Genomic DNA, 40625 nt, shown 5'->3' on the forward strand with positions numbered 1-40625 from the left:
TTCGTGGGCCTCCAGGAAGCGGCCGGCCAGCTCGTCGGCGGCACGGCCCAGCGCCGCCTCGTACAGGCTCTGCTTCCCCGGGAAGTAGTGGTAGACGAGCGGACGGGAGATGCCGGCCGCAGCGGCGATCTCGTCGATCGACACGTCGTCGGGGGAGCGGTGACTGAACAACTCCAGCGCGACGCCGATCAACTGCTGCCTGCGCTCGTCGACGCCCATCCTGCGCCGCACACCGGTCGTCATGCCCACAGCCTAACGGGGGCCGGACACCGCGCCTTCAGCGCAGGGCCCCCACCCGGCTGCCGTCCGCCAACAGCCCGTCGAGCTGCGCCCGGTCGCCCGCCCGGGCCCGCACCGCCAGCAGACGCCCGTTCGCCCGCCCCCTGACGCCTCCCGTCGCCGACAGGGACGCGAACTGCCGGGAACCGGCTGCGAGTACGTACCAGCGCCCGCCGTCCGACTTCCACAGCACGCCCGCGAGAACCTGCGGTCTGCGCACCCCGCAGTCGGGGGAGTCCTCGGAGCGTGCCGCGACCGCACCCGGCGTACCGGCGCCGCCCGAAAGTTCGGGCGGTGCCTGGAACTGGGCCAGCACCCTGCTGCCCGTGCCCCGCCAGGTCTCCGCCCGGGTGCAGAGCCACAGGGCGGCCCCCTCGCCCTCGGGCAGCGGCTGTCTCGCGTACGGCCAGGAGTTCACCGACCGGACGCCGTGCGAACGCACGGTCGGCAGCAGACAGGCGGTGCGTGCCCAGCTCTCCCGTTCGGCCCGGCCCGACACATCGTGCGGGGCGGACGGCGTACCGGAGGTGAGGCGGACCGGTGTCAGTTCGCCGAGGTCCGTCATCAGCCGGGCCGCTGTGTCGTCCCGCACCTCCAGGGCATCCCAGGAGTGACAGCCGACCGAGGCCGCAGGTCCCGTCAGCGCAGCCGTCACCCCGTGGCGGTCGCGCCGCAGAGGTCGCGCCGCGTCGTGCGGTGCGAGCAGATTCCGTACGGAGACCTCACGCACCCAGGGGGCCGTCAGATAGCGGATCCTGCCCTTGCGGCGCTGCACGACCAGGGCCCCGGCGGCCGCCGAGTCGGCGCCGTCCACCCGGGCGAAGTCGAGAGCGGCGCCCCCGGCCGGATCGGCGTTGCGGGGCTCGGCGTAGCGCACGATCCGCAGCCCGTCGTGGAACAGCACCACCGCCGCCGCGCCGACCTCGCCCGCGTACAGGAGCTGAGGTGGACCCATGGGCGGGCCGACCGGCGTCCCGGGCGTGGCCGACGAGGCCACCGCACGGCCGGGCCGCGCCCACACGGCGAGGGCACGGCCCAGTAGCCGGGTGTCATCGGTCCGGTCGCCCCGAGCGGGCCAGGCGGTGAAGTCCCGGCGGACCGAGCTCCGCCAGAACCCGGCGGCCACCCGGCGCAACGCGGCCGGATCCAGGGCCTGTTCGGCGGCGGCGTTACGGGAGTAGAGCGGCGCGGAGGCGGTGCCGGGGCCCAGGCCGTCGCCCGGCATCAGCAGCAGCGTCCCGCACACCAGCAGCGCGCCGAGCCCGGCCGTGACGGCCCGCCCGTGCCGTCGGCGGCGCAGCAGATCGGTCGGGCGGGCCTGCAGGGAACACGGGTCGAACTCGGGCGACGCGAGCAGTGCGTGGGACCCGTCGAGCGTGTCTGCCTCCAGCAGTGCCGCCCGGGGGTCCGCGACCCCCGCCGCACCGAGGACCCGGCACACCTCCGTGTCCGCGAGCCCTTCGAGACCGCGCAGCACATGGGCGGCCCGGCAGGGGCCCGAGGCCTCGGCCAGGGCCTGCTCCAGGGCCAGTTCCTTCGCACCGCAGGAGTGCGGGAAGAGCCGCAGCCCCCACACCTGCGGCAGCAGGGGCGGCAGCTGCACGCGCCGCGGCCGCGCGAACCGCAGCAACGGCAGTCCCGCCTCCAGCGCGGAGCGCACCACCCGGAGCCGCAGATAGGCGTACCCCCGCTCGGCCGAGGCCGCTCCGGCAGCATGACGCGGCCTCGGGAGAGCGGCCTCCGCGGGCGCGCTGCGCGACCGGGGCAGGGACCGCTGGGCGAGCCAGTGCGCCGTCAGCACCCGGCGGTTGCGGCCGAACGAAGGCGGCAGCACGAGATATCCGATCCTGACCAGCCGCGCATAGTGCTCGACGAGCGCGTCCTCGGCCCGGTCCGTACCGGCCTGTTCCGCGAAGGGGCGGCCGGCGGACGACGGTACTGCTCGCAGTAGGTGCACGTTCAGCAGAACGAGCGAATGGTGCGATGGTCACTCCGGTGCGCCAGGGGCGCACGCCCGGCGGACCGTCGCTCGCTGTTGAGACCCTGGCCGCAATCCGTAGTTCCGCCGCACCAGGAGGGAGTACCGGGGCACGATGGCCGGATGGTGAAGCAGCTTGAGTGGCGACGAGGACGAGGCCCCCGGGCCGCCGCGGCCGTACTTGCGGGGCTGGCCCTGCTTGCCGCCTGCGGCGGGGGAGCGGACGGCGACGACAGGCCCGCCGTTCCGCCGACCGCGACAGGGACGCTGGAACAGCTGGCATCGAAGGCGCGCTGCGAGCCGAACCTGCAGACCGACGCCCAGGAGATCCGGCAGGCCAACTGCACCACCGGTGACGGACGGTACGTGCTGGCCACCTTCGCCACCGACCGCGGCCAGCGGGAGTGGATCAACGAGGCCAACGACTACGGGGGTTCGTACCTGGTCGGCCGCAAGTGGGTCGCCGTCGGTGACGCGAAGGTGGTCGCAGCACTGCGCGGCCGGCTCGGGGGGACGGTGGAGACCGCCTCGCCTCACCACTCGGGGAACAGTGGCAATGGGGGGAGCGAGGGCGGGCACTCCGGTCACCACGGGAGCTGACCGCGCAGGAACGGGGGAAGGTGCCGCTGTGTGGGGGGAGCGGGGGCGTCAGGGCCGCGTCAGCTGCACTTGCGCCCGCCGTTGACGCAGCTCACCACCTTCTTCATCAGCTGGTCGTCGAAGACATTGATGAAGTCACCGTGATCGGTGACGGGCTTGTGCAGCTGCTCCGGGAAGGAGTCGACGGCGAAGCCGGGGCCCGGCGGCACGTCGTACACAATGCGCTGCACCAGCTGCGGAATGGCCCTGAAGCCGTTCGGGCACCGCCCGTCGTCCTGGGCGAACGCCACATGGGTGCGGTGATTCGCACTGTCGGTGTTCTGACCGTCCCAGCAGCTCTGGAAGGCGAAGGAACGCACCACCTGGCTGCCTTCCGGGCAGATCGGATACTTGTCCTTGAGCTGCCTGTCCTCGAATCCGGTGCAGCTCCAGGACGCGTTGGCGTTGGCGTCGCCGTTGGTGAATGCCTTGGCGTCCCCGGTGATGATCCGCAGGAAGCGCGGCATTGCCGTGACCTTCCCGGAAGGGGAACCGACGAATTTCAGCGTGACCTGGGACGGAGTCTGAATCTCTCCGACGTTCTGGTCCTTGCCGCCACCGTCGGCGCCCACGTCGTTCTCGTCCTGTCCGTTCTGCAGGCGCAGCACCGGCCAGTAGTAAGTGGACTTGTCACCCTGATTACGGCAGGTCGATTCGCCGCCGGCCAGATCGTCATCGCTGGAGAAGGCGTCGGTGGCCTGATTTCCGACGTAATCGTGCATATGGTGAGCGCCGTTGCTCACTCCGGGTGCAGCAATGACGTTGTCAGGGTTGAATTTGCCGTTCTCGTTACGGCCGCAGTCGGTCGTGAACGTACCGCGGGAGGCGCCCCGGCGGTTGCGGGGGCGGTCGACGTTGGGCTCGACGGACTCGATGTCGACAAAGTCGGAGGCTTCGGGGCCATTGCCTTCCTGGCCGTCGTCCTCGCCCTGGTCGTCGCCGTCCTGGCCGTCTCCCTGCCCCTGGTCGGCACCCTGGTCGGCTCCCTGGTCATCGCCGCCCTGGTCCTGGTCGCCGCCCTGGTCCTGGCCGCCGTCCTGTCCCTGGTCGTCGCCGCCCTGGTCCGCACCGTCCTCGGCGCCCTGGCCGTCGCCCTGGCCGTCGTCCTCGTCATCGGCGCGCAGGCTGCACGGTGCGAGTCCCTCCAGGCCCTGCGGCCGGTCCGCCGCATTGCGTTCGATGGCGATCCCGATCCGGTCGAGACTGGCGGCCCGCTTGTTCTTCAGCGGGCCGAGTACGGAATTTTCGGCAAGGCCGGGATCCTGCGCGATCTGTTCCTTCCGGTCGGCGAATTTCCGGTAGGCGTCGGTGATCTGTGTATCCATCGCCGCCAGTTCACGGTCGACCTCCGGGCGCGCCTGATCGGGCACGTCGGGGAGGGCTATTCCCGCGTCGGGGCAGTCGATGGTGGACATCTGCCGGCCCGCGTTCCGGGTCCGGTCGGGGGGTGAGCCCGACCATCCTTCTCCCGCGCTTGCGTAGACATTGACTGCGACCAGCCCACCTCCGCCCAGAATCAGAGCGGCCGAAGCGACAATCGCCCGGTTGGCGAGTGTCGAACGTTTCTTGCGCGTCGTGCGTCCCATGGAACTCCTCTGCTTCGAGGGAGAAGCGTGACGTCCCATACGGGGCGGGCACCCGGACCGTTCAGAACCCTGTGGAATTCGTGGGAATCTCCATGACCAAAACGGCCCGAACGCCCGGAACGGTCAATGCTCAAGTCTCAGGCGAAGGCGGCCAATCGGTCATCCACCGGAGCTCCCGTCATCCGGTTGGCCAGCGTCGACATCGTGTAGGTGCCGATGCCGAGGACCACCTCCAGGGCGTTGCGAAGGGTGTGGCCCAGCGACAGGAAGTCCTGCAGCGCGTCCTCGTCGACCGCGCCCGCCGTCGCGAGGACGGCGAGGGTGAACCGGCGTACGCCCTCCAGTCGTTCGTCCGGCAGGGCCTGCGGCTCGGCGGTGCGCAGCGCCGCGATGAGCTCGGGGGCGGCGCCGAGCGATGTCAGCCTCTCCGTGTGCATGGCCACACAGATGTGGCACGCGTTGCGGGTGGCCATCGTCATGACGACGACCTCGCGCGACAGCGGGTCCAGGGTGCTCGCCTCGAAGGTGGCACTGGCCTGGAGGAAGCCGTTGAGCAGCTCCGGTGAGGTGGCGAGCCGGGCAACGGCGGACGGGAGGTGACCGCCCTGTTTCTTCGCCACGGCCTCCATGGTGCGCCGGGCGGCGGGCGGTGCGGAGTGAAGGGTGTGGTCGGGGAACGCGGATACGGGCATGGCGGGCCTCTCGCGGTAAACTCGACAACGTGATTGACGAAAAGGTAAACCAGGTTGTCGAAGTGCGCAATGGCTGAGCCGGAGGTGGGGAGGCAGGGGGCCGGATTCGAGCTGCCGATGCTGCTGTTCGCCGGATTCCGTTCGATCATCGACGCGTTGCACCGCGAGCTGGCTGCGCAGGGTCACCCCGACGTACGTCCCGCCTACGGCTTCGCACTCCAGGCCGTCGGACGCGAGGGGGCGAGCGCCAGCGAGATCGGCCGGCGACTGGGAGTCTCCAAACAGGCCGCGGGCAAAACCGTCGAGAAGCTGGAGGGCTTCGGCTACGTGGAACGCGTCGACGATCCCGCGGACGGCCGGCGCAAACTGGTCAGGCTCACCGCGCGCGGCATCGACCTGCTGACCAGGTCGGCCGAGGGCTTCGACCGGCTCCGCGCCGAGTGGGTCCGGGCACTGGGCGCCGAGCGGGTTCGGGCGCTGGAGGCCGACCTGCGCACGATGGCCCCCGCGAACGCGTTCCGGCTGGACGCGGAGGGATGGTTCACGGGCTGAGCCGCCGAAACGGCGGATCGGTTCGCGGGCTGAGCGGTCGACATCCGATCGGTTCGCGGGCGGGCCGTTTGCCGGTGGAGGCGGATCGGTTCGCGGCTCGGCCCGCGAGGCGGGTCAGCCCCGGTCCAGATAGGCGAGCACGGCAAGCACCCGGCGGTTGTCGTCGTCCGAGGGCGGCAGGCCGAGCCTTCCGAAGATGTTCGAGGTGTGCTTGGCCACCGCCCGCTCCGTGATCACCATCTGAGCCGCGATCGCCGCGTTCGAACGGCCCTGCGCCATCAGCTCCATGACCTCGCGCTCCCGGGGAGTGAGCCCGCCGATCGGCTTGTCCTGGGCCCGTCGCGACAGCAGCTGCGAGATCACCTGCGGGTCCATTGCCGTACCGCCCGCCGCCACCCGGCGTACCGCGTCGATGAACTGGTCCGCGTCGAAGACCCGGTCCTTCAGGAGGTAGCCGATGCCGCCGTTGCCGTCGGCCAGCAGCTCCCGCGCGTACAGCTGCTCCACATGCTGTGACAGCACCAGCACCGGCAGGCCGGGCCGGCTGCGCCGGGCGGCCAGCGCGCACTGCAGGCCCTCGTCCGTGTGCGACGGCGGAAGCCGGACGTCGACGACAGCGACGTCCGGCTTCAACTCGGCCAGGGCCCTGGTCAGCTCGGGCCCGGTCTCCACGGCTGCCGCGATCTCGAAATCGTAGGCCTCGAGCATGCGCACCAGGCCGTCGCGGAGCAGGAAGAGATCTTCGGCTAGGACAACGCGCAAGGGATCTCCATGGTCACCATGGTGGGGCCGCCCGCAGGGCTGCTGACGGCCAGTACGCCGTCGAATGTACCCAGTCGGCGTTCGATTCCGCTCAGTCCCGAGCCGGTTCCGATCGCCGCACCGCCCTTACCGCTGTCCGTGACGGAGATCCGCAGCATGCCCTCCGCATGGTGCAGGTCCACCCAGATGCGTTCAGCGCCCGAGTGCTTCACCACGTTGGTCAGGGCCTCGCTGACCGCGAAGTACGCGGCCGACTCGACGGGTGCCTCGGCCCGTCCCGTGAGCTCCACGGTCACCTCGGACTCGACGGGCAGCCGCAGCGCCAGGGCCTTCACCGCGTCCCCGAGGCCCCGCTCGGCGAGGACCGGTGGGTGGATGCCCCGTACGAGATCCCGCAGCTCCGTGAGAGCCTCCGCGGAGGACGCGCGGGCCATGGCCAGCAGCTTCTTCGCCTGCGCCGGGTCCTTCTCGATGAGCGCCTCGACGGTGCCCAGATTCATGCCCATGGCGACCAGCCGTGCCTGTGCCCCGTCATGCAGGTCCCGCTCGATGCGCCGCAGTTCGGACGCCGCCGTGTCCACGGCCTCGTGCCGGGTCTCGGTGAGCCGGTCGATCCGCTGCGCCAGCTCCTGCTCGTGCGTGGGCGCCAGCACCGACCGGGCGAGTACGAAGTGCAGGCGCAGCAGGGGCCGGCTCGCCCACAGGCCGACATGGAAGAGCGCGATGCCGAGCGCCGCGGCGGCCAGTCCCGTCGCCTGGCTGCTGACCGGCACGAATCCGTACCAGTACGTGCTGTCCTCGAACACCCGCCACAGGCCCGCCGCCAGGACGAGCCCCTCCACCGGGTAGACCATCAGCGCGAAGGACAGGGCCAGCAGCACGTAGCCGGCCGTCATGTCGACCAGCAGCCACTGCAGGTCCCGCCAGGTCGCCGGGTCCTTCAGCATCAGCACGGTGCGCTCCACCTGTCCGGTGAAGCCGGTGCGCAGGTCCCGCGGGAACCGCCGGTAGGGGACCGGGATGCGGACGTCGGACCAGGTGACCGCCAGCAGCCGGCGCTGGTTGGCGTGCTTGCGCACCAGCTGCAGCACATACGGCGTGGTGATCAGACCCACGCCCAGCAGGATGAAGGCGATGGAGAGCACCGACAGCACGAAGAGGGTGATCGACCCTGCCGTGGAGGCGAACGACAGGACGAACGACCGCCAGGCTGCCAGCATCGAGGCCCTGATCCGGCTCCGCGTCGCATTCATCGTGCTCTCCCCTCGCCGGGTCCCGGTCGGACCCCGTTCGCAGAACAGTCTCGCCCGCATCCCATGGGGACCGGCAGCCGTTTCACCACCCGGGCGGGGTGTACCCAGCACCACCCTCACGACCTGGTGCTACGACTCCGGGAGAGGGGGCTTCGGCGGCTGGGGCGGCGGGCCTTGCGTTCCTAGATTCGGATGCATCCTGTCCGACGTTACTTCTGGGGGCGAAACCGCATGAGGCGCAACCTCGCGGCAAGCATCGGTGTGTGGAGCGCACACCACCGTAAGACAGCCATTTTCGGCTGGTTGCTCTTCGTCGTGCTCGCCGCCGGCATCGGCGGGGCATCCGGCATGGTCGAGATGTCCGAGTCGGAGAACGGTGCCGGCGACTCCGCCCGCGCCGAGCAGATCCTCGACGACGCGGGCCTCGGCCACCCTGCCGGTGAGCTGGTCATGGTGTCCGCGGCCCGTGCCGGTGACTGGCGCACAGCGGCCGGTGAGATCACCGCGGCCCTGGACGGGACCGGCGAGATCCAGAACCTCGCGGCCCCCGTCCCCTCGAAGGACGGGAAGGACGCGCTGATCACCTTCGAGATGAAGGGCGACGCGGCGACCTCCGCCGACCGGGTGCAGCCGGTACTGGACGCGGTGTCCGGTGTCCGTGAGCGCCACAGTGATGTCGAGATCCACCAGTTCGGCGAGGCCAGTGCGGGGAAGTGGCTCGGCGACCTGCTCACCGAGGACTTCCGCAGGGCCGAACTCACTGCCGTGCCACTGGCGTTGGGCATCCTGCTGGTCGCCTTCGGTGCCGTGGTGGCAGCGCTGCTGCCGGTCGGTCTCGCACTGACCGCCTGCATGGCCGCGTTCGGGCTGCTGTCGCTCGCCAGCCACCGGCTGCACCTCTTCCAGACCACGTACTCCGTGATGTTCCTGATGGGCTTCGCCGTCGGCGTCGACTACTGCCTCTTCTACCTGCGGCGCGAACGCGACGAGCGGGCCGCGGGACGCGATGCCGAGACCGCGCTGCGTATCGCGGCCGCCACCAGCGGCCGGGCCGTCCTCGTCTCCGGGCTCACCGTGATGGTCGCGATGGCAGGCATGTTCCTGTCCGGCCTGCTGCTGTTCAAGGGCTTCGCGCTCGCCACGATCATCGTCGTGTTCATCGCGATGCTGGGCTCCGTGACCGTCCTGCCCGCGCTGCTGTCCTGGCTCGGCGACCGGATCGACGCAGGGCGCGTACCGCTCCTGAACCGGCGCGGCAAGCGGGGCATGAAGGCGAGCGGCGGTGTCGCGGGCAGGGTGCTGGGGCCGGTCCTGGCCGCCCCCAAGGTCTTCGCCGTGGCGTCGGTCCTCGTGCTCCTCGCCCTGGCCGCGCCTGCGCTCGGCATGAAGACCGAACAGCTGGGCCTGGAGAAGCAGTTCGGCTCGGACTCGCAGCTGGCGATCGACTACGAGCGCATCTCCGACAGCTTCCCCGGCGGCCCCGCCCCCGCCCTCGTCGTCGTCAGGGCGGACGACATCGGCGCACCGGAGGTCCGTACGGCACTCGCGTCCTTCGACCGGGTGACCGTCTCCACCGCACAGAACGTCGCGGAGATCGAGGTTCCGCTGCCCGGCGGCGAGGACGACCTGGCCGAACTGCGCGACCAGCGGGTGCCGGACGCCTTCGACGGGACGGGCGCCGAGGCCTATGTGACCGGCGAGGTGGCCTCGTCCGCCGACTTCAACGACCAGCTGAAGCGCGGCATCGTCCCGGTCTTCGCCTTCATCACCGCCGTCACCTTCCTGCTGATGCTCTTCTGCTTCCGCAGCTACGTCATCGCGGTGACGTCCATCCTGCTCAACCTGCTGTCCGTCGCCGCCGCCTACGGGGTGATGACCGCCGTCTTCCAGCACGGCTGGGGCGCCGAGCTGATCGGCTCGGAAGGCGTCGGCGCGATCGAGTCCTGGATGCCGCTGTTCGTCCTCGTGGTTCTGTTCGGCCTCTCGATGGACTACCACGTGTTCGTCGTCTCGCGGATCCGTGAGGCCCGTGACAGCGGGCTGGACACCCGCTCCGCGATCGACATGGGCATCCGGCGCACCGCGGGAGCGGTGACGGGCGCCGCGGCGATCATGGTGGCTGTCTTCGCCGTCTTCGGAACCCTGTCCATGCAGGACATGCAGCAGATGGGCGTCGGCCTCGCCGTCGCGGTGCTGCTGGACGCCACGATCGTACGGATGGTCCTGCTGCCCTCGGTCATGCTGCTGCTGGGCGAGCGGAACTGGCGGGTTCCGCGCGGACTCTCCCGGCTGCCGGGCCTGGAGCACAGCGAGCCCGCCGAGCCCGCCGCCGGCCCGGTACCGGCGGGATCACACAGCTGACCCGCCCCACCCGGAGGACAGGGAGGCCCCGGAACCCGGGGCCTCCCCGTCTTCGGTTCAGGGGGCGTACTTGTAGCCCACGCGCCGGACGGTCTGGATCGAACGGCGGTGCTCGGCACCCAGCTTGCGGCGCAGCCGGGCGACATGGACATCGACGGTGCGCCCGTCGCCCACGTGCCCGTAACCCCAGACCGTCGTGACGAGCTGATCGCGGGTGTGCACCCGGTGCGGATGCGCCACCAGATGCGCCAGCAGCTCGAATTCGAGGTACGTGAGATCGAGGGTGACACCGTCCACGGCCGCGGTGCGCCGGGTGGAGTCGATCTGGACGGGACCGCCGGCCGGAGCCTCGGAGACCTGCTCCGGCACGAACTGCCGGTGCTGGGAGGAGGCGACGGCCCCGGCGAGCGCCGGCTGCTGGTCGGCGGGGACGAGTACCAGGTAGCCGATCATCGGCGGCCGGCCGGGCAGCGCCGGAAGCGTGTGCTGCGGGGCGGGCAGCCAGGTGGCACCCGGCGGCAGGAAGCCGGCCACATCGGCGAACTCCACGACCTCGTCACGGTCGACGGCACGCAGCCGGTGGCGGTTGGGGGAGAGGGTGTTGCGGGCGGTGGTGGTGGCCGCAGCGGACACCGCGGAGGCTGCGGTGGCAGCCGATGCGGTGGAGAGGGTACGAGTGTTCGCCATGAGGGTCAGCTCTTTCGCGCGAGGAGTCGTCGAGGGACGTACGTCGTGCGCGCGGGCCGAAGACCGGGGTGAGCGGCTTTAGAGGGCCTGCGCGTTCCACGCGCGGCAACACACCCGGTCGAAGTCATGATGCTGACGAGAGGGCCAGAACGGCTCGAGGTCGCTGCGACCCGACGAGGTGTACTGGAAGCTGGCCATGCCCCCATTGAAGCAGAGAATACGGCGGCGCAGCAGAGTCCTCTCACCCGTCGATACGGACGCTTCGCGTTACCTTCCTCACCCGCCCCTCCCGTCCCGGCCGTGACCGGGGGAGGGTTGACCCCGGAACCACCGAAAACGGGGTGCCCGCCGGTACGTTCCCGGCGGGCACCCCGTTGCTCGGTGAGCGTGCGATCAGACCTGGTCGGCCTTCTCCAGCGCGCTGCAGCAGGTGTCGACGATCAGCCGCGTGACGACGTACGGGTCGACGTTGGCGTTCGGACGACGGTCCTCGATGTAGCCCTTCTGGTCCTGCTCGACCTGCCACGGGATACGGACCGAGGCGCCGCGGTTGGAGACGCCGTAGCTGTACTCGTTCCACGGGGCGGTCTCGTGCAGACCGGTCAGACGGTCGTCGATGCCCGCGCCGTAGTTCTTGACGTGGTCCATCGGCTTCGAGCCCTCACCGAGCGACTCGGCGGCGGTGATGATCGCCTCGTAGCCCTCGCGCATCGCCTTCGTGGAGAAGTTGGTGTGCGCGCCCGCGCCGTTCCAGTCGCCCTTGACCGGCTTCGGGTCGAGGGTGGCGGAGACGTTGAAGTCCTCGGCGGTGCGGTACAGCAGCCAGCGGGCGATCCACAGGTGGTCGGAGACCTCCAGCGGGGAGACCGGACCGACCTGGAACTCCCACTGGCCCGGCATGACCTCGGCGTTGATGCCGGAGATGGCGAGGCCCGCCTTCAGGCAGTTGTCGAGGTGCTGCTCGACGATGTCGCGGCCGAAGATCTCGTCCGAGCCGACACCGCAGTAGTAGCCGCCCTGCGCCGCCGGGAAACCGCCCTCGGGGAAGCCGAGCGGACGGTGACCGTCGAAGAAGGTGTACTCCTGCTCGATGCCGAAGATCGGCTCCTGGCCCGCGAACTGCTCGGCGACCGGGCGCAGCTCGGCGCGGGTGTTGGACTCGTGCGGTGTCATGTCGATGTTGAAGACCTCGCACAGGACGAGGACGTCGTCACCGCCGCGGATCGGGTCCGGACACGAGAAGACCGGCTTCAGGACCCGGTCGGAGGCGTGCCCCTCGGCCTGGTTGGTGCTCGAACCGTCGAAGCCCCAGATGGGCAGCTCCGCGCCATCGGTCATGATCTTCGTCTTGGAACGAAGCTTGGCGGTCGGCTCGGTGCCGTCGATCCAGATGTACTCAGCCTTGAACGTCACGGACGCCATCCTTTGCGGGTGCTGCGGTCTATGGTGCGCAGCTTGGCAAGGTGCGATTTCCCGTCCGTTGCCCGAATGTGAACCACGTGTTACCGAGGTTTCCTGTGAATGCTCTGCAGCAGGTACCCAGGGCCCTGAGGCGTCTCACCGTACGGCGCACTGGATACGGTCCGCGCCGGTCCGCGCCGGAGGGCAGGCCGGGCACACTGGCGGCATGACCACACCATCTGCGTCCACACCGCCCCGCCCCGCCCCGGGCACCCCGATGCGGATCGGCCTCGTCGGCGCGGGCCCATGGGCACGCATGACCCATGCCCCCGCCCTCGCCGGACACCCCGGCGTCGCGCTGAGCGGAGTCTGGGGCCGCCGGCCCGAAGCGGCGGACGCGCTCGCCGCCGCCCACGGCACCGCGGCGTACACGGGCGACGCGGGCATCGACGCGCTCCTGGCCGCGAGCGACGCGGTGGCCTTCGCCGTGCCGCCCGACATCCAGGCGCCCCTGGCCGCGCGCGCCGCTGCGGCCGGATGCCACCTGCTGATGGACAAGCCGGTCGCCACGACGGTGGCGGCGGCACGCGAGGTCGCCGAGGCCGCGGAGCGGGCCCAGGTCGCATCGGTGGTCTTCTGCACGCTCCGGTTCGCCGCCGGGACGTCCCGGTGGGTGGCCGAACAGGCCGCGGCGGGCGGCTGGTTCACGGCCCGGGCCCAGTGGATCGGTGCGCTGTACGCCCCGGGGACGAGCAACGAGTTCGCCGCATCTCCCTGGCGCCGCGACAAGGGAGGTCTGTGGGACGTCGGTCCGCACGCGCTCTCGGTCCTGATCCCGGTGCTGGGGGACGTGACGGAGGTCGTGGCGGCACGCGGACCCGCCGACGCCACACACCTGCTGCTCCGGCACACCTCCGGTGCGTCCAGCACGGTGACGCTCGCACTGGACGCACCGGTGGGCGCGGTGGGGACGGAAGTCGAATTCAGGGGTGAGCAGGGAACGGCCGCCCTGCCCCAAGGGGGCGACGATGCGCTCGGTGCGTTCCGGGCGGCCGTGGACGCGCTGACCGAGGCGGCGCGTACCGGAGTGGCGCACCCCTGCGACGTACGGTTCGGGCTGCGGCTCACGGAGCTGCTCGCGCAGGCCGAGGCGGGACTGGGGCCGCTGCCCGCCCGCTCCTGAACCCCGGCCCCTGTCCGCTCAGCCCACGCGCTCGATGCGGGCGTTGCGTATCAGGAACTTGCCCGGCTCGCGGACCTGCTCGAACGCGGCGTTGTTGAGCAGGGCGCAGCTCCCCGAGACCGAGGTGACCTCCACGGTGGTCGCCTTGTTGTTGTCGAGGTTGGTCACCTTGAGCTCGGTGCCGACGGGGAACTGGCTGCTGGACGCGGCAGGGGCGCCGCCCTCGCCGGAGAGCGTCACGGTGGACCCGGCGCAGACGACCTCCCCGGCAGCCTGGTCCCCTCCGCCGGGCGGCGCGGTGTCCGCCGGTTCCCCGGCCGGTTCCTCGGCCTGTTCCCCGGGCTGCGACGCGGCAGGGGGAGCCGCCGGTGGAACGGCGGGGGGAGCGGCCTCGCCCCCGCATCCCGAGGCGGCCTGTTGGCGCCGGATCTGCGCGACGACCGCCTCCCGGTTCTCGATCCGCGCCTCCGACAGGGCATCCGGATTCGCCCGCTGCCCGGCGATGAACTGCTCGTTGTTGCCCAGGGCCGTGGCCAGCCCCGTACAGACAACCGACGAGGCCCCGTCCGCCGAGGGCGACTGCGACGCCTGACTGGTCCCGGCCAGCACGGCCGCCGTTCCTCCGGCGAGCGCGACGGCCCCGGCGAGCAGGGCGAGCTTCTTCTTCCGGCCGATGGTCTTCTTGCGTGACACGTAGGGCTCCTGTCCCCGGCCCGGGGGCGCGGGATGCGCTCCGGCCGGTTCGGTGCGTGTGTGTCCCTACGTACGGGTAACCGGCCGATTCGTTTCAACGGCCGCCCCTGTCACTCCGGGGGCAGGGCCCGGCACAGCGCATCGAGCGCCTCCTCGTACGCGTGCTCGGCCGGCGTCGCATAGCCCACGACCAGTCCGTCCCTCCGTGCCCCTGAGCCGACGGCGGCCGGGTGCAGATACGAGGAGAGCCCGTCCACCGCCAGCCCCTGCCAGGCCGCGGCCCTCACCACCGAACGCTCCGTTCCGCGCGGCAGTTCCAGCACGGCATGCAGTCCCGCGGCGATCCCGGACGCCCTGACGTGCGGGGCCCGTTGTTCCAGCGCCGCCACCAGTTGGTCGCGGCGCCGCCGGTGGCGCTGCCGCATCCGGCGCACCTGACGGTCGTACGCCCCCGATTCGACGAAGTCCGCGAGGGTCAGCTGCTCCGTGGCGCTCGACCACTGCTCCCGCGCACCCTTGGCCGCGAGGACACCGTCCACCAGCCGTTCGGGCAGCACCATCCAGCCGATCCGCAGCGTGGGGGAGAGGCTCTTGCTCACGGACCCCAGCAGCACCACATGTTCGGGATCGAGTCCCTGCACCGCTCCCACCGGCTGCCGGTCGTAGCGGAACTCCCCGTCGTAGTCGTCCTCCACGACCAGACCGCCGGTCGCCCGCGCCCAGTCGACCGCGGCGGCACGGCGCTCCGGATGCAGCGGGCCGCCGGTGGGGAACTGGTGGGCCGGAGTGAGCAGCACGGCCCGCTCCCCCCTCCCCAGATCCCCTATCCGTGCACCGTGTTCGTCGACGGCGACCGGCCGGGTCCGCACCCCTTGACCGCCCAGCAGCTCACGATGGAACGGCAGTCCGTAGGCCTCGACCGCCCACGGCCCGCCCACCACGTCCGCCAGCAGCCGCAGCCCGTGGGCGGCGCCCGAACAGATCACGATCCGCTCGGGCGAGGTCCGCACGCCGCGTACCCGGGCGAGATACGCAGCCAGGGCCTCGCGCAGCTCGGGCCGCCCGTGCGGATCACCGGGCCCGAAGGCGTCGTGGGGGGCCCGGGCCAGTGCCCGCCGGGCGGAGGCCAGCCAGGCGGTGCGCGGGAAGACGGAGGGGTCCGGTCTCCCCTGGACGAGATCGTGTACCGGCCGGACGGCCCGTTCCGGGGTGCGCTGCCGGTACGTCCGGGTGAGGGGCGAGGCCCGTTCGGCGACCCTGGTCCCCGAGCCCTGGCGAGCGGCCAGCCAGCCCTCGGCGATGAGCTCGGCGTAGGCGTCGGCCACGGTGTTGCGGGCCAGCCCGAGATCGACGGCGAGCGAACGGTACGGCGGCAGCCTGGTCCCCGGGGTGAGGCGCCCGCTCCGGATCGCCTCGCGCAGCGCCCGCATCAGAACGGCCCGCCGGTTGCCGGTGCCCGAGAGCTCCAGTGGCAGATCGCTGCCCAGGATCTCCGCAGAATTGACCCACGAATCCGTCATCCGAATGCACCCCGTAACCAGTCACCGAACCTCGTAGATTCGTACCCATGACGACGACAGAGATCAAGCCCGGCACCGACGCCTCCCCTGCCGCCTCCACCGTCCGGCTCAATTTCGCCAAGGTCGCACCCAAGGTCTTCCGCGCCGTGATCGGCCTCGACGCGGCGGCCCGCGAGGGCCTGGACCCGACCCTGGTGGAGCTGGTCCAGATCCGCTCCTCGCACCTCAACCAGTGCGCGTACTGCCTCCACATGCACACCTGTGACGCCCGCAGGGCGGGCGAGAGCGAGGAGCGGCTGCACATGGTCGCCGTATGGCAGGAGGCAGCGCACTTCTTCACGGCGAAGGAGCAGGCGGCCCTCGCGCTCACGGACGCGGTCACCCGCGTCGGGGACGCCGGAGTGCCCGACGCGGTGTACGAGCGCGCCGCGACGCACTTCGAGGAGCAGGAGCTGGCCCAGCTGCTGGCCCTGATCCTCACGATCAACACCTGGAACCGCATCGCCCTCGCGACGGCCAAGCGCGCGGGCACGGACGAACGCTGATCCGGCTACATCAGCCGGGTACGGAGCTCCAGCCAGGCCTCCGCGTCGGCCCGCAGTTCCGGGTCGCGGACGCGGGGGAGGTGCTCACGGGTGGCGAGCGAGAGGCGCTTGGCCTGCCGGGAAAGGTTCATCACCGTGATGTTCTCGCGCGAGTACGCCGTGGTGTCCCGGGTCACCACGTCGGCCCGGGACACCGGGATGGCGTCAAGACAGACACGCACCGTCTCGTCCGGCGGCAGCAGCGCGTACCGGGCCGTCTGGAGGAGGGCCTCCGTACGGTCGACAGCCCCGGCCGCCTCGCACTCCCGGAGCAGCCAGAGCCCGAGCCCGGCCCAGCGGGCCCGCTCCTGATCCGTGCCCCCGGGGATTCTCCGGCGGCAGGCCACCCACAGGAACCACCACCAGTGCGCTCGCTCCGCCGCGGGCTCCGGACTCCGCCGCACGGCCCACCGCTCCCGCGCGTCCTGGCCGAGCCCCGCCAGATGCACCACCTGGTCCCGGAGGGTCTCCTGGGACCAGCGCGCACGCTCGCTCCGGGGGCCCGGCCCGAACGATGTCGGCGCCGAGAGCTTGAGGACCGTCCCGTCCTCCTCGTCGACCAGCAACCCGACCCCGCTGTCCACGCGTACATAGCGCCGGCACCCCAGCCCGTCGGGGGCCACCTCGACGAGCGGGAACTCCAGCCGGTCCAGAGCCGCCGCCAAGTCTGCGATCAGCAGGGGAACGTCGAGTCGGTGGGCCTGCACCATGGCATGGAGCCCCTCCCACGGTGCCTCGGGCGAATCCCGTTGCCAGGCGAACTCGGCGAGGCCGTACGAGCGCAGCAACTGTCCCTGGTCACCGCTCTCCGCGTACCCCTCCCCCAGGAGTCCGGTGACCTCGTCCGGGGTGGAGGTGGCGTCGGCGCCGTCCACGGTGCCGCTGATGACGAAGCCGGTACAGATACTCAAGCCCGGAAGGGCCGGGGGTGCGCCGACTCACCGCCCCAGCGCGTCCCGTACGGCCTCCTCCGACCGCGCCACCACAGCAGTCCCGTCCTGCGCGGTGATGATCGGCCGCTGGATCAGCTTGGGGTGCTCGGCCAGCGCCGAGATCCACCGCTCGCGCGAACCGGCGTCCTTCGGCCACTCCTTGAGCCCGAGCTCCTTCGCGGCCGGCTCCTGGGTCCGGGTGATGTCCCACGGCTCCAGCCCGAGCCGGTCGAGCACCGCCCGGATCTCGTCGGGGGACGGCACGTCCTCCAGGTAGCGGCGGACGGTGTACTCGGCACCCTCGGCGTCGAGCAGATCGACTGCGCTGCGGCACTTGGAACAGGCGGGGTTGATCCAGATCTCCATGGGGCCAAGGATACGGGAGGGATCCTCGAAAAGGCCTCTGGCCAGGGGCGATTGTCAGTGGCGGGCAGTAAAATAGAGGGAGTTCGTGAGGGTTCCACCACCGTGCCAGGAGGTTGCCGATGGCCGTTGCCACAGTCACGACCGAGCCGCTCCACAAGCCGCTGCGGAAGAAGCCGCTCCCCGCGGGCAGGCCCCGCGAGTGGTACGTCTCCCACAACCGCCGCCTCAAGGCCATGCGCCTGGCGATCGCCCTGCTCGACACGGGCGTCTACCACCCGTCGAGCGCCGACAACGACAGGATCCGTGCGACAGCCGACCGTCTCGCCATCCACCCGCCGTCCGACACCACCTGCCGCATGGTCCGCGCCCTGATCCGCTACGGCCGCTGACACCGGCACTGTGCCCCCGGAAGACCGGGGGCACAGGCGTGTCCCGTGCCTGTGCCGTGCCGTGGGAGACAGTGCCAGACTGCACGCCATGTCACTCGCCGACCTGACCTTCGACCGCTGGTGCGACCTGGACCGGGACGCGGCAGCGCGGTATGCCGAGGAAGCAGCCCGCCGGGTGGACGGCCGGCTCGTCAGGCTGGACAGCGCCCCGCATCTCGGAGGTGTCCTGCACCGTGCCGTCGTCGAACGGGCGGGCGATGAATACGCGTTGATACCCGGAGGCCGGGTGACCGTCGGCTTCGATCCGGACGCCTGGCAGCCGCTGCCCGAGCAGCTCGTCTCCTACCGGGAGGAGAGCCTCGCCGGCGGCTTCGGCTTCGACGAGGACCCGCGAACCCACCTGGCGCGCGTGATGACTCCGCTGCGCACGGTCACACTGGCGACCGTGCTGATGGCGGTGGAGCCCGGCAAGCTCCCCGAACTCCCCGAGCTGGTCCCGGCCCTGCTCGCCGAGCGCGGTCTGAGGCTGCCGGCTCCCGACGAGTGGGAGCACGCCTGCGGTGCGGGGGCGCGGACGCTGTTCCGCTGGGGGGACGACTGCCCGTCGGACACGCCTCCGTACGGCAGCGGGCCCGGCCCGCAGCACCGGCCCAACGCCTTCGGTCTGCGCATCGCCTTCGATGTCTACGACACGGCCGAGATGACCTCCGACCCGGGTTCCGTGTACGGCGGAGACGGCGGGGAAGCGGTCTGCGGCGGTTACGGCACCTTCATGGAGTGGCTGCCGCTGGCCACTTCCCACCACAACCCGTCCATGGCGGAGTTCCTCAACGGCCCCGAGGGCGAGGACATGTTCGAGGACTTCAACGCCCGCCCGGTCATCGATCTCGGCTGAGGAGCGACAAGGTGTGACGTGTCACAGACAACGTGGCTGTGCTGTGGGAACTTCAACCCTGCTACTCCTCAGTTGAGTTATCGACGCGCGCGTGGAGAGGGTCGAATTGAGCACTCTGCAAGCCATCACGCTCGACCAGGTGGTCGACACGGACCGCTACCCCCTGTCGGACCCCGAAAGCACCGAAGGACAGGCGGTGATCGCGCGGGCCCGGCACGAGCTGGCCACGGTCGGCTGCACCGTACTGCCGGACTTCATCCGCCCGTCGCTCCACGAGGTCCTGCGCCAGGAGTGCGCAGCCATCGCACCCCAGGCGTACTTCGACGTCGAGACCGTCAACGTCTACAACATCGCCGTGGACTCGGACCTGCCCGAGGACCACCCCGGCCGGCGCACCTTCCAGCGGGGCAACGCGTTCGTCGCGCGCGACCGCATCCCCGAGGGCGCCCTCATCAGCCGGCTCTACGCGCACGAGGTGTTCCAGCGCTTCGTCGCCGACTGCTTCGGTCTGCCGCAGTTGCATGAGCTCGCCGACCCGCTCTCCGGCCTCGTTCTCAACGTCGTACGGCCGGGTATGGAGCACCCATGGCACTTCGACACCAACGAGTACACGGTGAGCATGCTGACCCAGCAGGCGCAGGCGGGCGGTGACTTCGAGTACTGCCCGAACATCAGGTCCGCCGAGGACGAGCGCTTCGACGCCGTCCGTGACGTACTGGACGGCAGCGCCCGGGGCGAGCGCCTCCCCCTGCAACCGGGAGACCTGCAGCTCTTCATGGGCCGCTACTCACTGCACCGCGTCAGCCCGGTGGAGGGCGAGGTGGCACGCCACTCCGCGATCTTCGCCTACAGCGAGCGCCCCGGCGTCATCGGGAGCGTGGCCCGTACCCGGCAGCTCTTCGGCCGCGTCCTGCCCGCACACCAGGCCGCCGAAGGCCGGGCCGTACGGGGCGACAAGCTGCTGGACTAGCGGGCGGCCCGCGCAGCCCCTTCCTGCCCCGCCCCGCGATCCACGGAGGAGTAAGCCCCTTGCGTTTCGACGCGAACGGAAAAGTCTCGCTCGACCACATCTACACCGCGCCGGACCCGCGCACGTACTTCCAGGTGCTCCGCCCCCTCGGCTACTGCGTTCCGCAACAGGCCAAGCCCTACTTCGAGAAGCTGATCAAGGAGTACCGGGAGTCCGAGGAGGTGGCGGTCCCGACCGTCCTGGACATCGGCTGCTCCTACGGGATCAACGCCGCCCTGCTGAAGTACGACGCGACGATGGACGAGCTGTACGCGCGCTACGGCGACGCTGCCCGGATATCCCGCGAGGAACTCCTGGAGCGCGACCGCGATCTCTCCCGCTCCCGCAGACCCGCGCACGGCCTCCGCTTCACCGGTCTGGACGCCTCCACCAGCGCACTGGACTACGCGCGCGAGGCCGGTTTCCTCGACGAAGCGGTCCACGCCGACCTGGAGACGAACGACCCCACACCGGAGCAGCACGCCCGGCTCGCCGGGACGGACATCGTGATCTCGACGGGCTGCATCGGCTACGTCACCGAGCGGACCCTTGTCCGCGTCGTGCGGGCGCAGGGCGAACGGCGTCCCTGGATGGCGCACTTCGTCCTGCGGATGTTCCCCTTCGACCCGGTCGAGGACGCCCTGGCCGGACTCGGATACCGCACCGTCCGGGTCGACGGCGTCTTCAAACAGCGCAAGTTCGCCGACCCGCAGGAACAGACACGCGTGCTGGACAGCATGGCGGCGGCGGGAGTGGATGCGCGGGGCCTGGAGGAGGAAGGCTGGATGTACGCACAGCTCTACCTCTCCCGCCCGAACTGAAACCCCGCCACCCTTCCCACCAACCGAAAGCAGAGCCGAATTGAACGTCAGCCAGGAAGTTGCGGTCAGCGCCACCTTCGCCCGGGAGGGTGACCTGCCGCGCGTGCCGCTGCCCACGCTCGAGGCGAGCTGCGAGAGGTTCCTCGCCTGGAGCGCACCGCTCCTGACCGCCGAGGAGCGGGCGGCGACCGAGGCCGAGGTCGCCGCCTTCCTGCGGCCCGGCGGACCCGGCCGGATCCTGCACGCGGCGCTGGAGGAGTACGACGGCACCGAGGGCGTGCACAGCTGGCTCGACACCTTCTGGCCGTACCGCTACCTCGGCCGCCGGGACCGGATCGCGCTCAACGCCAACTTCTTCTTCCTGTTCCAGGACACCGGCCAGGGGCAGCTCGAGCGGGCGGCCGGGCTCGTCGCCGGGGCGCTCAACTACAAGCGGCAGCTCGACGAGGGCCTCATCGCACCGGTGGAGCAGCGCGGAGTGCCCCAGTCGATGGTGCAGAACAAGTACCTCTTCTCCACGACCCGTATCCCCGGTGTCCCCCTGGACACCGTGCGCGCCCCGTACGGCGACAGCGCACCCGGCCCCTCCACGGCCCGGCACATCGTGGTGTTCTTCCGGGGCAGCATGTTCCGGCTGGACGTGCTCGGTGAGGACGGCGCCCCGCACAGCCTCGACGAGATCGAAGCCGGGCTGCGCGCCGTGACCAAGGCCGACGTGCACACGGACGAGGCGGACCGGGCGGGCCACCTCACCACCATGGCGCGCGCGGAGTGGGCGGCTGCCCGGGACGCCCTCCTCGCCCACCCCCGCAACGCCGAAACGCTGGACGACATCGAGACCGCGCTGTTCTGCGTCTGTCTGGAGGGCTTCGCGCCCGAGGACACCAAGGCCACCTGCGACGAACTGCTGTACGGAGACCGGGGCAACCGCTGGTTCGACAAGGCCGTCTCCTTCGTCGTCTACACCAACGGCCGGGCCGGCATCAACGTGGAGCACTGCGAGCTCGACGGGACGACCATCCTCAGCTTCACCGACGCGCTGCTCAGCACCACGCCCGAGGAGCACGCCCGCCGGTCCGGCGCCCGCTCGCAGGGCCAACCGGTCCCGCAGCCCCTCGCCTTCGAGCTCGACGGCACCCTGCGGGCCCAGGTGCGTACGGCTGCCGAAGCGTTCGCCGCGTACGGTGCCGCCACCGCCACCAGCACGGTCTCCTTCGACGACTTCGGCAGCACGGCGGCCAAGGCACTCGGAGTGTCCCCGGACGCGTTCGTCCAGGTGGCCTACCAACTGGCCCACCAGCGCGCCAAGGGGCACCTCGGCGCCACGTACGAGTCGATCGCGACCCGCCAGTTCCGGCACGGGCGGACCGAGGCGATGCGCGTCGTCACCCCCGAGATGCCGGCCTTCGTCGCCGCGATGGACGACCCGGCGGCGGACCGCGAAACCCGCCGCGCCGCGTTCCGCGCAGCCGCGGGCGCCCATGTGGCCCGTGCGAAGCAATGCCAGGCCGGGGATGCCCCCGAGCAGCACCTGTGGGAGCTGGAGCTCATCCAGCGCCGCCGCGGCGAGGAACTCGGGGTCACCGAGCAGCCCGCCCTGTACCGCTCACCGGGCTGGCTCACCATGCGGGACGACTACCTGAGCACCAGCTCGGCGCCGTCGGAGAACATCCAGTACTTCGGCTTCGGCTCCACGAGCAGCAAGTGCATCGGCATCGCCTATGTCCTGCTGCCCGACCGCTTCAACCTCTACCTGAGCACCCCGCTGCCGGTGGCCGCCCAGATGCACGCCTTCGCGGACCGTCTGGGCGAGGCGGTCGCGGAACTGCGCGAACTGCTGGCTGGCTGACAGCGCACCCGGCGGGCGGGCGGTGAGCGGCCGGTACGGCTCAGCTCGCCGCCCGCCCGGCCTTGCGTGCTTTCACCGCCATGACGATCGGTGCGGGGGCACCGTGCTCGGCGAACCGCTCGAGCGCCAGCCCGGCATCGAGGAAGCCGTGGAGGAGTCCGGGCAGGGGCAGATGCCCCGCTCCCACCTTGTCGCGCAGCCCCTGGTCCGTCCACGAGGCCGTGGTCCAGCCGTCATCCAGACAGCCGGGGCGGATCACCACGGCATCGGCATCCGTCCGGTCGGCGAAGCCGCCGCGGAAACAGGGATGGACACCGATGTGCACGAACACCCCGCCGGGCCGCAGGACGCGGGCCGCTTCGTGGAGCACGGCCGGGTAGTCGGGCATGTCGGTGTGCACCATCACCGCGATGACGGCACCCACGGATCCGTCGCGGACCGGCAGCCGCGCGGCATCGGCCTGTGCGACCGGCAGGCGATCGCGCGCATGACGCAGCATCCCGGCGGACAGGTCGATGCCGAGGGGAGCCCAGCCGAGCTCGCGAAGCCGTGCCGCGTGGACGCCGGTGCCGCAGCCGATCTCCAGACAGGCGGCACCTGCTCCCGGGCCGATGAGTTCTCCCAGGAGACGACCGAGGCTACGAGGGTTGCCGTCGGCGGCTCCCGCCTCCGGGCCGCCGAGGAATTCCCGCTCGTACCAGTCCGCTATCCGGTCGTACGCCGCTGTCCGCGTCATGTGTTGGTCCATTCCTCGGTGGGGCCGTTGCCTCACGTACCTGCCCCGTCACGGGCGCTCCGGTGTCGGTTTCGCCGGGGGCACAACGGGCCGGCGGGCTTCGACCACGCCCTGGGGCAGCACCGGCGGTAGCGCACGGAAGGCCGGCCGACATCAGGCCCGCCGGGATGCGGCGTGGAGACGTAGCCCTCCGCAGGGGTCGGGGGCGCACCGGGGCACTCCACCGGGCACGCGTTGACGAGCAGCGGCAGGACACCGGTCGCCACACCGAGCGATGTCCGGACCTGCAGGAGCAGGCCGTCCTCCAGCGGGCCGTCGCAGACGCTGCGGCTGCGGCTGCGGCTGCGGATCGCGTCCGCACCCCGCCGATGCGGGTCCGCCGCGCCAAACCCACTCGTCCGCCTGCCGGAGCAGGGGAAGGGCGGCCGGTACGTGACGTCGCCGTACAGGGACTGCGTACTGAGTGTGCTCCTCGCGCCGGTCGAGGCAATGGCACCGGTCACGGTCCCGTCGAGCCGCAGAAAAGGCCGTCGGCCGTGTCTTCCGGGAAGGGAAGAACACGGCCGACGGCCCACAGACTGCCCAGGTGAGCGGAAACCCGCTCCGACCTGTGGCGTTCCTAGATGTCGAAGTACAGCTCGAACTCGTGCGGGTGCGGGCGCAGCTGGATCGGGGCGATCTCGTGGGTGCGCTTGTAGTCGATCCACGTCTCGATCAGGTCGGGCGTGAAGACGCCGCCGGCCTGGAGGTAGTCGTGGTCCGCCTCGAGGGCGTCGAGGACCGCCGGGAGCGAGGTCGGGACCTGCTGGACGCCCGCGTGCTCCTCGGGGGCCAGCTCGTAGAGGTCCTTGTCGATCGGCTCCGGGGGCTCGATCTTGTTCTTGACGCCGTCCAGGCCGGCCATCAGCAGGGCCGAGAACGCCAGGTACGGGTTCGAGGACGGGTCCGGGGCGCGGAACTCGACGCGCTTCGCCTTCGGGTTGGAACCCGTGATCGGGATGCGCATCGCGGCGGAGCGGTTGCGCTGCGAGTACACCATGTTGACCGGGGCCTCGAAGCCGGGGACCAGGCGGTGGTAGGAGTTCACCGTCGGGTTGGTGAAGGCCAGCAGCGACGGGGCGTGCTTGAGGATGCCGCCGATGTAGTAGCGGGCCATGTCCGACAGGCCGGCGTAACCCTGCTCGTCGTAGAAGAGCGGCGTGCCGCCCTGCCACAGCGACTGGTGGACGTGCATGCCCGAGCCGTTGTCGCCGAAGATCGGCTTCGGCATGAAGGTCGCGGTCTTGCCGTTGCGCCAGGCGACGTTCTTCACGATGTACTTGAAGAGCATCAGGTCGTCGGCCGCGGCGAGCAGCGTGTTGAACTTGTAGTTGATCTCCGCCTGGCCGGCGGTGCCGACCTCGTGGTGCTGGCGCTCGACCTGGAGGCCGTTCTTGTCCAGCTCCAGGGAGATCTCGGCACGCAGGTCGGCGAAGTGGTCGACCGGCGGCGTCGGGAAGTAGCCGCCCTTGTAGCGGACCTTGTAGCCGCGGTTGTTCTCCTCCGACCCGGTGTTCCAGGCGCCGGCCTCGGAGTCGATGTGGTAGAAGCTCTCGTTCGCCGACGTCTGGAAGCGGACGTTGTCGAAGACGTAGAACTCGGCCTCGGGGCCGAAGTACGCGGTGTCGGCGACACCGGTCGAGGCGAGGTAGGCCTCGGCCTTCTTGGCCACGTTCCGCGGGTCACGGCTGTACTGCTCGCCCGTGATCGGGTCGTGGATGAAGAAGTTGATGTTGACGGTCTTGTCGCGGCGGAACGGGTCGACGCGGGCGGTCGAGATGTCCGCGCGGAGCGCCATGTCGGACTCGTGGATGGCCTGGAAACCGCGGATCGACGAGCCGTCGAACGCGAGCTCCTCGGTCGGGTCGAAGACCGCCGCCGGGATGGTGAAGTGCTGCATCACACCGGGCAGGTCGCAGAATCGGACGTCGATGAACTTGACGTCTTCGTCGGCGATGTACTTCTTCACGTCGTCGGCGTTCTGGAACATCCAACTCCTCCTACTCCCGACCCGGAGAAGGGCGGGGTTGCAGCTCTTTCGTGCGGCCAGTGCGGTGGCACACGCTGGACCCGACCATAGGCAGACAGGATTTCTCAAGCATGACCCATTTGTTTCGCCCAAGTTAACCAGGCCGGGCGTCAGTGGCACCTCAGCGACGTTTATCAGTGCCCCGCCCGGCAGGGTGCAAACACGGGCGCAGTACCGTGGACGGGTGGACAACAGGCAAGCAATCGGATCGTGGCTCTCGGGGCCACGCGCGGCAGCCGAGGAGATGGGCGCCGACTTCGGTTACCGGGGCGAGCGCCTCGGTCTGCCCCAGGAAGGTCCGGGGTCGGTGGCCCCGCTCGGCCGGCGCTTCGGGGCACTCTTCATCGACTGGACCGTGTGCATGGTGATCGCATACGGGCTGCTCGCTCGCGGTGACCAACAGGCAGCCGGGAACTGGGCGCTGGGCGTCTTCCTCGTACTGAGTCTGCTGACGGTCGGAACCATTGGTTCCACGCCGGGAAAGCGCATCCTGGGCCTCCGGGTCGTCGCCGAGGACGGCCGGCGGCTCGGCACCGGGCGGGTGATCGTCCGGACCGTACTGCTGCTCCTGGTCATCCCCGCCGTGGTCTGGGACCGCGACAGCCGGGGTCTTCACGACCGGCTGGCCCGTGCCGTCCAGGTACGCATCTGACGCGCATCCGAGTACGGAGCAACGAGGGCGGCCCCGGACGAATGTCGTCCGGGGCCGCCCTCGTTCCGTACGAAGTACGTCAGCGCATCTTTCCGCCGCGCGGCATCCGCATGCCCTTCGGCATCGGGCCCTTCGGCAGCGGCATGTTGCTCATCAGGTCGCCCATCGCCCGCAGCCGGTCATTGGCCGCAGTCACCTGCGCGCCCGTCAGGACCCGCGGAAGCTTCAGCATCTTGGTGCGCACCTTCTTGAGCGGCACCTGGCCCTCGCCGTCACCGACGATGATGTCGTGCACCGGCACGTCCACCACGATCCGGGCCATCTTCTTCTTCTCCGCCGCCAGCAGGCCCTTCACCCGGTTCGGGTTGCCCTCGGCGACCAGCACGATGCCCGCCTTGCCGACGGCCCGGTGGACGACGTCCTGGCTGCGGTTCATCGCGACCGCCGGAGTCGTGGTCCAGCCGCGGCCGACACGGTCCAGCACGGCCGCCGCAGCGCCCGGCTGTCCTTCCATCTGCCCGAAGGCCGCGCGCTCGGCACGCCGTCCGAAGATGATCGCCATTGCGAGGAGGGCCAGTACGAAGCCCAGGATGCCCGCGTAGACCGGGTGGTCGATCAAGAAACCGATCGCGAGGAGGACACCGAAGGTGACGATTCCCACACCCGCGACGACAAGACCGATCTTGGGGTCCGTCCGCCTGGTCATCTTGTAGGTCAGGGCGATCTGCTTGAGCCGCCCTGCGTTCTCGGCGCTGTCCGCGCCTTCAGTGGTGTTTGCCTTCCTCGCCATGTACTGAAGTTTACGTGGCCCCGGACCGGCCTAGGAACGGCGGTCGGCCACAGCCTCCAGTACATGCTGTGCCTCGACCCGGTCCTTGGCCCTGCGGCGGTCCTCGAGGACCGCCGTCCAGGCGTTCCGGCGGGCGGTGCGCTGGCCGCTGCTCATCAGCAGCGACTCGACGGCGCGGAGTGCGGTGGTGACGGACGGGATCGCGTTGGCTCGTACCGGCGCGGCGTGCATCGTGGATGTTCCCCCTCGGAGCGGATGCGCGCACCCGGCGCGCACTGGGTAGCGGGAAGCGGTGACGGCGGCGGCCGCGGGAGCTGCCGCTGTATGTGTACCTAGGGTCACTGCTTGGTGTTACCAGTGCATGACCGGTCGGTCAAACACCAATGAAACTCTGATTTCGGCGTCGCGCACGCCGACGCGGCCCATACGGGCCCCCGACCTGCGGGGAGCGTACGGACCGCGTCGAATCAGCCATTACCGCTCAGTAGCTTCTTGTGCGCGGATTCACACGGCCTGGGTGGCCGCGGTCGCGTCCGCGACGGCCGCGCCACGCCGCTCCATCGCCTGCTGGAAGAGACGGCCGGCGCGGTACGAGGAGCGCACCAGCGGCCCCGACATCACCCCGGAGTAGCCGATCGCGTCGGCCTCGTCCTTCAGCTCCACGAACTCGTGCGGCTTCACCCAGCGCTCGACCGGGTGGTGCCGCGGGGTGGGCCGCAGATACTGCGTAATCGTGATGAGCTCGCAACCCGCGTCGTACAGGTCCTGGAGCGCCTCGCTGACTTCCTCACGGGTCTCGCCCATGCCGAGGATCAGGTTCGACTTCGTCACCAGACCGGCCTCACGGGCCCGTGTGATGACTTCCAGGGAGCGCTCGTAACGGAAACCGGGGCGGATCCGCTTGAAGATCCGCGGCACCGTCTCGACGTTGTGCGCGAGCACCTCGGGGCGCGAGGAGAAGACCTCGGCGAGCTGCTCGGGATCCGCGTTGAAGTCGGGGATCAGCAGTTCCACCTTGGTGGCGCCGGTCGCCCGCTCCGCGGTCAGGGCATGGATCTGGCGCACGGTCTCCGCGTACAGCCAGGCGCCGCCGTCCTCCAGGTCGTCGCGGGCGACGCCGGTGATGGTGGCGTAGTTCAGGTCCATCGTGACCACGGACTCGCCCACACGGCGGGGCTCGTCGCGATCGAGGGCCTCGGGCTTGCCCGTGTCGATCTGGCAGAAGTCGCAGCGCCGGGTGCACTGGTCGCCGCCGATGAGGAAGGTCGCCTCGCGGTCTTCCCAGCATTCGTAGATGTTCGGACAGCCGGCTTCCTGGCACACGGTGTGCAGACCCTCGCTCTTCACGAGCTTCTGCATCTTCGTGTACTCGGGGCCCATCTTCGCCCGGGTTTTGATCCACTCCGGCTTGCGCTCGATGGGGGTCTGGCTGTTTCGGACCTCCAGGCGCAGCATCTTGCGCCCGTCGGGTGCGACACCGGACACTCCGGCACCCCTTTGCTTTCGCTGCATTGGATTCTTCGGCGAACACCAGGGTACGCCCGTGGTTAGAACGGCCTTACGTCTGCCCAACCTGTGGCCGACAGGGCCTATTCCCGGCCTGCCGGCTGTGCGGAGGCGACCGCGTTCCCGGTGGCGGCGGTCCCGACGACGCGGGGCGCGAGCTCCGCGCCCTCCAGGATGTCCCTGAGGTGCTTCTCGGCGACCGGCAGGACCTGGGCGATCGTGACCTCCCGGCCCAGCTCGTACGAGAGCGAGGTGACGCCGGCGTCCCGGATACCGCACGGCACGATCCTGTCGAACCACGTGTTGTCCGGGTTCACGTTCAGCGCGAAGCCGTGCATCGTCACACCCTTGGCGACCCGGATGCCGATCGCGGCCAGTTTGCGGTCCTCGCGGCGCTGGCCGGCGTTGGACGGCGCGTACTCGGGGCCGTTCAGCCGGGCGTCGAACTCCTCGTCGTGCAGGCGGGGGTCGAAGTCCAGGGACAGTCCGCCGAGCGCGGGGCGCTCCTCGACCGGGTCGCCGAGGACCCAGACACCACTGCGGCCCTCGACCCGGGAGGTCTCCACGCCGAAGTCGGCGGCCGTACGGATCAGGGCGTCCTCGAGCCGTCGCACGTGGGCGACGACGTCGACCGGCCGCGGCAGCTTCTGGATGGGATAGCCGACGAGCTGGCCCGGGCCGTGCCAGGTGATCTTTCCGCCGCGGTCCACATCGATGACAGGGGTGCCGTCCAGGGGGCGCTCACTGTCGGTGGTGCGCCGCCCCGCCGTGTAGACGGGCGGGTGTTCGAGGAGCAGGCAGGTGTCGGGTACGGAGTCCTCGAACCGGGCCGCGTGCACCTCCCGCTGCTTCTGCCAGGCCTCCTGGTAATCGACCGCTTCCTCGCCGAATCCCAGACGGACGAACCGCAGCTCACTCACTTCGGGTGCCTCCCTACTCGCGGTGTCGGGAGGCCGGGGGTGTCCCGGGACCACGGCACCGTGCACTGATGTGCGCCCCGAGCCACTGTACGACCGCTCGGGCGACAGGCGTCCGGCAGGTCGTGCCCGGCCCTCCCGTCAGCGATGTCCGCAATTCTCACACGATCGGATGAATGTGGGGCGAAGGTCGTTGGGGTCGCGGCCGGGACGGCTAAGTTCGCGCCGTTCCATAAGGGCTGCCCGCCCGGCCCCGAAGGCAGGAGACCGTACAGCTGATGTCGGAACGACCTCCGCAGCGCACCCCCAACAGGCGGCTCGCTGCGCTCATCGCGGAAGCCGGATTCTCCCATGCGGGTCTGGCCCGCCGGGTGGATCAGCTGGGCCTCGAACACGGCCTCGATCTGAGGTACGACAAAACCTCGGTGACCCGCTGGCTGCGAGGTCAGCAGCCCAGGGGAACCACCCCCGCGCTGATCGCGGAGGTCTTCACCCGGAGGCTGGGGCGCCGGCTCTCCGCACAGGATCTGGGCCTGGACGCGTGCGCACCCGTCTATGCCGGTCTGGAGTTCGCGGCCACGCCCGCCGAGGCCGTCGACATCGTCAGCGGGCTGTGGCGGAAGGACTCCGGCAGCCACGCGGAGCTGCGCAAGATCGCGTTCACCCCGGCCGGACTCGTCGTCCCCAGCCGGGACTGGCTGATCGGGCGGGCCGACGAATGGGTCGGACGCGGAGAACCGCCGACGGCGGCAGCAGCTCCTCGCGGGGCGAGCAGCGTGAACGGTACGAACGGGGCCCAGGTGCACGGCACGGCGGGCCTGCCCGTCCCGCGCACACCCGCCGACACGAGCGCGATCCGCACGCCGAACGGCTTCCACGCGGCCGGCGGTGCCCACACGCTCCATGGACCCGGGGGTACGCCCGGCGCGACTGCACACGGCGGCCGGCCCGGCAGCCGAGGTCCCGGCTCCGCCCGGCCGCCCGCCCCGGCGCAGCCGCCCCTCGGCGTGCCCCGTCAGCGGCAGACCGACCGCGGCCCCGGCCAGCGGGTCGGCAGCGGCGACGTCGCCGCCCTGCGGTCGGTCGGTGAGCTCTTCCGCACCCTGGACAACGCCTACGGCGGCGGGCACGCCCGGCAGGCCCTCGTCAGATACCTGGAGCACGAGGCGGAGCCCATGCTCCGGGGGAGCTACGGCGAGGCCGTCGGCAGGCGTCTGTTCTCGGCGGCCGCCGATCTGACCCGGCTGGCGGGCTGGACCTCGTACGACATCGCGGCGCACGGCCTCGCCCAGCGCTACTTCGTCCAGGCGCTGCGGCTCGCGCAGGCGGCCGGGGACCGGGCGTACGGCTCGTTCGTCCTGATCACGATGAGCCGGCAGGCGGTGTATCTCGGACACGGCAGGGAAGCGGTCCAGCTGGCGCGGGTCGCCCAGCAGGGGATCGGGTCCTCGGCGCCGCCCGTGGTCATGGCGATGCTGCACGCGGTCGAGGCGCGCGGGCACGGGATGCTCGGCGAGACCCGGGCGTGCATCGCCGCACTCGTACGGGCGGAACGGTCCCTGCAGGCCGAGCGTCCCGGGGACGACGTGCCGCACTGGGCCCGCCACTACGACGAGGCGCAGCTCGCCGACGAGTTCGGTCACTGCCATCGCGATCTGCAGCAGTACCGGGTCGCCGTGCAGCATGCCGAGCGGTCGCTCCAGCTGCGCGCTCCGGCGTACGCCCGCAGCAGGCTGTTCTGCCGCGTGGTGCTCGCTTCCGCACGGCTCGGGCTCGGCGAGCTGGACCAGGCCTGCCTGCTGGGCGCCGAGGCGGCCCAGCAGGCGTCGGAGATGCGGTCGGTGCGCGCCACGGAGTACGTGCGGGACTTCGAGCGCCGGCTGGAGCCGTACCGGGACGCGGTGGCCGTGCGCGGCTACCGCGACCGGGTCGCCGCGCTCGGCTGATGCGGCCTACGCCGCCGCGGGCAGCGCCGCACCGTTCCCGGGTTCCTGCCGCACCCCGAGATCCGCGAGGATCGCCGAGGCCGCGCGGTGCCCCGAGTGCAGGGCGCCCTGGACCGTGCTCGAGTCGCGGTGGTCGCCGCACACGTACAGGCCGGCCAGGACCCGGACCGGCCGGCGCAGATCGTGCGGGGGCGGCATGGCGGGCACCGCCTCCGGATCGTGATGGGCCGCCAGGAGCTCCCAGTCGTGCGTGGGCGCGCCGTACAACACGGCGAGGTGGGCGCGGACCGTGCGGTCGAGGTCCGGTGGCGGGGGGCCGAGCACCGTGGAGGTGATCAGCGTCCGGCCGTGCGGTGCGCGCGAGGGGTCCACCTCGCTCATCACGGCGGTGTGCGCGACCGGACCCGAGCGGTCCGCGTCCAGCAGCAGGTGTGCTCCCGTCGACGGGGGAGCGGGTGCGGTGTGGTGGAGCACCGTCACGGGGTGGAAGGCCGGCATCCGCAGACCGGGCAGCAGTTCCGCGGCGGCGCCCGCCCCGGTGGCCAGCAGCAGGGATCGGCAGCCCAGTTCGCCGTGCTCCTTGGTGCGTACGGACGTGATGTCGGCGGCCGTGACGTGCACCCCGGTGCGTACGGTGCCGGGCGGCAGGGCGGCCGCCAGAAGCCGGGGCAGTGCTGCGGAACCGCCCGACGGTACGCAGAGCCTGCCGCGTGCGTAGCTGCGCAGTGCGAGCTCGGCGCAGCGGCTCGATGTGGTGAGCGTGGGGTCGCTGAGCAGCGCGGTGAGCAGGGGGTGCAGGAAGCCGCTGACCATGCGCGGGGAGAGACCGCGCGCCGACAGGGCCGAGAGCGCGGTCCGGTCGGGCCGGGCCAGGATCCGGGCTGCCGGTGTGGCGGCCAGGCGGCCGAGCCAGGCCCCCAGCCTGGCCTGTTCGATCGTCCCGCCCAGGGGCGCGCGGGGGGCGCTCGATCGGGTGCGCACTGCTCTGAGTGCGCCCTTTGCGCTCCGTACGTCACCGGCGCGGTACCGGCGGCCCCCGCTGTGGACGAGCATCCCGGGGGCGAAGTCCCGCAGCACCAGGCCGTCGAGACCCGGGGTGGTGCTCAGCTCCGGATACGCGGAGCTGAGCAGTGGACCGATGTGGTCGAGCCGGAACCCGTCCACTTCGTGGGTGACCATCCGGCCGCCGACGTGCGGGGCGGCCTCCAGAACGCTGACGTTCACTCCTGCGCTGGTCAGTTGGTGAGCCGCTGACAGGCCGGCGATCCCGGCCCCGATGATGACCACATCCGCGTGGTGTGCCGTGTGTGCCGTAAACACGTACCCCTCCCCGAGTCGGCGCGACTGGTGGGAGGCTCTTGCCCCCAACAGGCCCCCGGAATGCCCGAGTTCGGGTCGAGGCTAGGTGGATGGCTGATGCGGGCACAGTCGCGCGCACCCGGGGTCACCGGTGCACGGGGTCGCACGGGCCCCCGGCGGGGCGGTGCCGGGACGCCCACCGGACAGGGCGCCGAAGGCGCCGAGGAGGCGGGCGGTGACCGCTGAGCTGCACCGCTGCGCGGGGTGGCTGTCCCGGCCGCGCGGCCGGGCGGGCGGGCTCAGCGCAGCGCTGCGCGGATGGCGGCGTCGATTCCGGGGAAGGCGAACGAGAAGCCCGAGTCGAGAAGTTGGCCGGGTAGCACCCGCTGGCTGCCCAGTACGTCCCCGGCGAACTCCCCGAGAGCGATACGCAGCGCGGGCGCCGGGGCCGTGAACAGGGTCGGACGGCGCAACACCCGTCCCATCGCGGCCGTCACCTGTCCGTTGGTGGCGGGGGAGGGGCCGGTCAGATTCACCGGGCCGGACAGCGACTCCGTGTCCAGGATGTGCCGCATCGCCGCGATGTGGTCGTGCAGGGCGATGAAGCTCCAGTACTGCCGCCCGTTCCCGAGCCGTCCGCCGAGTCCGGCCCTGAACAACGGAAAGAGACGGCCCCAGGCCCCGCCCTCCCGGGCGACGACCAGCCCGGTCCGGGCGTGCACCGTCCGCACGCCCGCCTCCTCGGCAGGAGCCGCGGCCTCCTCCCACTCCACGCACAACGACGGCAGGAAGCCCTCGCCCGGCGGCGCGCTCTCGTCGACCGCACGGTCCCCGGTGTCCCCGTAGTAGCCGATGGCGGACCCGGCCAGCAGGACCTTCGGCGGTGCGTCGAGGGAGGCGACGGCCTCGGCGATCGCCGCCGTGCCCAGGACCCGGCTGTCCCGGATCTCCTGCTTGTACGCCGGGGTCCACCGGCGGTCGCCGACCCCGGCACCCGCGAGATGGACCACCGCGTCGCAGCCGACGAGGCCCGCCACGTCCACGTACTGACGCTTCGGGTCCCACTCCACCTCGTCGCCGGTGGCGGCGGGGCGGCGTACCAGGCGCACCACCTCGTGCCCGTCGGCCCGCAGCGAGCGCACGAGCGCCGCTCCGATGAGGCCGGTCGATCCGGTGACGGCGATACGGGAGCGCTGCATGGCCTCCATCCTGCCCCATGGATCGCGCGTCACGCGGAACACGGCGTGGCACAGTGGCACGCATGGCCGAGCCGCGATTCCTTTCCCTCCTGCCCGTCCGACTCGCCGTGCAGGCGGACCGGAGCGCGCTCGGTGAGCTCGACCGGGCCACCTGGTCGACGCTGCACGCCGTCCAGCCGAGGCCCCAGCCCCCTTACGGGCCCTTCTTCGACGAGCGGCACAGGCCCGAGGAATTCCTGGTGGCCGTCGCTGTCACCGATGCGGGCGAGGAGCACATCGCCGGGTACCTCCGGCTCGCTCCGGCGACCCCGCTCGCCTGCAACGCGCACGTGCGGCAGATACAGGGCCTCGCCGTGGCCGAGTGGGCGCGGGGCCACGGCATCGCGCGGGCGCTGCTGCGCGCCTCGTACGCGGAGGCACGGCGGCAGGGAGCGGGGCGGCTCACCCTGCGGGTGCTCGGGCACAACACCCCTGCGCGGGAGCTCTACGCAGCGGAGGGCTTCGCCGTCGAAGGCGTGCTGCCCGGCGAGTTCTTCCTGAACGGGCGGTACGCCGACGACGTCCTGATGGGCCGTTCGCTGATGTCCTGAGCGGTGCCGTGCCCGTCAGGCCGGGCCGAAGCGGCTCCAGAGCGCGGGGAGCCGTTCCTCCAGCGCCGCGTCGTCCTCGAAGTCGATGGGCGCGCCGGCCGGCTCGGCGGCCTGCGGCGGCAGGCCCAGGTCCGGCGCCACCACACCGGTCAGGTGCTCGTACGCCTCGTCGGCGGCATAACCGAGATCCTCGCCGTCCCCGTCGAGTTCCTCGTCGAAGTCGTCGAGCAGCTCGGCGAGGCTGTCGGGATCGTGCACCGCTCCCTCGAAGACCTCCCGGCCCTGCCCGATCAGCCAGCACCTGAAGAAGTCGAACGCGTCGTCGCTCGCCCCGCCGAGCAGCACGGCGGCCGCGCCCCACAGGTCCCAGCCGTACGCGCGGTTGTAGCGGGCCTCGAAGTGCCTGGCGAAATCCAGCACGGAATCGGGATCGAGCTGCACCAGCCGTTCGACGAGCAGGTCGGCATGGTCCTCGGGGTCGCCGTCGGCGGCCTCGCGGGTGCTGTCGATGATCTCCCAGAACTCCGTCTCGTCCATCACTGGTCCAGCATCGGCCTTGGCGGCGGGCGACGCACGCGGAGACACCGAAATGAAGCCTTCAGTCGTAGAGGTCGCGCAGACGTTCGACGGTATCGGCAAAACGTTCGCGCAGGGTGGCAGGTGCCAGGACCTCCAACTCCGGTCCGAGGACGAGCAGCTGGCTGTACGCGACATCCTCGGACTCGACCGGCAGGGTGAGCGTGCGCCACCCTCCTGCGTCCGGCGGATCGGCCGCGGCCAGTGCCTCGTCCGCAGCGGCCCTGTCCACGGTGTGCGGCAGCCGGCGCGCCCCCGCCTCGGACAGCCGTACCGTCACCTCGGTACGCAGGATCGACCGGGCGAACTGTGCGGCGCGCTCCTCCCAGAACCGGGGCAGATCGAAGCCCTCGTCCCGTACGAACCGGGTCGCCGTCACGGCGACCGCGGTGAACCGGTCGATGCGGTACACCCGGAAGTCGTCGGCCACCCGGGCGCAGAGGTACCAGACCCCGGCCTTCAGCACGAGCCCGTACGGGGACATCTCCCGCTCCACCTCGCTCGTGGGGCTGCGGCGGTAGCGGGCCCGGACCATCCGGTCGTCCCAGACCGCCTCCGCGACGGCGGGCAGCAGCTCGGGGGTGACCGGCTCGTGGTACCAGCCGGGCGCATCGAGATGGAAGCGCTGGGCGGCGGTCCGCGAGGCGTCCCGGAGCGAGGGGAGCAGGGCGGCCGAGACCTTCAGCCGGGCAGCGGACGCGGCGTCGTCGAGCCCCATCTCGCGCAGGGCCAGAGGCAGCCCGGACAGGAAGAGCGCCTCGGCCTCGTGGCGGGCCAGGCCCGTGAGCCGGGTCCGGTAACCACCGACGAGCCGGTACCCTCCTGTGCGCCCCCGGTCCGCGTACACGGGCACGCCCGCCTCGGACAGGGCCTGGGCGTCCCTGGTCACGGTGCGCTCCGAGACCTCCAGCTCCGTCGCCAGCTCGGCGGCGGTCATGCTGGGCCGGGACTGCAGGAGCAGGACCATCTTGATGAGCCGGGCAGCACGCATGGAGCCATTGTGGGCGCCGGGCGACGACGGCGGGGCAGGTGCCGGAGACCTGCCCGGCGCCTGCCCCGTCCTCCTGCCTACAGCCCGTACCGCTCCCGGGCTTCCTTGATCGTCGAGGCCGGGACCTCGCCGCGGCGGACCAGCTGGGCCAGGGCCGCGACCACGATCGACTGCGCGTCCACGCCGAAGTGGCGGCGGGCCGCGTCGCGGGTGTCGGAGAGGCCGAAGCCGTCCGTGCCCAGCGAGGACCAGTCCTGATCCACCCACTGGCTGATCTGGTCCGGTACCGCGCGCATCCAGTCGCTCACCGCGAGGACCGGGCCCGGCGCACCGGAGAGCGCCTGGGTCACGTACGGCACCTGCTGCTCACCGCGGAGCAGCGCCTCGTCGGCCTCCAGCGCGTCGCGGCGCAGCTCGCCCCACGAGGTGGCGGACCAGACGTCGGCCGTGACACCCCAGTCGGCGGCCAGGAGTTCCTGGGCCTTCAGCACCCAGTGGATCGCCGTACCGGAGCCCAGAAGCTGCAGGCGCGGCGCGTCCGCCGTGGCGGGCGTTCCCTCCTTGAAGCGGTACAGGCCCTTGACGATGCCCTCCTCGACGCCTTCCGGCATCGCGGGCTGCTGCTTCGGCTCGTTGTAGACCGTCAGGTAGTAGAAGACGTTCTCGGCCTCGGGGCCGTACATCCTCCGCAGACCGTCCTTGACGATCACCGCGATCTCGTACGCGAACGCCGGGTCGTAGTTGAGCGACGCCGGGTTCGTGGACGCGATCAGGTGCGAGTGGCCGTCCGCGTGCTGCAGACCCTCGCCCGTCAGGGTCGTGCGGCCCGCCGTGGCGCCGACGATGAAGCCCTTGCCGAGCTGGTCGGCGAGCTGCCACATCTGGTCGCCGGTCCGCTGCCAGCCGAACATCGAGTAGAAGATGTAGAAGGGGATCATCGTCTCGCCGTGCGTCGCGTACGACGTGGCGGCGGCGATGAAGTCGGCCATGGCGCCGGCCTCGGTGATCCCCTCGTTGAGGATCTGGCCGTCCTTGGCTTCCTTGTAGTACATCAGCTGGTCGCGGTCGACCGGGTCGTACGTCTGGCCGAGCGGCGAGTAGATACCCGCCGACGGGAACAGCGACTCCATGCCGAAGGTACGGGCCTCGTCCGGGACGATCGGCACCCAGCGTCTGCCGGTCTCCTTGTCCCGCATCAGGTCCTTCACCAGGCGGACGAACGCCATGGTGGTGGCCATCTCCTGCTTGCCGGACCCCTTGTACAGGGCCTTGAAGGCGCGCTCCTCGGGCTGCGGCAGAGCCACCGCGTGCACCCGGCGGGCGGGGGCCGGACCACCGAGGGCGGCGCGGCGCTCCTGGAGGTAGCGGACCTCGGGGGAGTCGGCGCCCGGGTGGCCGTAGGGGACCAGTCCGTCCTCGAAGGCGCTGTCCGGGATCGGGAGGCCGAGCAGCTCGCGCATGCTCTTGAACTCGTCGGTCGACAGCTTCTTCATCTGGTGGTTGGCGTTCTTGGACTCGAAGCCCTTGCCGAGCGTGTAGCCCTTGACCGTCTGGGCCAGGATCACGGTCGGCGCGCCCTTGTGCTCCACGGCGGCGCGGTAGGCCGCGTACACCTTGCGGGCCTCGTGACCGCCGCGGGAGCTGTAGAAACACTCGGCGATCTTGGCGTCGCTCAGCAGCTTCGCCAGCTCGGCGAGCGCGGGCTCGGCGCCGAAGAAGTGCTCGCGGATGTAGGCCACGTCGCGGGTCGCGTACGTCTGGAACTGTGCGTCCGGCACCTCGCGGAGGCGGCGGATCAGCGCGCCCGTGGTGTCCAGCTGGAACAGCTCGTCCCAGGCGTTGCCCCAGAGCGTCTTGATGACGTTCCAGCCGGCACCGCGGAACGCGCCCTCCAGCTCCTGGACCACGCGGAAGTTGGCGCGGACCGGGCCGTCGAGGCGCTGCAGGTTGCAGTTGATGACGAAAGTCAGGTTGTCGAGCTGCTCACGGGCCGCGAGGGCCAGGGCTGCGGTCGACTCGGGCTCGTCCATCTCGCCGTCGCCCAGGAAGGCCCAGACGTGCGAGTTCGACGTGTCCTTGATGTTGCGGTTGGCCAGATAGCGGTTGAAGCGCGCCTGGTAGATCGCCGAGAGCGGGCCGAGGCCCATCGACACGGTGGGGAACTCCCACAGCCAGGGCAGCCGCCGCGGGTGCGGGTAGGACGGCAGGCCCTCACCGCCCGACTCCTGGCGGAAGTTGTCGAGCTGCTGCTCGCTGATCCGCCCGTCGAGGAAGGCGCGGGCGTAGATGCCGGGCGAGGCGTGGCCCTGGATGTAGAGCTGGTCGCCCGATCCGTCGCCCTCCTTGCCGCGGAAGAAGTGGTTGAAGCCCGTCTCGTACAGCCAGGCTGCCGAGGCAAAAGTGGCTATGTGGCCGCCGACGCCGTACCGGGCGCCACGGGTGACCATCGCGGCCGCGTTCCAGCGGTTCCAGGCGGTGATCTTCGATTCCATCTCCAGGTCGCCGTCGAAGGCGGGCTCCGCGGAGGTGGGGATGGTGTTGACGTAGTCGGTCTCCAGCAGCTTGGGCAGCGCGATACCGGCGCCCTCCGCGTGCTGGAGCGAACGACGCATCAGGTATGCGGCGCGGTGCGGGCCCGCGGCCTTGGTGACGGCGTCCAGGGAGGCCGCCCATTCGGCAGTCTCCTCGGGGTCGCGGTCCGGGAGCTGGTCGAGCTCGCTCGGAAGTTTTGCTACGGGGTCGGTCATGATCGCCGCCTTCCGGAGTGGAGGGGGGTGGAGAAGGCCCTGGCTGGCAGGACAGGGCGATGGGGCCGGTGGGCCCGCGACTGAACTGTAAGTCGCCGATCGATGATCGATCAAAGGATGAAAGGCAAAACTTCTCGATATGAAGAAAGTGGCATGGGGTGCCTCGAAACGGGGCACGGAGTGACGGGATTTTTGGGGTGAAACGGGCTCTGAGCTGCACAGTCGAGCACCCGGTGCCACAGATGGGTACGCGTCGTCGCGCGGGCTCACGCCGGGGGCGCGCACTCCAGACTCGTACTCGGGGCGCGCACCCCAGGCTCATGCTCGGGGTGCGAACCCAAAGCTCATGCTCGGGGTGCGCACCCCAGGACATGCTCCTTCACCAGTACCGCGATCTGCGGGTCCCGCCGCAGGAACGCGTCGATGAGCGCCTCGTGCTCCTCCGCGTACGACTTCTGCACCGTGCCCAGCCAGCGGATCGACAGGGCCGTGAACACCTCGATGCCCAGCCCCTCCCAGGTGTGCAGCAGTACGGCGTTCCCCGCCGCCCGCACCATCTCCCGGTGGAAGGCCACCGTGTGCCGCACCTGCGCCTCACCGTCGGCCAGCCGGTCCGCCTCGTACAGGGCCGCCACGTGCGGGGTCAGCGCCGAGCAGTCCTCGCCGAGTGCCGGGGCCGCCAGTTCCGCCGCGATCTGCTCGAGCCCGGCCCGTACGGGATAGCTCTCCTCCAGATCGGCCGCGGTCAGGTTCCGTACCCGTACGCCCTTGTTCGGTGCCGACTCGATCAGTCGCAGGGTCTCCAGCTCGCGCAGCGCCTCGCGCACGGGCGTCTGACTGACCTCCAGCTCGGTCGCGATACGGCGCTCCACGATCCGCTCGCCCGGCTTCCAGCGCCCGCTGACGATCCCGTCCACGATGTGCTCGCGGATCTGCTCGCGCAGCGAGTGGACGACGGGCGGGGTCATGACGGGCTCCTTCGGGGCAAACCGGTGCTGCCTACACCGACACGGCGCCCGAGGGCGACCGGTGGTGTCTAGACAATACGGCGGCGCCCCCGTCCGGGAGTGTTCCGGACGGGGGCGCCGCTGGTGAGGCTGGTTACAGCTGCACGGCTCAGAGGCCGAGTTCGACCTCGAACTCGCCGGCCTCAAGGATCGCCTTGACCGTGGTCAGGTAGCGGGCGGCGTCCGCGCCGTCCACCAGACGGTGGTCGTAGGAGAGCGAGAGGTACGTCATGTCGCGGATACCGATGACGGTGCCCTCGGCGGTCTCGATGACCGCCGGACGCTTGACGGTGGCACCGATGCCCAGGATGGCGGCCTGGTTCGGCGGCACGATGACGGTGTCGAACAGCGCACCGCGCGAACCGGTGTTGCTGACGGTGAAGGTGGCACCGGACATGTCGTCCGGGGTGAGGCCGCCACCGCGGGCCTTGCCGGCCAGCTCGGCGGTCTTCTTCGCGATACCGGCGATGTTCAGGTCGCCCGCACCCTTGATGACCGGGGTCATCAGACCCTTCTCGGCGTCCACGGCGATGCCGATGTTCTCCGAGTCGAAGTACGTGATGGTGCCCTCGTCCTCGTTGATCCGGGCGTTGACGACCGGGTGGGCCTTCAGCGCCTGGGCCGCCGCCTTCACGAAGAACGGCATCGGGGACAGCTTGACGCCCTCACGGGCGGCGAAGGACTCCTTCGCCTGGTTGCGCAGCTTCATCAGCTTGGTGATGTCGACCTCGAGGACCGAGGTCAGCTGGGCCTGCGAGTGCAGCGCCTTCATCATGTTGTCGCCGATGACCTTGCGCATGCGGGTCATCTTGACCGTCTGACCGCGCAGCGGGGACGCCTCGAGCTTCGGCGCGGCCTTGGCTGCCGGGGCAGCGGCGGCCGGAGCCGGAGCGGCAGCGGCGGCCTTGGCGGCCTCCGCGGCGGCAACGACGTCCTGCTTGCGGATACGGCCACCGACGCCGGTGCCCTTGACCGCGCCCAGGTCGACGCCGTTCTCGGCGGCGAGCTTGCGGACCAGCGGCGTGACGTACGCGCCGTCGTCACCGGAAGGCGCGGCCGGAGCGGCCGGTGCCGGGGTGACGGGTGCCGGAGCGGCGGCCACGGGCGCCGGGGCGGCCGGAGCCGCAACCGGGGCGGCGGGCGCCACCGGCGCCGGCGCTGCCGGCGCTG

38 protein-coding genes (1 of these 38 only partly in view) are annotated in these 40625 nt (G+C 71.0%); 13 read left to right on the forward strand and 25 right to left on the reverse strand.

Annotated elements, in window-relative coordinates; translation table 11 throughout:
• Both ACFWBQ_RS15990 and ACFWBQ_RS15995 read right to left on the reverse strand, forming a co-directional pair.
• Positions 1 to 243: the 5' end (the start) of a TetR/AcrR family transcriptional regulator gene (locus ACFWBQ_RS15990; protein ID WP_385488438.1), read on the reverse strand. Its footprint begins 489 nt before the window's first position; 243 of the gene's 732 nt are visible here — the first part of the coding sequence; its start codon is at positions 241 to 243; the stop codon falls past the left edge of the window.
• Positions 244 to 277: 34 nt separating this feature from the next.
• A complete protein-coding gene (locus tag ACFWBQ_RS15995; RefSeq protein ID WP_385488577.1) occupies positions 278 to 2227 on the reverse strand; it encodes a hypothetical protein in 1950 nt (649 codons plus the stop codon).
• A 153-nt stretch (positions 2228 to 2380) separates the two neighbouring features.
• On the opposite strand from ACFWBQ_RS15995, the gene ACFWBQ_RS16000 reads away from it, so the two are divergent.
• Positions 2381 to 2857 (forward strand): hypothetical protein, encoded by a 477-nt coding sequence (locus ACFWBQ_RS16000; protein ID WP_385488440.1) that lies wholly within the window; start codon positions 2381 to 2383, stop codon positions 2855 to 2857.
• 59 nt (positions 2858 to 2916) lie between these two features.
• Here the strand turns inward: ACFWBQ_RS16000 and ACFWBQ_RS16005 are convergent, their stop codons facing one another.
• Both ACFWBQ_RS16005 and ACFWBQ_RS16010 read right to left on the reverse strand, forming a co-directional pair.
• Positions 2917 to 4482 carry a DUF1996 domain-containing protein gene (locus ACFWBQ_RS16005; RefSeq protein WP_385488443.1) on the reverse strand — a complete coding sequence of 522 codons (1566 nt, stop codon included), beginning with the start codon at positions 4480 to 4482 and terminating at the stop codon, positions 2917 to 2919.
• 137 nt (positions 4483 to 4619) lie between these two features.
• On the reverse strand, positions 4620 to 5174 hold the full coding sequence (locus ACFWBQ_RS16010; RefSeq protein WP_385488445.1) for a carboxymuconolactone decarboxylase family protein: 555 nt from the start codon (positions 5172 to 5174) through the stop codon (positions 4620 to 4622).
• Positions 5175 to 5243: 69 nt separating this feature from the next.
• Between ACFWBQ_RS16010 and ACFWBQ_RS16015 the strand changes: the two genes are divergently transcribed.
• Positions 5244 to 5726 (forward strand): MarR family winged helix-turn-helix transcriptional regulator, encoded by a 483-nt coding sequence (locus ACFWBQ_RS16015; protein WP_385488448.1) that lies wholly within the window; start codon positions 5244 to 5246, stop codon positions 5724 to 5726.
• A gap of 114 nt (positions 5727 to 5840) precedes the next feature.
• Here the strand turns inward: ACFWBQ_RS16015 and ACFWBQ_RS16020 are convergent, their stop codons facing one another.
• Entirely contained in the window at positions 5841 to 6488 is a 648-nt protein-coding gene (locus tag ACFWBQ_RS16020) for a LuxR C-terminal-related transcriptional regulator (RefSeq protein ID WP_385488450.1), read from the reverse strand.
• On the reverse strand, positions 6473 to 7741 hold the full coding sequence (locus ACFWBQ_RS16025) for a sensor histidine kinase (protein WP_385488453.1): 1269 nt from the start codon (positions 7739 to 7741) through the stop codon (positions 6473 to 6475). The genes ACFWBQ_RS16020 and ACFWBQ_RS16025 overlap by 16 nt, the downstream gene beginning before the upstream one ends.
• A gap of 231 nt (positions 7742 to 7972) precedes the next feature.
• On the opposite strand from ACFWBQ_RS16025, the gene ACFWBQ_RS16030 reads away from it, so the two are divergent.
• Positions 7973 to 10102, forward strand: a complete 2130-nt coding sequence (locus tag ACFWBQ_RS16030) for an MMPL family transporter (RefSeq protein WP_385488455.1) — start codon at positions 7973 to 7975, stop codon at positions 10100 to 10102.
• A 57-nt stretch (positions 10103 to 10159) separates the two neighbouring features.
• On the opposite strand, the gene ACFWBQ_RS16035 is transcribed toward ACFWBQ_RS16030, so the two are convergent.
• Positions 10160 to 10789 carry a winged helix-turn-helix domain-containing protein gene (locus tag ACFWBQ_RS16035; RefSeq protein WP_385488457.1) on the reverse strand — a complete coding sequence of 210 codons (630 nt, stop codon included), beginning with the start codon at positions 10787 to 10789 and terminating at the stop codon, positions 10160 to 10162.
• Positions 10790 to 11182: 393 nt separating this feature from the next.
• The gene (gene glnII / locus ACFWBQ_RS16040) at positions 11183 to 12202 is read right to left on the reverse strand and encodes a glutamine synthetase (RefSeq protein ID WP_385488459.1); all 1020 of its coding nucleotides are present in this window, start codon (positions 12200 to 12202) and stop codon (positions 11183 to 11185) included.
• A 214-nt stretch (positions 12203 to 12416) separates the two neighbouring features.
• Here glnII and ACFWBQ_RS16045 point away from each other — a divergent pair, with 214 nt between their 5' ends.
• Complete coding sequence (locus tag ACFWBQ_RS16045; RefSeq protein ID WP_385488461.1) at positions 12417 to 13373, forward strand: Gfo/Idh/MocA family protein; 957 nt, start codon at positions 12417 to 12419, stop codon at positions 13371 to 13373.
• A gap of 18 nt (positions 13374 to 13391) precedes the next feature.
• Here ACFWBQ_RS16045 and ACFWBQ_RS16050 read toward each other — a convergent pair whose 3' ends face one another.
• Together ACFWBQ_RS16050 and ACFWBQ_RS16055 are read right to left on the reverse strand one after the other, a co-directional pair.
• Entirely contained in the window at positions 13392 to 14066 is a 675-nt protein-coding gene (locus tag ACFWBQ_RS16050) for a hypothetical protein (RefSeq protein WP_385488463.1), read from the reverse strand.
• A gap of 110 nt (positions 14067 to 14176) precedes the next feature.
• A complete protein-coding gene (locus ACFWBQ_RS16055; RefSeq protein WP_385488465.1) occupies positions 14177 to 15586 on the reverse strand; it encodes a PLP-dependent aminotransferase family protein in 1410 nt (469 codons plus the stop codon).
• Between the two features lie 47 nt (positions 15587 to 15633).
• On the opposite strand from ACFWBQ_RS16055, the gene ACFWBQ_RS16060 reads away from it, so the two are divergent.
• Positions 15634 to 16131 carry a carboxymuconolactone decarboxylase family protein gene (locus ACFWBQ_RS16060; RefSeq protein WP_385488468.1) on the forward strand — a complete coding sequence of 166 codons (498 nt, stop codon included), beginning with the start codon at positions 15634 to 15636 and terminating at the stop codon, positions 16129 to 16131.
• Positions 16132 to 16136: 5 nt separating this feature from the next.
• Here the strand turns inward: ACFWBQ_RS16060 and ACFWBQ_RS16065 are convergent, their stop codons facing one another.
• Both ACFWBQ_RS16065 and ACFWBQ_RS16070 read right to left on the reverse strand, forming a co-directional pair.
• Entirely contained in the window at positions 16137 to 17081 is a 945-nt protein-coding gene (locus tag ACFWBQ_RS16065) for a hypothetical protein (protein ID WP_385488470.1), read from the reverse strand.
• Between the two features lie 27 nt (positions 17082 to 17108).
• Positions 17109 to 17468 carry an arsenate reductase family protein gene (locus tag ACFWBQ_RS16070; RefSeq protein ID WP_385488473.1) on the reverse strand — a complete coding sequence of 120 codons (360 nt, stop codon included), beginning with the start codon at positions 17466 to 17468 and terminating at the stop codon, positions 17109 to 17111.
• 119 nt (positions 17469 to 17587) lie between these two features.
• On the opposite strand from ACFWBQ_RS16070, the gene ACFWBQ_RS16075 reads away from it, so the two are divergent.
• The 5 genes from ACFWBQ_RS16075 (at position 17588) to ACFWBQ_RS16095 (ending at position 22431) form a co-directional block, all read left to right on the forward strand.
• Positions 17588 to 17857, forward strand: coding sequence for a hypothetical protein (locus ACFWBQ_RS16075; protein ID WP_385488475.1), 270 nt, complete (start codon positions 17588 to 17590; stop codon positions 17855 to 17857).
• Positions 17858 to 17945: 88 nt separating this feature from the next.
• Entirely contained in the window at positions 17946 to 18752 is an 807-nt protein-coding gene (locus ACFWBQ_RS16080; protein ID WP_385488478.1) for a hypothetical protein, read from the forward strand.
• 106 nt (positions 18753 to 18858) lie between these two features.
• Positions 18859 to 19722, forward strand: a complete 864-nt coding sequence (locus ACFWBQ_RS16085; protein WP_385488482.1) for an arpA protein — start codon at positions 18859 to 18861, stop codon at positions 19720 to 19722.
• A gap of 59 nt (positions 19723 to 19781) precedes the next feature.
• Complete coding sequence (locus tag ACFWBQ_RS16090; RefSeq protein ID WP_385488485.1) at positions 19782 to 20582, forward strand: class I SAM-dependent methyltransferase; 801 nt, start codon at positions 19782 to 19784, stop codon at positions 20580 to 20582.
• Between the two features lie 40 nt (positions 20583 to 20622).
• Positions 20623 to 22431, forward strand: a complete 1809-nt coding sequence (locus tag ACFWBQ_RS16095) for a choline/carnitine O-acyltransferase (protein ID WP_385488487.1) — start codon at positions 20623 to 20625, stop codon at positions 22429 to 22431.
• A 40-nt stretch (positions 22432 to 22471) separates the two neighbouring features.
• On the opposite strand, the gene ACFWBQ_RS16100 is transcribed toward ACFWBQ_RS16095, so the two are convergent.
• Entirely contained in the window at positions 22472 to 23167 is a 696-nt protein-coding gene (locus tag ACFWBQ_RS16100) for a class I SAM-dependent methyltransferase (RefSeq protein ID WP_385488491.1), read from the reverse strand.
• Between the two features lie 619 nt (positions 23168 to 23786).
• A complete protein-coding gene (gene glnA, locus ACFWBQ_RS16105; RefSeq protein ID WP_385488494.1) occupies positions 23787 to 25196 on the reverse strand; it encodes a type I glutamate--ammonia ligase in 1410 nt (469 codons plus the stop codon).
• Positions 25197 to 25419: 223 nt separating this feature from the next.
• Between glnA and ACFWBQ_RS16110 the strand changes: the two genes are divergently transcribed.
• A complete protein-coding gene (locus tag ACFWBQ_RS16110) occupies positions 25420 to 25887 on the forward strand; it encodes an RDD family protein (RefSeq protein ID WP_385488498.1) in 468 nt (155 codons plus the stop codon).
• Positions 25888 to 25966: 79 nt separating this feature from the next.
• Here the strand turns inward: ACFWBQ_RS16110 and ACFWBQ_RS16115 are convergent, their stop codons facing one another.
• The 4 genes from ACFWBQ_RS16115 to lipB form a co-directional block, all read right to left on the reverse strand.
• The gene (locus ACFWBQ_RS16115; RefSeq protein WP_385488502.1) at positions 25967 to 26677 is read right to left on the reverse strand and encodes a DUF4191 domain-containing protein; all 711 of its coding nucleotides are present in this window, start codon (positions 26675 to 26677) and stop codon (positions 25967 to 25969) included.
• Positions 26678 to 26707: 30 nt separating this feature from the next.
• The gene (locus tag ACFWBQ_RS16120; RefSeq protein ID WP_329211826.1) at positions 26708 to 26908 is read right to left on the reverse strand and encodes a hypothetical protein; all 201 of its coding nucleotides are present in this window, start codon (positions 26906 to 26908) and stop codon (positions 26708 to 26710) included.
• Positions 26909 to 27181: 273 nt separating this feature from the next.
• A complete protein-coding gene (lipA, locus tag ACFWBQ_RS16125) occupies positions 27182 to 28162 on the reverse strand; it encodes a lipoyl synthase (RefSeq protein WP_385488508.1) in 981 nt (326 codons plus the stop codon).
• 104 nt (positions 28163 to 28266) lie between these two features.
• Positions 28267 to 29103, reverse strand: coding sequence for a lipoyl(octanoyl) transferase LipB (lipB, locus tag ACFWBQ_RS16130; RefSeq protein WP_385488512.1), 837 nt, complete (start codon positions 29101 to 29103; stop codon positions 28267 to 28269).
• A gap of 275 nt (positions 29104 to 29378) precedes the next feature.
• Between lipB and ACFWBQ_RS16135 the strand changes: the two genes are divergently transcribed.
• On the forward strand, positions 29379 to 31046 hold the full coding sequence (locus ACFWBQ_RS16135; protein WP_385488515.1) for a regulator: 1668 nt from the start codon (positions 29379 to 29381) through the stop codon (positions 31044 to 31046).
• A 6-nt stretch (positions 31047 to 31052) separates the two neighbouring features.
• Here the strand turns inward: ACFWBQ_RS16135 and ACFWBQ_RS16140 are convergent, their stop codons facing one another.
• Both ACFWBQ_RS16140 and ACFWBQ_RS16145 read right to left on the reverse strand, forming a co-directional pair.
• Positions 31053 to 32366, reverse strand: coding sequence for an NAD(P)/FAD-dependent oxidoreductase (locus ACFWBQ_RS16140; RefSeq protein WP_385488519.1), 1314 nt, complete (start codon positions 32364 to 32366; stop codon positions 31053 to 31055).
• Positions 32367 to 32644: 278 nt separating this feature from the next.
• Positions 32645 to 33544: a TIGR01777 family oxidoreductase gene (locus ACFWBQ_RS16145; protein ID WP_385488523.1), complete on the reverse strand. Its 900-nt coding sequence runs from the start codon at positions 33542 to 33544 to the stop codon at positions 32645 to 32647.
• Positions 33545 to 33606: 62 nt separating this feature from the next.
• On the opposite strand from ACFWBQ_RS16145, the gene ACFWBQ_RS16150 reads away from it, so the two are divergent.
• A complete protein-coding gene (locus ACFWBQ_RS16150) occupies positions 33607 to 34134 on the forward strand; it encodes a GNAT family N-acetyltransferase (protein WP_385488527.1) in 528 nt (175 codons plus the stop codon).
• 15 nt (positions 34135 to 34149) lie between these two features.
• On the opposite strand, the gene ACFWBQ_RS16155 is transcribed toward ACFWBQ_RS16150, so the two are convergent.
• From ACFWBQ_RS16155 to sucB, 5 genes are all read right to left on the reverse strand, one after another.
• Positions 34150 to 34671, reverse strand: coding sequence for a DUF4240 domain-containing protein (locus ACFWBQ_RS16155; protein ID WP_385488580.1), 522 nt, complete (start codon positions 34669 to 34671; stop codon positions 34150 to 34152).
• A 61-nt stretch (positions 34672 to 34732) separates the two neighbouring features.
• Positions 34733 to 35701, reverse strand: coding sequence for a helix-turn-helix transcriptional regulator (locus tag ACFWBQ_RS16160; RefSeq protein ID WP_385488531.1), 969 nt, complete (start codon positions 35699 to 35701; stop codon positions 34733 to 34735).
• Positions 35702 to 35778: 77 nt separating this feature from the next.
• Positions 35779 to 38448, reverse strand: a complete 2670-nt coding sequence (gene aceE, locus ACFWBQ_RS16165; RefSeq protein WP_385488535.1) for a pyruvate dehydrogenase (acetyl-transferring), homodimeric type — start codon at positions 38446 to 38448, stop codon at positions 35779 to 35781.
• Positions 38449 to 38792: 344 nt separating this feature from the next.
• Positions 38793 to 39416 (reverse strand): GntR family transcriptional regulator, encoded by a 624-nt coding sequence (locus ACFWBQ_RS16170; RefSeq protein ID WP_385488539.1) that lies wholly within the window; start codon positions 39414 to 39416, stop codon positions 38793 to 38795.
• 148 nt (positions 39417 to 39564) lie between these two features.
• Positions 39565 to 40625: 2-oxoglutarate dehydrogenase, E2 component, dihydrolipoamide succinyltransferase (gene sucB / locus ACFWBQ_RS16175; RefSeq protein ID WP_385488542.1), on the reverse strand; the 1061-nt coding region annotated here is incomplete at its 5' end.

It is taken from the genome of Streptomyces sp. NPDC060035, from assembly GCF_042736635.1.
Taxonomy (GTDB): Bacteria; Actinomycetota; Actinomycetes; order Streptomycetales; family Streptomycetaceae; genus Streptomyces.

Bases quoted from the DNA above. Each gene is read 5' to 3' on its own strand.
- ACFWBQ_RS16000 (WP_385488440.1), top strand. From the start codon at position 2,381: ATGGTGAAGCAGCTTGAGTGGCGACGAGGACGAGGCCCCCGGGCCGCC.
- ACFWBQ_RS16005 (WP_385488443.1), bottom strand. From the start codon at position 4,482: ATGGGACGCACGACGCGCAAGAAACGTTCGACACTCGCCAACCGGGCG.
- ACFWBQ_RS16010 (WP_385488445.1), bottom strand. From the start codon at position 5,174: ATGCCCGTATCCGCGTTCCCCGACCACACCCTTCACTCCGCACCGCCC.
- ACFWBQ_RS16015 (WP_385488448.1), top strand. From the start codon at position 5,244: ATGGCTGAGCCGGAGGTGGGGAGGCAGGGGGCCGGATTCGAGCTGCCG.
- ACFWBQ_RS16025 (WP_385488453.1), bottom strand. From the start codon at position 7,741: ATGAATGCGACGCGGAGCCGGATCAGGGCCTCGATGCTGGCAGCCTGG.
- ACFWBQ_RS16030 (WP_385488455.1), top strand. From the start codon at position 7,973: ATGAGGCGCAACCTCGCGGCAAGCATCGGTGTGTGGAGCGCACACCAC.
- ACFWBQ_RS16035 (WP_385488457.1), bottom strand. From the start codon at position 10,789: ATGGCGAACACTCGTACCCTCTCCACCGCATCGGCTGCCACCGCAGCC.
- ACFWBQ_RS16045 (WP_385488461.1), top strand. From the start codon at position 12,417: ATGACCACACCATCTGCGTCCACACCGCCCCGCCCCGCCCCGGGCACC.
- ACFWBQ_RS16055 (WP_385488465.1), bottom strand. From the start codon at position 15,586: ATGACGGATTCGTGGGTCAATTCTGCGGAGATCCTGGGCAGCGATCTG.
- ACFWBQ_RS16060 (WP_385488468.1), top strand. From the start codon at position 15,634: ATGACGACGACAGAGATCAAGCCCGGCACCGACGCCTCCCCTGCCGCC.
- ACFWBQ_RS16070 (WP_385488473.1), bottom strand. From the start codon at position 17,468: ATGGAGATCTGGATCAACCCCGCCTGTTCCAAGTGCCGCAGCGCAGTC.
- ACFWBQ_RS16075 (WP_385488475.1), top strand. From the start codon at position 17,588: ATGGCCGTTGCCACAGTCACGACCGAGCCGCTCCACAAGCCGCTGCGG.
- ACFWBQ_RS16080 (WP_385488478.1), top strand. From the start codon at position 17,946: ATGTCACTCGCCGACCTGACCTTCGACCGCTGGTGCGACCTGGACCGG.
- ACFWBQ_RS16100 (WP_385488491.1), bottom strand. From the start codon at position 23,167: ATGACGCGGACAGCGGCGTACGACCGGATAGCGGACTGGTACGAGCGG.
- glnA (WP_385488494.1), bottom strand. From the start codon at position 25,196: ATGTTCCAGAACGCCGACGACGTGAAGAAGTACATCGCCGACGAAGAC.
- ACFWBQ_RS16115 (WP_385488502.1), bottom strand. From the start codon at position 26,677: ATGGCGAGGAAGGCAAACACCACTGAAGGCGCGGACAGCGCCGAGAAC.
- ACFWBQ_RS16120 (WP_329211826.1), bottom strand. From the start codon at position 26,908: ATGCACGCCGCGCCGGTACGAGCCAACGCGATCCCGTCCGTCACCACC.
- ACFWBQ_RS16135 (WP_385488515.1), top strand. From the start codon at position 29,379: ATGTCGGAACGACCTCCGCAGCGCACCCCCAACAGGCGGCTCGCTGCG.
- ACFWBQ_RS16145 (WP_385488523.1), bottom strand. From the start codon at position 33,544: ATGCAGCGCTCCCGTATCGCCGTCACCGGATCGACCGGCCTCATCGGA.
- ACFWBQ_RS16150 (WP_385488527.1), top strand. From the start codon at position 33,607: ATGGCCGAGCCGCGATTCCTTTCCCTCCTGCCCGTCCGACTCGCCGTG.
- ACFWBQ_RS16155 (WP_385488580.1), bottom strand. From the start codon at position 34,671: ATGGACGAGACGGAGTTCTGGGAGATCATCGACAGCACCCGCGAGGCC.
- ACFWBQ_RS16160 (WP_385488531.1), bottom strand. From the start codon at position 35,701: ATGCGTGCTGCCCGGCTCATCAAGATGGTCCTGCTCCTGCAGTCCCGG.
- aceE (WP_385488535.1), bottom strand. From the start codon at position 38,448: ATGACCGACCCCGTAGCAAAACTTCCGAGCGAGCTCGACCAGCTCCCG.
- ACFWBQ_RS16170 (WP_385488539.1), bottom strand. From the start codon at position 39,416: ATGACCCCGCCCGTCGTCCACTCGCTGCGCGAGCAGATCCGCGAGCAC.